Consider the following 42,721-nt stretch of genomic DNA (forward strand, 5'->3'; position numbering starts at 1 on the left):
GCCACCCGGGGATCGCCTCTGCCACCCCGATCGTGACGCCCGCAGTGGTGGGTCAGTCGACGTATGTTCCGGTCGGGGACGAGTCGGTCGTCGAGAATCGTTAAACCAGCACTCGCGATGAACTGACCTCGGCTCCTCGTCGGGGCCGGGGTCAGCTCTTCGCCTGGCTGGGCGAGACTCGAGGCTGCAGATCAAGCGGTACTGATCGCGAGCCCGGTCCCCATTGCCATTTCATCTCGAGCCAACGGCGCAAGTCCACAGCGAGCTGATGGAGCTCACGTGACGCGTAGTGGTGGGCATCCCACGATGCATACAGCACAATCTCGATCGGCTGGCCGCCGGCGAACGCGGGGATCGCGCGCATCCCGAACCGAGGTGGTTCGGTCACCAATGCGTAGCCGTGGCCGTTCGCAGCGAGAGCTTGGGCAACCGTTCCCGCGGAAGCCTCTCGGATCGGTGGTGCGTGGTTGAAGCCGCGCATCGCTTCCACGACTGCGATCTGCACGCCGGTGCGCGGAACGATCAGCCAGTCGTCGATGAGCTCTTCCAGGTCGACCCGCTGCGCACTCGGCGCGATCGAGCGGCTGTCCACAGGTGTCTGCACCGTGACGGGGATTGTGGCGACCGGCAACTGTGCCCGATGACGCGGCGGTATGAGCGACCCGATGGCCATGTCAACTTCGCCGTTCAACGCGTTGTCCAGATCGCGGGCGAGCAAGATATCCAGGTCGACGATCGGCGGATCGGCTTCCGCAATGAATGGCGCCACCATGTCCAAGGCCGTCGAATGGGGGCACGCGAGTCGGAAGGTCGATCGCCCCCGAAACCGCGCCTGCATAATCGCCTCTGCTCGGTCGAAGTGCATGAGCACGTCGTTGCCGAGTTCCAGCAGGGTGCGTCCCGCAGCGGTTGTGGACAGTCCCGACGGCGTGCGGTGAAACAGCAGCACGCCCAGCTGCTCCTCAAGACGACGAATCTGCTTGGACACGGCCGGTTGCGTGACGGACAGCCGTTCGGCAGCCGCACTCATCGATCCGAGCTTCGCGACCAGGGTGAAGCACTCCAGGGGACGCCGTTCCATTCCCAAAGGTTATACCCAAAGCAACAAAGTGTCAGTCGACAGAATACCCGGAGCTAGTCATGCTGGTCTCACAACCGGTGCAAGCAAGGGCGCGTGACCCGCCCCTTCTCCCGAGCAGCACCGGTCTTCACAAAGGAGTGGTGACCATGGCCCTGCAGCTTCCGCACGGCCGCCGGCTGGCGGTAAACATCGGTGTCGACTTCGACGCCCACTCCGCCTGGATGGGAACAGTCGGCGCGACCAGCCCCGGTTTCCTCTCGCGAGGCGAGTTCGACGCGGTTGTCGGCGTACCTCGCGTGCTGCGCGCTCTCTCGGAGTACGGCGTCGTCGGGAACTTCTTCACGCCGACTCACACCATGGCGACGTTCCCCGACAGCTTCGAGCTGGTGCTCGAGAGCGGACATGAGGTGTCGGCGCACGGATGCTGGCACGAGCCGATCCCCAAACTGGCGCCCGACGAGGAGCAGAGGCTTCTGGACCTGCAGATTGCGCAGCACGAGAAGTACGTCGGGAAACGACCCCGTGGGTACCGTTCACCGGCGTGGGACTTCACCGACCACACTCTCGGGTTCCTCGAGGCCGCGGGCTTTGAGTGGGACTCATCGCTGATGGGGCGAGACTTCGAGCCGTATCGGCCGCGCCCCATCGTCCTCGATTTCGAGGCAGGCAACCAGTTCGGTCCCGCTAGTTCGGTTCTCGAGTTCCCGGTCTCATGGCACCTCGACGACTTCCCCGCGACCGAGTTCATTCCTGGCATGAACGCGGGCATGGAGTCGCCGGAGACGATCTACCAGCGCTGGAAGGATCACCTCGACTTCGCGTACGAACGGGTGCCGAACGGTGTCGTCAGCATCACGGTGCACCCGCAGGCCATCGGGCGAGCCCAATACATCCTCATGTTCGAGAGGTTCCTGCGATACGCGTCCGGCCTGGACGGGATCTGGTTCACGAACCTTTCAGCCCTACTTCCTCACTGGACCGACTAAGACCCCACCCCCACCAAGGAGACGACAAATGAAGAACACGCAACGTCGCGTGCACACGCGACTGGTCGGACTGGCCGCCGCAGCCCTGCTCGCTCTGCCACTGGCTGCGTGTGGTGCCGCCGCAGCGAACTCCGGCGACGGGGAAGAGGCGCCCCTCAAGATCGGCGTCTTCATCCCCGGCAACAACAACCCCTACCTGCAGGCCGCGGAAAAGGGTGCGAAAGACGCTGGTGCCGAACTCGGCGTCGATGTGACCGTGGTCACCGCTGACTGGAACACGCAGAAGCAGAACACGGCGTTCCAGCTGGCGCTGCAGCGCGATACGTATGACGGCTGGGTGGTCGCCACGATCACACCGACCGACCAGTGCAGCAACATCAAGAAGGCCGAAGAGGCGGGCACCCCCGTCATCGTCACCGTCGCGGCCATCTGCGGCGACAAGGGCTACTCCCCGGGGACGACTGGGTTCGTGAGCGAGCAGAGCGAGAGCACGTACAGCACATGGTGGGACGCGATCTTCGCCATGACGCCCCCAGGGCCCGTCGCATTCGTCGGCGGCCCGAAGCTCGACTTCCCGACGGAAGCGGCGATCGCTGCGGGACGGAGCGGCTTGGAGGCTCACCCTGAGTTCAGCCTCGTGGCATCCGAGAACACCGACTACTCGACGGACGCCGCATACAAAGCGTCGCAGGCGTTCCTGCAGACCAACCGCGACCTCACCGCGATCGCGAGCAACTTCTCCGGCATGACCCGCGGAGTTGTCCAAGCGGTGCAGCAGGCCGGCCGAACCGGCGATGTGCTCGTGTTCGACAGCAACTCGGACTCCTGGACGAAGGAGCAGATCCAGAGCGGCAACATCACCGCAGCACTTCCGGGCATGCCGTACACGGACTTCAAGGTTGCCGTGACCCTGATGGTCGACAAGCTGCACGGGAAGGACATCCCCCAGACAACCAACCCTCTGGACACGCTGACGTTCCCCGGAGCTCCGATCATCACCAAGGACAACGTCGATCAGTGGACACCCGAGTACTGACCAAGCGCACCGGGTCCTGTGACACGCACAGGGCCCGGTGAACGGGGAGGAATCAGCATGAGTGCTGCAGTCATGTGCGCGTCCGTCAGCAAACGTTACGGGCTCGCGACCGTCGTGAACGACGTATCGCTGACGATCAAAGAAGGAACCGTTCACTCCATCGTCGGCGCGAACGGCGCCGGCAAGTCAACTTTGCTAGGCATCCTGAGCGGTCGGACGCCCGCCGACTCGGGCACCGTCAGCGTCTTCGACCACGAACTGCGCGGAGGCAGCCCAGCCGAGGCGCGGCGTGCCGGACTCGCCGCGGTCTACCAGGAGCTGACGGTGCTCCCGGCGCTGAGTCTTACCGAGAACGTCTTCCTGGGGCAGCCCATCACCACAGGCGGTTGGCTGCGCCGACGGGCGATGAAGCAACAGTTCCGCGAACTGTGCCGGGACTTCGGTGTCGAGTTCGACCCGAAGCAGCAGGCACGCAACCTCACCGTGGCGAACGCGCAGATCATCGAGATCCTGCGAGCGATCCAATCGGGATCCCGCGTCCTCCTCTTCGACGAGCCGACGGCAGCTCTATCAGAACGTGAACGGCGGCACTTCCTGGACCTCATCGGCGAACTCAAACGCCGCGGGATCACCATGGTGCTCGTCACCCACAACCTCACCGAGGTTCTCGAGGTCAGTGACTACATCACGGTGATGACCAACGGGCGAAAGACCGCCGAGGGCACGGTCCAGAACTGGAGCCGCCGGGCACTGGTTGAAGCCATGACGGGCGTTCCAGAAGGCGAATGGCAGGAACTGCGGGGCAAGGACATTCGTGAGGTAGCGCTCGAAGCGCGGGGAGTGTCACTGCCAGGCGCAATCGAAGACGTCGCACTCACCGTCCGGCGTGGCGAGGTTGTGGGCCTTGCAGGACTCGTCGGCTCCGGTCGCACCAGCCTGCTCCGCTGTCTTGCCGGCGCCGAAAGTCGAAGCAGCGGCCAGATCTTCATGGGCGGACGCGCGAGCCGGTGGCCTCGCCGGGTTCGGACGGCGCTCAAGCTCGGTATCGGTCTGATCCCAGAAGAGCGCAAAACCGACGGACTCCTGCTGCGAATGTCGGTACCCGACAATGTGACGCTCGCCAGCCTCGGTTCGGTTGGCAAGTTCGGGTTCGTCAGCCGCCGGCGGCAATTCGCCGAAGCGAAGACCCTCCTCACTCGGCTCGCGCTCAGTCGCGAGGTGGGCAACTATCCCGTCGGCTGGCTGAGCGGCGGCAATCAGCAGAAGGTCGCCGTCGCGAAATGGCTGCACCGCGACCCTGAAGTGCTGCTCGTCGACGAACCGACGAGAGGCATCGACGTCGGCGCAAAAGCAGACGTGTTGCAAGCGCTCCGGCGCACCGCCGACGAAGGCAAAGCGGTCGTCATGACCAGCTCAGAGATCGAAGAAGTCCTCGCCATCTGCGATCGAGTGATCGTGATGCGGGACGGCAGGGCCGTCGCGGAGATGGACTTGCACACTAGCAGCCCGACGACGGGCGACATCCTGCACGTCGCGTTCGGCCTGGAAGGAACACCATGATTGACATCCAAGGAGCTGGGACGACAACCCAGTCTCAGGCGACGACGAAGCCGCCCCGCCTCACGAGCGAACGCGTGCTGGAGTACTCCATGCTCGGAGTGTTGCTAGCGCTGACCGTCGCTGCCACTGCGATCTATCCGCGTTTCCTCGAGCTCGGGAACCTGTCGATCGTGCTCTCGCAGTACGCCCCGCTCGGCGTCGTCGCCGTAGGCATGACCCTCGTGATCATCGCCGGTGGCTTCGACCTCTCGGTTGGCGCCATCTTTGCGGCGGGCGCCACAACCGCTGCTGCGCTCGCCCCGCAGTACGGCGTGCCCGTAGCGTTCCTGCTCGCACTGGTCGGTGGTGTTGTTCTCGGGTTCGTGAATGCGCTGGGAGTTACCCTCCTGCGCGTCAACCCTTTCATCACCACGCTGGGGACGTCCTCGCTCTATGCAGGTGCAGTGCTGTTGCTGTCGAACTCGACCGCCTTCAGCGTCACCAACCCCGAGTTCCAGCTGCTCGGCACTGGCAGCGTGCTCGGCATCCCGAACACGATCATCGTGCTGATCGTCGTGTTCGCCGCGGGCTCTGTGGTTCTCAACTTCACCAGCTTCGGCCGCGGCATCTACGCCGTCGGCGGCAGTCGTGAAGCCGCCCGGCTATCAGGCATCCGAGTCGACTTCGTCACGGGCTCAACGTACGTCATCGCTGGGTTCCTCGCTGCCCTCGCCGGCGTCATGACCGCGTCCCAGCAGGGCGCGGGCCAAGGATCGATGGGAGCCACCGTTGCTCTTGACGCAATCGCGATCGTGGTGATCGGCGGAACATCGCTCGTGGGAGGCGAGGGAAAGCTGTGGCGCACCGCCGTAGGAATGCTGATCCTCGCCGTGCTGGACAACATCTTCTACAGCCTGGCGGTGGACAGCAACGCGCAGCTCATCTTCAAGGGCACCATCATCATCGCCGCCGTGGCCGCCGACCAGCTGGTCCGACGCGGCAGGAGATAGCTGGTCGATCGCGCCAGTTACAACCTCGACCCCGATCTAAGGATCCCTTCCATGGAAGCAACCCACAGCAACACCGACCCCCTACGACTTGACGGGCGAGTCGCCATCGTGACCGGTGCGGCAAGGGGCCAGGGAAGACGCACCGCCGAGATCCTCGCCGCCCGCGGAGCACACGTGCTCGTCGCCGACATCGACATCACGCTTGCGAATGCAGTCGCCGACGAAATCGGAAGCCGCGCGGCTTCGTTCCAGCTCGACATCACACGCCCAGATCAGTGGCAGATGTGCGTCGAAGCCGCGCGGCAGTTCTCCGGCAGACCCGCGATCGACATCGTCGTGAACAACGCGGCCAAGTACGTCCCGCAGCGTGCTGCCGACGCGACGGTCGAAGACTTCAGGAACATGTTCGAGATCAACGTGTGTGGCGTGGTGAACTCCTTCCACGCGGTCACGCCCGGAATGAAGGCACAGCGCCGCGGGTCGATCGTCAACATCGCGTCCGTCGCAGGGATCAGTGGCCGACCCGGTGCGGTCACGTACGCCACCTCCAAATGGGCGCTGCGGGGGCTGTCGAAGATCTACGCGGCCGAACTCGCAGAGTGGAACGTCCGCGTCAACTGCGTCCTACCCGGTCTGATCGACACACCGATGGCAGGACTCAACAGCCCTGAGCACAACGCCGCGGTGATCGCGTCCACGCCACTGGGCCGTTTGGGCACCGTCGGTGAGGTCGCGGAAGTGAATGCATTCCTTGCGTCCGACGCCGCGTCGTACCTCACCGGCAGCGAGATCACCGTCGACGGCGGCACTTCACTCTGACCGCCCGCCGGGGAGGGCACATCTGCGGGCGTGGAACCTCATCCCATATCGGGATCGAGGTGTACGCGGTCGCCTGAAATCAGTCGCGTGCTCAAGGTCGCGGTGAACAAGAACGACGGAAAGGCTCCTATGGAACACGAAGAGTGGCTGACGGTCGACGGACTCCTGTCCGACACCGTCGTCGTCCGAACGGATCGCTGGGGAGTTGCCCACATTCAGGGGGAGACCGCGCGTGATGTGTTCTTCGCTCAAGGGTTCGTTGTCGCGAGGGAGCGGCTGTTCCAGCTGGACTGGTGGCGCCGCCGGGCCCTTGGCTTGACGGCCGAGGTCCTCGGCCCTGACTACGTCGAGCGCGACCGTGCTTCCCGCCTGTTCCTCTACCGCGGTGACATGGAGCGTGAGTGGGCAGCCTACCCGCAGGGCACCCGGGAAGCGGTGACAGCATTCGTGGCTGGGATCAACGAGTGGGTTGAGCGCACCTGGCGCGACCCGGGGCTGCTCTCACCGGAGTTCGAGGCGCTGGGCCACACGCCTTCATATTGGGCGCCCGCAGACATCGTGCGTGCACGCTCGCACGGCGTCTACGGCAACCTCGAGTCGGAACTCACGCGTGCCCTCACCGTGCGCGAGTTTGGTGTGCCGACTGAACGAGTGCGACAGCCGCTTGCACCCGACACCGACATCGCGGTCCCGGTGGGGCTTGATCTGAACGTTCTCGACGACAAGGTTCTGGACACCTATCGGCTCGCAATGGGACCCGTCGGCGGTACTGCGGTCGCCCGACATGGCTTGGACGGCAGCAACAACTGGGCGGTGTCGGGCACGAAGACCCGATCCGGACGGCCCATCGTTGCCAACGACCCACACCGCGCTGTGACTCTTCCATCACTGCGGTACCTGATCCACCTGACCTGCCCCGAGTTCGATGTGATCGGTGCGGGGGAACCGGTGCTGCCCGGTGTCTCGATCGGTCACAACGGTGCCGTTGGGTTCGGCCTGACGATCTGGCCTGCAGATCAGGAAGACCTGTACGTGTATGAGCTCGATCCCAACGATCCCATGCGCTATCGCTACGGGGATGGGTACGAAGCGTTCACGGTGATCGAGGAGGACATCCCGGTTCGCGATGCGGGCCCTCAGCACGTTCGACTCATGTTCACTCGCCATGGTCCGGTCATCTGTCACCGTCCCGAGAGCGGCACCGCGTTCGCCGCACGGCTGGCGTGGCTGGAGGAAGGCATGGCCCCCTACCTGGGGAGCATCGGGTACCTTCGCGCCCGCACCGCAGAAGAATTCGAGGCCGCGCTCGCAGATTGGGGAGGCCCTTCGGTAAATCAGGCGTTCGCGACGGTTGATGGTGACATTGGTCTTCTCCCACGCGCGCGGGTGCCACACCGGCCCAACTGGGACGGCCTGTTCCCCGTCCCCGGCGACGGACGCTACGAATGGGATGGGTTTCGCCGCCCTGAGGACATGCCTCGCATGGTCAACCCCGCGCGGGGCTGGGTGGGGTCAGCGAACCAGATGAACCTCGAAGAGTTCGACGAGTGGCGGCCTGTTCCCGTCGGGTACGAATGGCCGGCTTCGTTCCGCATGACGCGGATCGCCGAGGTGCTGGAGCCAGCCGTGGATCTCGATCAGACCGACATGGCAGCGTTGCAGAACGACTACCTCAGCCCACCCGCCGAACATGTCTGCGCACTACTCCCGGAAGATGCCGACTCCGAACTGGCGGTCCAGCTTCTCCGGGGCTGGGACGGCCGCATGGACACAAACTCACCGGCCGCGTTCCTCTTCGAACAGTGGACGAAGTGCGAGCTGCGGCAGGCGGTCTTCGCGATCGCCATCCAGGACCTCGTCGACCCAAGCCGGCGCGCCCAGGCACTGGAGCGGGTGACACGGGACGACTCGTTCCTCGGGGACTTTGGGTCGGAAATGGCAGTGATCTCCCGGATGGAGCGCGAATCGCCCCAGCTCCTGCGCAAGACACTTCTCAGCACGCTGACAGCCACGGCGGACCGTCTCACGAAGGAACATGGGGCCGTCCATACGTGGAGCTACGGTCGACACCGCACGGTGCAGCTGCGACACATCGCCGCGTCTCTGATCGGCGACGAGAGGTGGACCCAGCTGCGGACTCTTCCCAAGGCGGGGAACTCCGAGACGGTTGGTGCTGCTGGCTTCGACGCGAGTGGACGCCAGACCATGGGTTCTTCGGTGCGGCTCATTATCGATGTTGGCGAGTGGGACTACACGATCGCGGCGAATACTCCCGGACAGTCGGGCGATCCGCGGAGTGAGCACTTCGCAGACCTCTATGAACGGTGGGCGGCCGACGAGTACTTCCCCCTGCCCTATTCATCTTCAGCGGTCGAGGCGCAGACGGTGCGAAGACTGCACCTCACGCCGGCTGAGCACGAACAACCCTTCCACCACACCATGCAGGTATCGATAGGAGCACAAGATGGGTCAGCTTGACGGACGAGTCGCGATCATCACCGGAGCGAGCCGGGGGATCGGACGCAGCATCGCCGAACTCTTCCGCGAGGAGGGTGCCGATGTGATCGCGACCGACATCGATCCGGAGGCGAACGCCGATCCTGGTCTGCACCTCCGCTATCAGGACGTCGCTTCCGAACAGGGATGGACGGACCTGGTCGCGGAAGTGGTCGCCGAGAATGGGCGCCTCGACATCCTCGTGAACAACGCCAGCATCTCGTCGATGTCATCGATCCTCGACCAGAAGCTCGAGGCTTGGAACAGAGTCCTGGCGGTGGACCTTGGTGGCATCATGCTGGGGATGCGAGCCTGTGCACCCCAGATGGTGAAGCAAGGCGGTGGCTCGATCATCAACTTCTCGTCGATCTACGGGAACGTGGCTGTGCCTTTCGCCGCCGACTACCACGCCGCCAAGGGCGGGATTCGCTCCCTCACCAAGCATGCAGCCATGGTGCTCGCAACCGACGGGGTCCGCGTGAACTCGATTCACCCGGGGTTCATCCTCACCCCCACCACGCAGGCGTTCGAAGCCGCGGTCATCCAGAAGACGATCGATGCGACCCCGATGGGCAGGGCGGGTGATCCCCGCGAGATCGCCGAGGGAGCACTCTTCCTCGCCTCGGACCGCTCCAGCTTCATGACCGGGTCTGAGCTCGTCATCGACGGCGGCTTCACCGCCCAGTAGCGCAGAGATGGCCGGCGATGGGGCCAGCCGAGTCGATGAGACGTGTGTTCTCGTCATCCGTGCCGGCCGTTGGCACGACCGAGGTCTCCACGCAGCCCTTTCGACGTTGCGAGAACACATCACTCCGACGTCACCGGCGGTGTCGGCGCCGGGTGGGTCAGTCAGCCTGCTCGCGCGCGGACCGCCGCAGCGCGACTGGCAATGGGGCCGCTTGTTCAGACCACCAGGCTGTGCGCGTAGTTGGTCAGACACTCCCGCAGGTGACCATCCGGACAACCCAGGCACCAGGCGCAGTGATGGCGTCGGAACGAGCCGCACTGTGTACAGGGGGAGCGTTTGGTACCGCCCCGGGTGTACTTCGAGTCGGTGAATGGTGGTCGGCTGACCGAATTGACGGTCATTGGAACACTTCTGGGTGACGGGAGAGCTCTAACCGGCTGCGACGGATGTGCCTGGAGAGGACCTGCTCTGCTTCATCAGCGTCACCGAGCCTGATCGCGTTGACGATCAGGTGATGGTCGTGGTGGACGCTGCGGTCCTCTTCGAGGTAGAACAGGCGCGTCGCAGCGCGCCGGTAGTGCTGCGTTCGGTTCCACAGGTTGAGGACGGTTGAGCCGAGCACGCTGGTTTCCACGGCCTGCAGGCACGAAAGGTGGAACTCCCTGTCGAGGCGAAGGAATCGTTCGACATCCGTGGCGTTCTCCATCGCTTCCGCGAGAAGCTCGAGCCCGTCCGCATCGTCGGTGGTGATGTGGGGCACGTTCATGCTCAGCAGCAGCGGTTCCAGTCGTTCCCGCATGCGGTACATCTCGTCGCACTCCGTCATGCTGAGCTGCGATACCCACGCGCCCGTGTTCGCGACCAGGCTGACCAGACCTTCGGACTCGAGGATGCGTAGCGCGTCGCGCACGGGCAGCCGGCTGGCCCCATGCCGGTCCGCGAGCTCGTCCTGGCGAATGCGTTCGCCCGGGGAATAGGTGCCGGCGAGGATCTCGTCGCGAAGGGTGGAGGCGATTGCCGCACCGGTTCCGCCATGGGTCGCCCTGATTGTCACGTTGATCGCCTCATCGCTCCGGGTGGCCTGGGTGCCACAGAAGGCGTGGTGCGTTCTGCTCGTAGGCCTTGCCTTCTGGGAAGCTTACGAGTTCGAACTGCAGGCCCCAGGGACTGCGGAAGTAGATCCAGCGTTGACCTGTTGCCGACTGTCGGCTTGCGGTGGGCTCGCCCATCACATCGACGTCCTTGTCACGCAGATACTGCACTGCGGCATCCAGATCGTCGACGTAGAACGCGATGTGATAGCCGCCGATGTCGCTGTTGCGGGGCTGGACGCGTTGATGGTCCGCTGCCCGGTACAGAAAGACCTCGAAGTTGGCGCCGTTGCCGAGCCGGTAGAACCGGATCTCCCTGATCACGGTCCGCGGATGCACACCCAGATGCGTCTGCATCCAGTCGTCGTCATCGGACCGCTTGGCGTCGAGCGTGTAGACCTCGTCACAGCCGAGGACGTCTACCAAGAACGCGTGGGCCTCGTCGAGATCCGGGACGGTGAACCCGATGTGGTCCGTCCCCCGTATGCCTGGGATCCCTCGCTGAGTGCTCATTCGACCTCCTCGTCGGCACCGCCATCTGCCTAGATTGTATCCCATTCTTTAGTCATTGATGAGAAAAGTAGGGCAATGCGTCCAGTCCCCGCTTGTATTGGATAAAATCCTGGCCTAGCATGCTGATCGACCGGTGAAGCCGGCCGTTCTAGGGAGTTGAGGCGAAGATGCCGAAGAAGAAGCGTCTGCAGACCGGGGTGGACTGGTTCGAGCTCTCCACCACCAAGGCGGATTGGGATGCTGCCGACCCGGCGCTGCTCGGGACGATGCTCGCCCAAATGCACCTGATCCGCGCGTTCGAGGAGACAGTGCTCGAACTGGCTGGTGAGGGTCTGGTGCATGGCCCAGCTCACTCCAGCATCGGGCAGGAGGGTGGCGCGGTGGGTTCCATCGTCGGCCTGCGGTCGGCGGACGGTGTCAACGGATCTCATCGTGGGCACCACCAGTTCTTGGCAAAGGCGCTCACCCACGTCTCCGGTGGCGTGATCGACCCGGCCAACCCGGTCGACACCACGATCCAGGAGGTTTTGCAGCGGACACTGGCCGAGATCCTCGGTCTCGCGCAGGGTTACTGCCGTGGCCGCGGCGGCTCCATGCATCTGCAGTGGTTCGAAGCCGGCGCGCTGGGAACCAACGCCATCGTCGGTGGCGGGGCGCCCATGGCCACGGGCAACGCCTGGGCTCAGAAGCACAGCGGCACCACTGATCTGACGATCAACTATCTCGGTGACGGTGCCGCGCAGATCGGCTCAGTGCTGGAAGCCATGAACCTTGCCGCGGCATGGAAGCTGCCGGTGTCGTTCTTCATCGAGAACAACCTGTATGCGGTGTCGACGCGTGCCGACGAGATCACCGCCGATCCTCGCTTCTCGGTCCGCGGGCAGGGCTTCGGCATCCCGTCGTGGCGAGTGGATGGCATGGACCCGCTGGCGGTGTACCTCGCCCTGGAAGAGGCCGCTGAGCGGATGCGATCGGGTGCTGGGCCCACGGTCATCGAAGCTGAGGTGTACCGGTTCTTTCACCAGAACGGCCCGTATCCGGGGAGCGCCTTCGGATATCGCAGCAAGGACGAGGAAGCGTCGTGGCGGGAGCGGGATCCGCTGGAGCTGATCGCAAAACGGATGCAGGAGCGAGGGCTCAGCGACGAAGACCAGGTGGCGCAGCTGCGGGCAAGGGTGCAGCGGGCGATGGCGGACGCGGTTGACGAGCTGATCGAGGCAGACCCCGACAACCCGGGTAAGCGCCGCATCAAGCCCGGACTGTGGCCCGAGACCAGTTTCGTCAACGTCGGCGTGCGCGGGGACGCCAGCGAACTGCAGGGACTGCCCGTCCTTGGTGCGGTCACCGAACCCCGACCGATCAAGTTCGTCGACGCGGTCGCACAAGTGATGGAGCGACGCATGGATGTGGATGAGCGAATCGTCGTGATGGGGGAGGACGTGCACCGCCTCAACGGCGGCACCAACGGCGCGACAAAGGGGCTGACCAAGCGCTTCGGCGAGGAGCGGGTGCTGGGGACACCGATCAGCGAGAACGCCTTCACGGGACTTGCCGGTGGACTCGCCCTCGACGGCCGGTTCCGCCCCGTGGTCGAGTTCATGTACCCCGACTTCATGTGGGTCGCCGCCGACCAGGTCTTCAACCAGATCGGGAAAGCCCGCCACATGTTCGGCGGCGACAACCCGGTCCCGCTCGTGCTGCGCACAAAGGTAGCGATGGGATCCGGGTACGGTTCCCAGCATCTGATGGACCCGGCCGGGATCTTCGCGACCAACCCGGGATGGCGCATCGTCGCCGCATCCAACGCCACCGACTACGTCGGCCTGATGAACGCCGCACTGGCACTGGAAGACCCCGTCCTCGTGATCGAGCACGTCGACCTGTACGGGCAAGCAGACCAGGTCCCGACGGGTGACCTCGACTACATCATCCCGCCCGGACGCGCCGCGCTGGTGCGGACCGGGTCGGAAGTCACCGTCATCACCTACCTTTCGATGGTCGGTCACGCGCGAGAAGCGATCGAACAGACCGGAATCGATGCCGACCTGATCGATCTGCGCTGGCTGGATCGCGCATCCATCGACTGGGAGACCATCGGCGAGAGCATCAAGAAGACCAACGCCGTTCTCATCGTCGAACAGGGTGCCCAGGGCACATCCTACGGCGCGTGGCTGGCCGACGAGATTCAGCGTCGCTACTTCGACTGGCTCGACCAGCCGATTGCACGCGTCACCGGGCAGGAAGCTTCGCCGAGCATCTCCAAGGTGCTCGAGCGTGCAGCGATCGCCCGGACAGAAGAAGTGGCGATCGGCCTCGAAGCCGTGCGCGCAGGATTCGGAGCCTGATCATGGCTGAAGTCATTCGCATGCCAGAAGTCCTCGCCGGGGCAACAGAGGCGGCCATCCAGACCTGGCTTGTCGGCGAGGGCACCGCAGTCACGGTCAGCCAAGGACTCGCCGAGATCGAGACCGACAAGGCAATCGTCGAGCTCAGCGCCGAATCCGCCGGGACGATCGGGCGACTGCTGGTCGCGGAGGGCGACAATGTCTCCGTGGGGGAGCCCATCCTGGTGCTTCTTGCCGAGGGGGAGGGACCGGAGGCGATCGGCCCTGCGCTCGCAGCCGCCGGGATCGGAACCGCCGACGCGGCCCCGCCTGTCGAACCCGCCCCGCCGGCCGCATCGGCACCACCCGCCGCAAACCAGGCGGCAGCAGTCTCCGCGCCTGCCGCGCCAACCCAGCCCACAGCGACGGAGCTCGAAGCGCCCTCCGATATCGCGGATGGTGGACGTCGCCTGTTCGCGAGTCCCCTCGTGCGCAGGTTGGCGGCGGGCGCGGGCGTCGAACTGACCGATGTCCGCGGCACGGGACCGCAGGGACGAATCGTGCGTCGAGATCTGGAGCGGCATCTCGCCGAGCGTGAGACATCCCGGCCAACAGCCGACGCTCCGGCGCCGACGATCGCTCCGAGCGGACCACCGACCGCCGTTGCTTCACCGGCTCCGGCATCGGTGCCGACGTCGGCATTTGAGGACGTGCCTCTCGACCGGATGCGAAAGGCGATCGCTCGTCGCCTCACCGAGAGCAAGTCGACAGTTCCGCACTTCTACCTGGTTGCGGACTGCCGAGTCGACGCGCTCCTCGAGCTGCGAGGCACTGTGAACCAGACTGCGCCCCGCAAGATCTCGGTGAACGACTTCGTGCTCAAGGCAGTCGCCGGCGCTCTCGTCGACGTGCCAGCCGCCAATGCGATCTGGAACGGCGACAGCATCCGCCGGTTCAGTTCTGTCGACATCTCTGTCGCCGTCGCTACCGAGGGTGGGCTGACCACCCCCGTCCTGCGTGAGGTGGAACGACTGTCGCTGAGTGAGATCAGCGCGACCGTGGCCGAGCTTGCTGCGCGCGGCCGTGAGGGTCGTCTCAAGCAGCACGAGCTGGAGGGCGGCAGCTTCTCGGTATCCAACCTTGGGATGTACGGGACGAGCCAGTTCGCCGCCATCCTCAACCCACCGCAGTCGGGCATTCTCGCCGTCGGCGCCGCACGCCCGATGCCTGTCGTGGCCAGTGACGGGACGCTCACAGTCGGGCAGGTGATGACCGCCACTCTGTCCGCGGACCACCGCGTCCTCGACGGCGCCGTCGCCGCCGAGTGGCTTGCCGCGTTCCAGCGGCGCATCGAGAACCCCTTCAGCATCCTGATCTGAACGACCCCACCAGAGAGACGTCATGACCACTATTCGCAGCATCGACCCTTCAACGGGCGCTGAAATCGCCGCCTTTGAAGAGGACTCGGACGAGTTCGTCGAGAGCAGGCTCGCCGCCGCCGCGGCGGCGGTACCGCTGCTCGCTGAGCTGAGTTTCGACGATCGTGCCCGGTTGCTGAGAGCTGCCGCCGATCTCATCGAATCCGAAATCGATGATGTCGCCGCCTTGATCACCCTCGAGATGGGCAAGCCCCTCGCACAGTCGCGTGCCGAAGTGACGAAATCCGCGTACGGCATGCGGTTCTACGCCGATCACGCGGAGGAGTTCCTCACCGGTCGTGAGCTCGCGGACCCGGCGGCCGTGTCCGCGTCAGCGGCGCGCACACGATTCGACCCTCTTGGTGTCGTGCTTGCCGTCATGCCCTGGAACTACCCCATCTGGCAGGTCGTCCGCTTCGCCGCGCCCGCCCTGATGGCCGGCAACGCCGGACTGCTCAAGCACGCCTCGAACGTTCCGCAGACGGCGGTGTACATCGGCGAGCTGTTCACGCGCGCGGGCTTCCCGCAGGGCGCCTTCTCGTCGCTGCTGATCGGTTCCCGTCGTGTCGAAGCGGTGATCCGTGATCCGCGCATCGCCGCCGTAACCCTCACTGGCTCGGAGGCAGCGGGTCGTGCCGTGGGCGCAACAGCGGGTGACGTCCTCAAGAAGTCCGTCCTCGAACTGGGAGGGTCGGACCCCTTCATCGTGATGCCGTCGGCACACATCGGGTCCGCCGTCCTAGTGGCGGTGGCCGCGCGGACTGCCAACAACGGGCAGGCGTGCATCAACGCGAAGCGGTTCATCATTCACGAGGCCGTCTACGACGAGTTCGCCTCGCTGCTCGCAGAGCGGATGGCAGCACTCGTGGTGGGCGACCCGGCAGTCCTCGAGACTCAGATCGGGCCGCTGGCCACTGAAGCGGGCCGTGCTGACCTCGAACAGCTCGTCGACGATGCGCGCGGCAAGGGCGCGGCAATCCTCACTGGCGGCAGTCGCGGTGATCGGAGTACCGGTTGGTATTACCAACCGACCGTCATCGCGGACATCACCCCCGACATGCGTCTCCATCAGGAGGAAGCCTTCGGGCCCGTGGCATCGCTCTACCGCGTGTCGTCGCTGGAGGAGGCCATCACCGTCGCCAATGACAGTCCGTTTGGGCTCGGAGCCGCGTTCTGGAGCAACGACCCCGAGGAGATCTCCCGAGCAGAGCGCGAGATCGAGTCCGGCGCGATCTTCGTCAACGGGATGACGATCTCCTACCCGGAACTGCCGTTCGGCGGCATCAAGCGGTCCGGGTACGGCCGCGAACTCTCGATGGAGGGAATCCGGGAATTCTGCAACCTGAAGACCGTGTGGGTGGCCTGAACGGACGCAGCCAAAGCTTGGCCGACGGCACGCGGCGCGTCACCCGCTCCATAGCGAGTGAGGCGCCAGGAACGCTGCGCGACCGTCGGGACTTGAGCGCTGCCATCCGCGCCCGACGGACCTCGCCAGCACAACCCCGGCTTCGAACCGGGGTACATCCTCGATCCACGACAAGCAGTGCCGAGGTTGGCGTACGCGTCGTCCTTCACATACCGGTTGGCACCGTCGACGCGGCTAGTCGGGCAGTGCTGCTTCACCTTTGACCCGGGCTACGCCGGCGCAGTTCTTGGCGCCACTGGTCACCGTCAACACGATGGAGGGTGGCTGCGCTGAGCGGCACCCGCGGATGATGATGGGCCGTCATCGCGGCCGGGGACCGGTGACCGCTCACTCGGACACGAGCGACGTCGCTACTGAGTGAGCTTCACAAAGTATTCGTACCGGTCGCCGGGGGACGAGCTGGACACGTACTCCACAGGCCGTCCGGCGCTATCGCTCGTCCATCGGTTGATCGTCAGGAGTGGTGACCCTTCCGGGACACCGAGCGCGCTCGCCTGAGAGGCGGTCGCCGCTTCAGCGCGAATCTTCTCGCTTGCTTCCTTCAAGTAAATGCCAAGCTCCGAAAGTCGCGCGTACAGCGATTGAGTTCTGGCGAGATCTTCCACGCGCAGCTGCGCACCGATCTCGTCGGGAACCCATGACACCATCAGGCAGAACGGGCGATCGTCATTCAAACGGACCCGGGTTACACGCCAGATGTGGGCGCCCGGCAGAAAGTCGATGGCGTTCAGCGGCGGCGATGGGTCGAGTTCGATGCTGATGTCACGAATGCCGGGGCGCAGGCCGAGATCCCGCATCACCTCGGTGAAGCTGCGCAGATCACCGAGGGTATGAGTCATCCCTTGCTCGCTGACATAGGTCCCCGAGCCGCGCTGTTTGCGCAGCAGATTCACCTGCGTCAGCACAGTAAGCGCCTGCCGGATCGTGTTTCGGCTGACACCGAACATCTCGACGAGTTCAAGCTCGCCGGGAAGGCGTTCGCCCGCCTTCCATCGGCCGCTGGCGATCTCGCCGCGTAGCTGGTCCGCAATCTGCTGGTAGGCCGGCTTCATCGTCGCATCCAAGTCAAAATGTTCCTACATCTCTTCAAGTTGTACCAACAAGATGGTAGGCTCCATCACACGCTCGCACTGACCCACACGATACAAGTCGAGCGCTTACCCGATTCAACGAAGAGAAGAGACCATGCAACGACGCAACACCTTCCGTCGCACAGCTGTCGCCGCCGCCGCCATGCTCACTGCGCTCGGGCTTCTCGCAGGCTGTTCGGCTCCAGACTCGTCTACATCGGCGGGCGCCACCGCCGGGGGCGGTGACGGCACGCGCATCGCGTTCGTCTCGCAGGTTGAGGGCATCCCCTACTTCTCTGGCTTCAAATCGGGGGCGGAGAAGGCGGCCAAGGAACTCGGCGTCTCGTACACCCAGGCGGGTCCGGCTAAGGCTGACTCCGCCGAGCAGAAGCGCATCGTCGATGGTCTGGTTGCGCAGGGCTATGACGGCATCGCAATCTCTCCGCTGGACCCGACCTCCATGGACGGATCGATCGCCGCTGCTTCCTCCGCAGGTCTGTCGGTGATCACGTCGGACGCCGACGCACCAAACAGCAAGCGCACGGTGTTCGTCTCTCAGGCCAGCGACGAAGAACTCGGGCAGACTGCCATGGACCAGATTGCCGAGCAGGCCGGCGGCAAGGGGCAGTACGCCATTGTTTCGGGCGCAGCCGACGTCGCCACCTTCAACTCGTGGTCCCAGGCAGCCGTCGACCACCAGCTTTCCGACTACCCCGACATGGAGTTGGTTGGCGGCATCCGTCACACCGCGGACAGCGCCGAGGCGCTCCGTGAAGCCCAGGACCTGCTGACCGCCTATCCCGACCTGGCGGGCATCATCGCGGTGCCTTCGACCGCAGTACCCGGTGTCGCACAGGCCGTTCAGAACGCCGGTAAAGCCGGCAAGGTAGCGGTGACCGGGTTTGGAAGCCCGAAGACGGTCGCTCCATTCATCAAGTCTGGCGTCATGAAGTCCAGCGTTCTGTGGAACGTCGACGACCTCGGCTACCTCACCGTCTGGGCACTTGTTCAGGTTCTCGACGGCAAGGAGTTCGCCGCCGAGAACGACGTGCCGGGGCTTGACGAGCCGGTCCGTTACGACGACGCGACCAAGACGCTGCTGCTGGGAACGCCGACCGTGTTCACCGAGGAGAATGTCGATGACTTCGACTTCTGACTCGTCTCCTCTGCTCGAAGTCCGCGGGGTATCGAAGAGATTTGGTGCCGTCGTCGCCCTTGACGATGTCTCCCTCCAGATCCGTCGCGCTGAACGCCTCGCTGTCATGGGCGAGAACGGCGCCGGCAAGTCCACGCTCATGAAGTTGCTGGCCGGGGTGTACACCCCCGACGAAGGGTCCATGACCCTCAACGGGGAGCCGTACGCCCCAGCTGACCCGCATGCTGCTCTGGCTCTCGGCGTGTCCACCGTCTACCAGGAGCCGGCGTTCTTCGCGCACCTCTCCGTGCTCGAGAACCTGTTCATGGGTCAGCTGCCGCGAACCCGGCTGGGGTCGGTGGACACCCGGACGATGCGTACGGAAGCGCTCGCGCTGCTGCGACGGCTGAATCTGCCGGAGAAGCTCCTGGACCGCAAGATGGGCGAACTCTCGTTGGGTGAGCAGCAGCAGGTACTCATCGCGAGGGCCGTGCGCGTTGATGCCCGCATCCTCATCCTCGATGAACCGACGTCGATCCTCACGCGGGCAGAGTCGGACCGCCTGTTCGACATCGTGGACACGCTGATCGAGTCGGGAACCTCGGTGGTGTCGATCACTCACCGCTTCGATGAGCTCGATCGTCTGGGCGACCGGTTCATCGTTCTCCGGGACGGCAAGTATGTGGGCGAGACGGACGATCCTGCTCAGGAGCCGCTTCTTCGCATGATGGGCGGTCGCTCCGGGGCCGCGCTGGCGCCCCTGGCGGCGGAGGACCGGCCACCGCTGCCGGAGGGCACTGAGCCGACGCTGCATGTGGACCGTCTCACCGTCGACGGCCAGTTCTCGGACATTTCATTGGATGTGTTCCCCGGCCGCATCACGGGCCTTTACGGGCTGGTCGGAGCTGGACGCAGTGAGGTCGCGCTGACCATCTTCGGTGCCACGAAACTGACGTCCGGATCGATGACGCTCACAGGGCGCCCGTACTTGCCCCGCAGTACGCACGACGCGCTGCGGCACGGCGTGGCCTACGTGCCTGAAGATCGGAAAACCCAGGGCGTGTTCCCGTTCATGAACGTGACGGAGAACCTCACCGCTTCAACACACGAGAAGATCGCGACGACCGGACTCATCCGGGTCGCGAAAGAGCAGGGATTCGTTGCGACGTGGATCTCACGGTTCTCGATCAAGACCGCGACCAGCCGCGCAGGCATCCTGACCCTGTCCGGCGGTAACCAGCAAAAGACGCTGCTCGCACGCGCAGTCGCCACCGAGCCGAAGCTGCTGATCCTGGACGAGCCGACTCGAGGTATCGACGTCGCCACCAAGGCCGAGATCCATCGCGACATCCGAGACCTTGCCGCGACCGGAGTCGCCGTGCTTGTGATCAGCAGCGAGCTGCCCGAGCTGCTCGCACTATCCGATCAAGTCCATGTTCTAAGAGAAGGCCGCATGACCGCCTCATACTCCCGAGAGCAGGCAACAGAGGATGCTGTGCTTCGCGCAGCCGTCGGCGCGGCGGTGAGCACCGGTGAGTAATCCGCGCTCTCTCCGCCGCATCCAGCTGGCGTTGCTGCCGGTGCTGCTCCTGGTAGAACTCATCGTGTTCTCGCTGCTGTCCCCTCGGTTCTTCACACCCGAGAACCTCGCAAACATCGCGTACAACGCCGCGGACCTGGCCCTGGTCGCGGCGGGCGTCACGCTCGTGGTGATCCTCGGCGGGATCGACGTCTCCACCGGGTTCGCGGTCGGCATCGTGGCGTGGACTGTCGCCAAGCTCAGCAGTTCCGGCCTTCCCGCGGTTGTTGTGATTCCGGCTGCGCTCGGGGTCGGTGCGCTCCTTGGCGCGATCAACGGCAGCCTCATCACGTTCGGCAAAGTGCCGCCGATCATTGCCACGCTGGGAACCGCGGCGATCTTCCAGACCGCGCTGTTCGCGTTGTGGAACAGCAACGATCTGTTCGCAGCGCCGATCGCTCCGATCTTCTCCGGCGAACGGGTGGTTGGCGTTCCCATGGTCGTCGCGCTCGTCCTCGTCGTCTACGCCCTCCTCGCCTGGTTCATGCGCCGGCGCCCCGCCGGCCGGGAGCTGTACGCCACCGGATCGAACCCTGAGGCGGCTCGCCTGTCAGGAATCCGTGTCAACCGCCTGCAGTTCCTGAGTTACCTCGCCATCGGGGTGCTCGTCGGACTTGCCGGTCTCATCTACGTCGGTCGGGTCGGGGTCGTACAGGCCTCCAGCGGCAATGAGCTCACACTGCTCGCGATCGCTGCGGTCGTTGTCGGCGGCACCTCGATCCTCGGCGGCGAGGGCTCCGTTCTGCGGACCCTCGGCGGCCTTGTGTTCATCGTTGTACTCCAGAACGGAATTGTGCTCGCGGGCGTGCCACCACTGTGGAACGGCCTGATGGTGGGCACCACGATCATCCTGGCCGTGGCCATCGACGTGCTCGCCGCCCGTAAGGCCAACCGTCCCCTCCTGAGAGGTCTCGCCTGATGAGGTCTATCCCTTGGAGCGACCGTCGGGTCTCCCTGGCGCTGCTCATCGTCGTCGCGGTCATCGTGATGAGTTTGCTGTCACCTTACTTCCTTCGTCCCGACAACCTGCTGTCGATGACGCAATACGGTGCGGTTATCGGACTGCTCGCGCTCGGGCAGAGCATCGTCATCCTCGGCGGTGGCGGTGGGATCGACCTATCGGTCGGATCCACCATGAGCCTGTCGGGAGTGGTTTTCGGGTTGCTGGCGGTGAACGTCGGGTTGGACCCGTGGGTCGCTGCGCTCGGTGCCATCGGGGCGGGTGCGCTGCTGGGTGCGGTTAACGCGATGCTCATCACCGTGCTGCGCATCCCGCCGCTCATCGCCACCATTGCCACGCTGTACCTGTTCGCATCCGCGGCGCTCGTGCTCACCAATGGGATCGACATCAACGGGTTCGACCGGTCGGGCTTCGCGTTCCTCGGGCAGAGCAAGATCGCAGGGTTCCCCACCCAGGTGGTCCTCGTGCTCCTGCCTGCCTACGTGATCGCAGCGATCATCCTGTCTCGCACTCCGGTGGGACGACGGATCTACGAGACCGGAAACAACGCGCAGGCTGCCTTGCTCACCGGTGTGAACGTGCGCGCGACCCGCGCCGGACTGTACATCGCCTCGGGTGCCCTGGCCGGCGTCGCAGCCGTCGTCAACGCATCATGGCTGCTGAACGCCAAAGCGGCGGCGGGATCAGGCATGGAGCTGCAGTCGATCACGATTGCGGTGCTCGGCGGCATCGTCATCACGGGCGGCATCGGCCGCGTGTCCGGCACCTTCCTCGGACTCGTCCTGGTCGTCGTTCTCAACTCGGGATTGCAGCTCGCCGGCGTCAGCAACACCTGGCAGATCGGCCTTCTGGGTGCGGTGCTCATCGTCAGCGTGCTGATCGACACCCTTCGTGTACGGAAGCAGCGGACCTGATCATGTCGACACTGAGCGCACTGATTCCCTCGACGAAGCCGCAAGGCAGCCGGCCCGTCGACCTGCTCGTCGTCGGCGACACCGGTATCGACCTGATGGTCGCCGTCGACACGCAACCTGGCCGAGACGCAAAAGCCATCGGACAGAGCATGGGCATTCACCCCGGCGGCATGGGCGCGAACTTCGCCGTGGCCGCCAGTCACGCCGAGCCGTCGCTTCGCGTCTCGCTCATCTCCCGAGTGGGTGGCGATGCGTTTGGCGTCGGTTGCACCCTCGCCCTCGCCAATGCGGGCGTCGCCACCGAGCACGTCGAAGTCATGACGGGCGAGCTCACCTGGTGGTGCGCGGTGGCAATCGCCGGCGACGGTGAGAAGAGCCTCCTGGGCGGCCGCACACCGGCGTCGCTTCCGGATGCTGACAACGTCAGCCCCGAGATGCTCGCGGCGAGCCGTTGGCTGCACGTGCTGGCAGACGTCCCGAACTCGGATGACCTCATTCGGCGCGCGAAAGCAGCCGGGGCGGGTACCAGCGTCGACGTCGAAGGAAGCTTCGTCGAGGAGAACCCACTCGGGGCACGGACCCTCATCGAACTGGCTGACATCGCGATCCTGAATTCCGGCGCAGCCCAGGCTCTCACCGGCGCCACCGATGATCGGACTGCACTGGCCCAGCTGCTGAGCAACACCGTGCATCACGTTGTGGTGCTTACCCGAGGCTCCGAGGGTGCGCTGCTGGGCGCGTCCGGAGCCGACGGGACGGTCTCTGCCTGGTCACACCCGAGCGCCCCTGTTTCACGAGTAGTTGACACCACCGGTGCAGGCGACGCATTTGCCGGCACCGTTGTCGCCGCGATGCTTGGCGGCCGTGATGTCAGCACTGCGCTGACGGCAGCAGCCGCGCACGCGGGACGCACCGTCGGCCACCTGGGGTCCCGTCCTGGCGGACTGCCGGGATGGCCACACGAACACGACTCACAACAAAGAGGAGATATCCATGACTGAGCTGCACGTCACGACCCCGCAGACCGACCCTGGCCGCTTCACTCGCCTCGAGGACAAGATTCTCGGTTCGCTCGCCACCGCGGTGATCGGCGACGCGCTCGGTGCTCCGACCGAGACTCGAAGCATCGCGCAGATTCGTGCGCTTTTCGACGGCCCGGTGACGGAGTTCCACAAGCCTCTTCCGGACTCGCCTTACTCCAAGGGCCGCCGCGCGGCGCAGATCACCGACGACAGCAGCCAGTTGCTGATGCTGTCCGAAGTGTTTATCCGCACGCGGACGGCGATCACCGCGCGTGATGTGGCCGACATGATCCTCGAGTGGTCGACGAACACTGACTACTTCCCGCACTTCGCCGGCCCGACCACGCGGCGTGCAGTCGCAGCACTGAAGGAGGGTGCCGACCCTGAAACGATCGGCGCCGCCGGTGACGAGGCAACTACCGGTGCCAGCAACGGTGCCGCGATGCGTGCCGGTGCTGCTGGGCTCGCTCACCCCGGGGATGTTGCCGCGGCGGTGCAGGCTGCTTTGGTGACCGCCCGGCCGAGTCACTTCACCTCTGTGGGCGTCGCCGGCGCGGCAGCGGTTGCCGGTGGTGTGGCGGCTGCGCTCGTCGACGATGCGACTGTCACCGATGTGGTGGACGCGTTCCTGTGGGCTGCGCTGGAGGGCGAGCGACTCGGTCGTGAGTTCGGCCGTGAGGTTCCGGCGCCGAGCGTGTATGAGCGCGCGAAGCGTGCCGCAGAGATCGCGATCGTCGAGCGTGACCAGGATCGACTGGTGACACGTATCGCCGCAGAGATCGGGACGGGCCTCCCTGCGGCGGAGGCGGTCCCTGCCGCCCTTGGGTTCTTCGTGGCTGCCGCAGGCGACCCGTGGCTCACGGTCCAGGCCGCCGCGAATGCCGGCGACGACACCGACACCGTCGCGTGCATGGCCGGTTCGATGGCCGGTGCGTTCGCAGGCTTTGGGGCTGTGCCGAGCGACAAGTACGCGCAGGTTCTTGAGGCCAACCCGATCGACATCGCCGACGTCGCAAAGCGCCTGTACGAAGTCGTGAGCTGATGTCGGGGCGCTGGGGGGCTTCGCGTGTGCTCCCCAGCGCCAACCGATTCTTCGATCCGGTCTCGGGTCACCGGGGCTGCAAGCCCCATTGATCGCGCGGCTGGCGGCCGTCTTCCTTGTCTTCGGGCCGCCGTTCCTTTTCGTATCTGAAAGGCTGCGTGTGCATCTGTCGGCGCACCTTCGCGTCTGGCCTGTCGCGCGAATCAGAAGTCGGCCGCCGTCTCCCGCAGGTATGTCTCCAGCCGCTTGATCGACGCGGGCACTCCTCGAGTGTCCAGCCGGCAGGTGTACAGGCGGCGGACGATCGTCGGCTGCCGCAGGGGGAGGGCAGCTACGCCCTTCGGAGCGTCCCAGAGCAACAGCCGCGGCAACAGCGCAACGCCGAGCCCTGCCCCAACAAGGTTGAGTGCGGTGCGGAAGTCCATTCCGTTGAAGTCGAGGCGATGCCCGCTTCCGCGGTCACCGATCATCGGTGAAGCTGCCAGATCTCGGTAGTCAACGGCTGTATTGATCCAGGCATCCGATGGGAAATCCTTCAACGTCACGCTCTCTGCTCCGGCCAGAGGGTGGGTGGCAGGCACGACGACCATGATCGGGTCGTCCATGAGGTGTTCCTGGACAAGTCCCGCTGGCACCGGCCGCGGAGCATGCTCGTAGTCGAACGTGACGGCCAGATCGATATCGCCTTGAAGCAACCGGGCGTGGGTCTCGCTCTGCTCTAGCTCGCGAAGGATGATCTGCACCCCTGGATGCGCTGCCCGCAGTCGGGCGAGAGCGGGCGGCACGATCGACGTCGCAGCAGAGATGAACGCCCCCAAGCGCACTCGGCCGCCGACCCCTTCCGCAAGGGCGGCGAGCTCGGTAGCCACCCGGCTCATGGACGCGCTGATCTCAGCCTCTGCATCGAGGAGTGCCTGTCCGGCTTCGGTCGTGAGAACTGGTCGTCGATTGACCACGCGGGCGCCAACGCGCTTTTCCAGTTCGGCGATCTGCTGCGAGACCGCGGACTGGGTGTAACCAAGCTCCTCGGCAGCTGCGGCGAACGAGCGAAGTCGGGCAACAGCCCGCAGAGTCAGGAGGTGACGCGGGTCGAACAACCAGGTCATGAGAATCAGCGTAGCTTATCGATCGAGAAGATATCATCGCTTGTGCTTATGTGATGTCGGCCCGACGCTGGATACATGGACATCACGCACATCCGCACGGCGATCAGCAGGCTCCCTCGGCATCACGTCGGGTTCTACCCCACCCCGTTCCATGCGCTCTCTAACCTGTCTCGCGCGTACGGCATCGACTTCTTCCTAAAGCGTGAGGATCTGGCGGGACCGAGCGCGATCAGCGGGAGCAAGATGCGCCTTGCCGAATTCATCCTGGGTAGAGCGCTGGAAGCGGGCGTGACCCACGTCATCACCCAGGGGGCCCACCTGACCAACTCAGGTCTGCAGTTCGCTGCCGCCTGCCTGAACGCGGGGATCACGCCGATTCTCGTCCTGGCACGGAACGTGCCGCGGCACGGAGAGCTCAGTGAGCTTCGTGGCAACTACCTGCTCAACAAGACCATGGGCGTTGAAACCCACGTCATCAACGTCCACGGCAATGAGTGGCATGCCCGGGAGGACGCAGCGCGAATCACCGGAGTGATCGAGGCACGCAAGGCAGAGTTGGAGGCAGAAGGACACACAGTCCTTGTCGTCGGCACCGGCGGTGCCCACCCCGACGGGTTCATCGCACACGTGCTGACCTTCGTGGAGATGCTCGAACAGGCCGACACTGCCGGAGTCGAAATCGACTACGTCTACCACACGATCGGTACAGGCACCGCGCTTCCAGGGTTGCTCGCCGCAAAGCTGGCCCTCGGGCACCCGGCGAAGATCCGCTCGATCGCCATCCAGAGACTCACTGAAAACGACCGGATGAACGCCGGCGTCGTCGCCGAACGCACCAAGGTCGTGTTGTCGGCGTTGGGCGCGCCGGTACCCGACACGGCCAGCATCCTTGCCGAGATCGACATCGACCAGCGCTTCATCGGCGAGGAGTACGCCGTCGCATCCGACGAGAGCACGGCAGCGATCCGCGAACTGGCCCGCGCCGAAGGCATCTTTGTCGGCCCGGTCTACACCGGAAAGGGCTTCGCGGGACTGCTCGAACACGCTCGGACAGGACGGATTCCTGATGGCAGCAACGTCATATTCGTGCACACCGGTGACACCGGCAACCTGTTCGAGATCCCCACGGTGGTCGGCCCGATCGCGAGCTGAGCAAGCCGAGCCTTGGCTCGACGCCACACCCACGACCTATCGCTGAGTCACCCAATCTCGCGTACAGGTGGTCCACTCCGCCGTCCGGGCATCAACGCCAACGTCCCGTGCATACCGGTGGTACGCACGGGACGTAGCGTCGGCCAGACCTGGCGAGTAATCGACTGGGGCTAGGCGGGGACAGGCATGGTCGAACTGTGCAACTCCACCCCGGCGTCGCGGGCGACTTGGAGAATCAGCGACGCGAAGTCCAGGCCCGAGCCGAGCCCCGACGCGACCAGACGTGAGAACTCGACTTCCACGGCGGAGATCAGCGGCGCGGGCACATTGAGAGCTCGGCCGGCATCAACTGCCAGTCGCAGATCCTTGCGCATGCCTTCGGGACTGAAGGTGGGGAACAGGTCAAGGGATGCGACGGCGTTCGTCTTGTACCTCGTGAACGGGGAGCCGATCGCGCTGTCGTTGATGAAGGCCATCAGGCCGCCGCGATCAACGCCAGCCCGTTCTCCCAGGACCGCGATCTCCGCGAGGGCTTGCATGGTGATGCCGAGCACCGCGTTGGTGCACAGCTTCACCATGGCCGCGGCCGCACCGGTCCCGACAACGTAGCTGGCGCGGCCGACGTCCTGGAGGATCTCGGCGCAGCGTGCCACGGCGTCCGGGTCGTCGCCTGAGAGGGCGAAGATCGCAGACCCCGAACGCACAACATCGGGGTTCCCGCTGACGGGCGCGCTGACGAACGCAACCCCGGAGGCGGCCGCCGCGGATGCTGCGGCGATCGCCGCCGAAGGTGACACCGTCGTGCAGTCGATCCACACCTGGGGACGGTGCGGTCCTGCGAGAAGACCGTCCGTCCCGTGCAGCGACGCCAGCGCAGTGTCGTCGAGCACGCTGGAGATGAGGATGTCCGCACGCGCAGCATCCGCGAGTGTCTCCACTGCGATGGCGCCGCGGGACACAAGGTGGTCCGCTCTACCCGGACTCCGGTTCCAGACCCGCACGTTGTGGCCGGCTGCAAGCAGTCGCTCTGCGAGAGCGACACCCATCTTGCCGAGGCCGACGACGGCTACCTCGGTGGTCATCAAGCCTGCTCCTCGCCGCGTCCTGCCGCCGTGTTGAGGTGGGACTGGGAGTCGCGCAGCAGGTTCATCGGTCCGTCGACGGTGAAGTATCGCTGTCCACCGGCGACCATCAGACTCTCCGCCGGGAACTTGGTGATGACCTGGCAGCCGTCCTTGGTCACGACGACTTCTTCTTCGATGCGCGCGGCACCCCACCCGTCCGCTGCCGGCCAGTACGTCTCGAGCGCGAACACCATGCCCTCCTCGAGGACCTCGGGGTGCTCGAACGAGACCAGGCGGGAGAAGATCGGCTTCTCCCAGATCGACAGGCCCACGCCGTGCCCGTACTGCAGCGCGAACGCCGCTTCCTCGTCGGGGAAGCCGAACTCCTGCGCTGCCGGCCACACCGCGCAGATGTCCGCGGTGGTAGCACCGGGCCGGACCAGCGCGATCGCCCGATCCATGTACTCGCGTGCCCGCGTGTAGGCGTCCCTCTGGGCGCGACTGGCCGAGCCGACCGCGAACGTGCGGTAGTAGCAGGTTCGGTAGCCGTTGAAGCTGTGCAGGATGTCGAAGAATGCCGGGTCGCCGGGGCGGATGAGCCGGTCGGAGTACACGTGCGGGTGCGGGGAGCAGCGCTCGCCGGAGATGGCGTTCACGCCCTCGACGTACTCGGAGCCGAGCGAGTACAGCTTGTTGGAGACGAGTCCGACAGCTTCGTTCTCGCGTACTCCGGGGCGCAGGAACTCGTAGAGGTCCTCGTACGCGGCGTCGACCATCGATGCTGCCTGCGTGAGCAGGGAGATCTCATCGCCGGTCTTGATTCGGCGTGCCTCCATGAACGCCTGCTGCCCGTCGACGACCGTGATCCCCTCCGCCTGCAGTGCGAACAGGATCGGCAGTTCGATGAGGTCGACACCCAGCGGTTCGTTCGCCAGGCCGAACTTCTCCAACTCCCGCTTGATCTTCGCGGCGACCTTCTCCGCCACGCCGGACTGGGGGTGGAAGGCGCCACGCAGGATCGAGATGCCGGCACGCGCGCCGCCCTCTTCGCGCGGGCGGACGGCGCCGTGGTGGGGGGCATGCGGGTGGGCATCCAGTTCCATCGTGGTCTCGTTGAGCCACGGGTTGCGCTGCTGATGGTGCTTGGCCGCTGAGCCGAAGTCCCACGAGATCGGATCAGAGTTGCGCGTGATCAGGCTGAACCGGATCAGCTTGTCCATCGCCCAGGTGCCGATGTGGGTGGCGGTCATGTATCGGATGTTCGAGAAGTCGAACGCGAGCAGGGCGCCGAGCTCGGAGCGGTCAAGCTCGGCGCGAAGTCGTGCAAGACGTTCCCGGCGCAGTCGGTCGAAGTCGACGCGCTGCTCCCAGTCGACTGCCATCGTTCCGAGTGTGGCGGTGCTCATACTGTCCTCCGTCGTCGCAGGGCATCGGACGACTCGAGGTCCCCGATGCAACACGGGTAATCGTGTTTGTTGTCATTAAACAGTACAACGCAACGGCGTTTGACAACACTGTACGTTTTGAAGGCGACGAAAGGCACGACAGCGCCCACGTCGGAACGGATGCTCCGAAGGCGTGCCGGTGATGGCGACGTGAAGCCGTACTGGGATGCTCAGGCGAGAGTGATGCCGTTGTTCCGCAGCACATCGAGCAGGGCAAGAGCGTCGAGCGGGGCGTTGCCGTCGGTCGCCGCGGGCTCGCGTCGACCCACCACGAACCACATGCCCTTCGCAGGGGCTGTGGAGCGGTTCACGAACAGATGGGGACGCTCGCTGCTGAAGCAGAACGAGTCGCCTTCCCCGATCGTGAACGTGTCGAACTCGAGCTGGAGCGTCAGTTCTCCCTCGAGGATGTAACCGAACTCGATTCCCGCGTGACGCATCAGCTTGTCATCGATCCCGCTCGACGCTCCGGGCGCGTAGGTCACCAGAAGCGGGTCGACAAAGGAGTAGCCGCCGACGGCGAGCCGCTCCCAGGTCACACCGTTCTGCATCTCGATGATCGGGTTCTCGCCGGCGCGCTGGACGGTGTTTCCGCGCATCGCGGCGTCGTAGCTGGGCGCACTCGCGGTCGGTGCCGGCAGCGTTGGAGCTGCGATCGCGGGAGCCGCCTCGGTGTCCCCGCGCATCATCGCGTCGAGCGAGAGTCCGAGGTGATTGACCAATGCGTACAGGGTCCCCACCGAGGGTTGGGCCTTGCCCGTTTCGACCTGGGACAGCAGGCTCGGGGAGACGCCAACGGCGGATGCGACGCTGCGGAGACTGAGCTTCTTCTCCTCCCGGGCCACACGCAGTGTGCGTCCGATGTCCAGTTTCATCTGCAGCTTCCCGTCCACGAGTTGAGTCCCATGACGGTATCAGCGAGTGCACCTACTGAATGAGTCATGTCGTACCTGCGCTTCCTGTGAGGCGAGCAATGGAGCGTTCGAGTTGTTCGATGGGGAATGAGTTCGCGCCCAACGTCGGCGCGAGTGCGCTGAGTGCCCGCATCCCCGTCGTGAGGAAGAGCACCTCATCGACAAAGTCGGCGATGCGCACGCTGGTTCCCAGGCGTCCTGCACGCCGGTCGAGTTCAACCTGGTCCGCCATCCACTTCCGCCAGATCGCAAGCGAGTCGGTGTGGACCTTCATCAGCGGTTTGCGGTGTGCCGCACGGTCCCAGAACGCGACCATGACACGCGCTTCTGTCCGCCGTGTGTCGTCCAGCGGGAGCATCTCCAGTGCGAGCAGGTGCACCGCCGCCAGTCCAGTGCGATCCCCGATGGCGTGAGCCGCGCGTTCGTTGATGCAGAAGAAGGTTCGTTGGAACGCGGCGGCGAGCAGTTCGTCCTTGTCAGCGAAGTATGTCTTCAGGGCGCCGTTGGCGAAGCCCGCCTCCGCAGCGATCTCCCTCATCGTCGCTGCTTGGAAGCCCCCACGCGCGACCAGCGTCCACGTCGCCTGAATGATCTCAGCGCGGCGACGCTCGTGGTCGATCGGCTTCGACACCCGGGCTCCATTCACCACCGTGCGGACTAGCAGCTGCAATGCCCTCTAGTCGTCCTGCCTGAAGGTTAGCCAGAATCTACGCCCCTCGGGGCGAATCTGTGCGATCTCTTGAAACAGAATCGTGAGAAGTGTTCAATCAGACTTGACACTGAACACTTTGGTCTCTACAACAGTAGAGAGCGCGGAGCCACACGGTACGCGCAGAGATTTCCCGGCCACAGAGAGGTGGTAAGCGAGTGGTCGTCCTACAAATGCTCCTGAACGGGGTGACGTTCGGCGCGCTGCTGTTCCTGGTCGCGAGCGGGTTCACCCTGGTTTTCGGGCTGATGCGTATCTCGAACCTCGCCCATGGCGGGTTCTACCTGGTCGGCGCGTACGTTGCGGTCAGTGCTGTCGCGGTGACCCAGAACTTCTGGCTGGGGCTTCTCGTCGGTGCGATCGCCAGCGCCGTCGTCGGACTGGTGGTCGAGCGTGGCCTGCTGCGTCAGGTCAGAGGGCAGGAGATGCCCGAGGTGCTGGTGACCATCGGTGTGTCGTTCATCATCGCTGACCTGATGCTCGCCATCTTCGGCGGCAACCCGAAGTCGATCGGACTGGGCGGCGCTCCTAGCGGTGCGGTCGTCGTGGGGGAGTTCGGCTACCCGACCTATCGCCTGTTCATCATCGCCGTGACCATCGTCATCGGCGTGGGGATCTTCGTCCTCCAGCGCTACACGCGAATCGGCGCTATCGTCCGCGCCGGCGTGGATGACCGAGAGATGACCGCGGCGGTCGGCATCAACATCGACCGCGTGTTCACCGGCGCCTTTGTGTTCGGCTCCGCGCTGGCGGGCCTTGCGGGCGCGATCGGGTCCGGACTGCTCAGCATCACGCCTTCATCGGGCATGGACATCCTGCTCTACGCGATGGTCGTCGTGATCATCGGCGGGATGGGCAGCATCCCCGGGGCCGCGGTCGGCGCGCTGCTCATCGGAATCATCGACTCGTTCGCGAAGGCGTGGTTCCCCGAATTCTCGTACTTCACCGTCTTCGCGCCGATGGCACTCGTGCTCGTCTTCCGGCCGCAGGGACTCATGGGGAGGATCGCATGACTCGCTCAGTTCGATACGTCGCATTCGCGGTGCTGGCGGCGGCCGCGGTCGTTCTGCCGTTCGTCTCCTCCACGTACTACGTGACCATCGCGACCCTGATCCTCGCCTCTGCGATCCTCGCGTCGAGCGTGAACCTCCTGGCCGGGAACGCCGGACTGTTCTCGCTTGGCCACGCCGGCATCGCCGGCGCGGCCGCGTACGGACTGGCGTGGGCTTCCCGGCAGGGGATGGATCTGCCCGCACAGCTGGGGATCGCGCTGGGCCTCACCCTCGGTGTCACCGCGATCTACGGACTCATCTCCATGCGCACCGCAGGTGTCTACTTCCTGATGGTCACCCTCGCAGCCGGCATGGTCTGCTACGGGATCGCGTACCGCTGGAGCACCGTGACCGGAGGCGTCAACGGTCTGACGGGCGTGCGTCGACCGGAGTGGATCTCGCAGGACTGGCAGTTCTACCTGTTCGTTCTGGTCGTGTTCCTGCTGATCACGCTCAGCCTTCGCCAACTGGCATCCTCCCCGTTCGGCCTCAGCCTCCGGGGTGTGCGCGACAGCGAATCGCGGATGCGGAGCCTCGGGTACAGCAACTCAGCACTGAAGTTCGTCGCGATGCTGCTGTCGGGACTCGTCGCCGGACTGGCGGGGGTCACCCTCGTCTGGCAGACCGAGTTCATCAGCCCGACCTTCTCCGGTTTCGAAGCCTCCGCCCTCGCACTGGTCATGGTCGTTCTCGGCGGTGCCGGGCGACTTTTCGGACCGCTGGTCGGCGCGGCGATCGTCGTCTTGATTCAGCAGGTCCTCAGCACCTACGTCGACAGATGGCAGACCGTGCTCGGCGCACTGTTCGTTGTTGTCGTCATCGTCTCGCAGCGGAAGGTGATTCCTCGCATCCGTGAGGCGATCCAGCGTCGCCGACACACCACAACCGACCAGCACGAGCTCGTCCACAGCTCCTCCTGATCCGCAACCTCCCTCACCACATGCTGCAGAGTCGCAGCTCACATCAGAAAGGCACCACAATGCGATCAACCAAGAGGCGGACAGCACTCCTCGCGGCGGCCGTTCCACTGCTGCTCATCCTCGCCGGCTGCGCCGGACCGGGTGGCAGCGGCGACGGCGGGGCTGACCCTGAGAACGCCTTCAAGATCGGTCTGCTGGCCCCCATGACCGGGTTCGTGTCGTCCATCGGCACCGACATCAAGCAGGGCTGGGACTACTACTGGGAGCAGAACGGCACGAAGGTCGGCAAGTACGAAGTTGTCACCAAGCTCGAAGACGACGCCAGCGACCCCGACACGTCGCTGAACAAGGCAGTCCGACTGGTCAAGGAAGAGAACGTCGACGTGGTCGTCGGCCCGCTGCTTTCCAACCAGGGTCTCGCCGTCGCCGACTACCTCGTCCAGGAAGGCGTGCCGAACTTCACGCTCGGCTCGGCCGACGAGCTCACCCAGCAGCGCCACAACCCGCTCGTCCTTCGCACCGGCATCTACAGCGGCAGCCAGATGGCATTCCCGGGCGGTCAGTGGGCCCATGATCAGGGATACAAGACGGCCGCCACGCTGTGCGCCGACTACGCGTTCGGGTGGGAGAGCTGCGGCGGATTCTCGTCGACGTTCACTGCCGCGGGCGGCAAGGTCACCCAGCAGCTGTGGTACCCCACGGACGCGGCCGACTTCAGCTCGTACGCGACCCAGCTGCTCAACTCCGACGCGGACGTGATCTTCATCGGTAGCGCCGGCGGAACCGACGCCTCCAACATCCTCCGCGCCGCATCTGACTTCGGGCTGCTCAAGAAGATCCCGATCCTGACGAACTGCTGCACCCTGGACCAGGCCACGCTGCAGGACGTGGGAGACATCGCGCTCGGACTGAACTCGGTCTCCCCGTACGCCGAAGGCGCCCCCGACATCTCCGACTTCGTCACCGGGTTCGAGAAGAAGTACGGCGTCATCCCGTCCGCCTACGCGGCCGGCGCGTACACCACCGCGCAGATCATCGCCGCGACCCTGGCTGGCATGGACACGAAGGTGAGCGGCCAGGACTTCGTCGACCAGGTCAAGTCCGCGGATCTCTCGCACAGTCTGTGGGGCCCGGTCACCTTCGACGACTACAACAACCTCGTCGGGCGCGTGTTCATCCGCGAGGTCGTCAAGCGTGACGACGGCAAGCTGTGGAATGTCCCCATCAAGACCTTCGACGACGTCAGTCAGTTCTGGACGTTCGACCCGACCGAGGTCATCGAGAACGGGCCCTTCACCCCGGATTGGCAGGGGAAGTGAGTGCCGTCGCTAGCATCTCGTCCTCCGCCCGTGTCGGAGGCCACCCGTTCGCGCTGCAACTCGATGGCATCACGAAGCGGTTCGGTGGGATCACGGCGGTCGACGGGGTCAACCTAGAACTCCGCCCCGGTGGGCGGTTGGCCGTCATCGGACCCAACGGTGCAGGCAAGAGCACCCTGTTCCGACTCATCGCCGGCGAGCACCATGTCAGCAGCGGCCGGATCCAGCTGTTCGGGGAGGACGTCACGCGGAAGGGAGAGCGTGCCCGCGCTCTGCGTGGCGTCTCCCGAACCTTCCAGGTCTCCAACCTCTTCGCACAGCTGAGCGTTTTCGAGAACGTGAGGCTCGCGGTGCAGGTGCACTCGGCCAAGGTCTGGAATCCCTGGAACCGGGTCGGTCGCGCGGACACCCTCGCGCAGGAGTGCGAGTCGATTCTGGAACGGGTGGGACTCGGCGGCCGGTTCGATGACCGCGTCGCCGAACTCTCCCACGGCGAACAGCGACAGCTCGAGCTCGCGATGGCCCTGGTCCGCCATCCGCGGCTGCTGCTGTTGGACGAGCCCGCGGCCGGTCTGTCCGTCACCGAACGAGCGATTCTGCGAGGCCTGCTCGAGCAGATCCCGGCCGAGACGAGCGTGATCCTCATCGAACACGACATGTCGCTCGCACTGGATCTGTCCGAGATGGTGCTCTGCCTCGACAACGGCGTGCCACTGGCCTACGGAACACCGGATGAGATCCGCGCCAACCCCGCCGTTCAGGCGGTCTACCTCGGACGGAGGGACTGATCGTGCTGACTGTGCGTGATCTCCATGTCGGATACAAGACGGCACGTGTGCTCGACGGCATCGAGCTGGACATCCAAGCCGGAGAGTCGGTAGCTCTGCTGGGACGCAACGGAACGGGCAAGACCACCTTGTTCCGTGCTCTCAGCGGGCTGACGCCCCCGAACATCACGGCCGGGTCCATCGAGTTCGACGGTGTCGAGATGGTCGGAAAGGCGCCCAACGACATCAACCGGGCCGGCATCGCGCTGGTACCGCAGGGCCGGCACGTCTTCGGGAGTCTCAGCGTCAAGGAGAACCTGACGGTCGTGCCGCGCCCGCGCGGACGGGACGGCTGGACAGTCGACCGCGTCTACTCCATGTTCCCCCGACTGGAGGAGCGAGAGAAGTCGTTCGCACGTCACCTCTCCGGAGGTGAGCAGCAGATGCTCGCAACGGGGCGTGCTTTGATGTCCGGGCCACGGCTGCTGTTGATGGACGAACCGTCGGAAGGCCTGGCACCGGCCGTGCTGAGAGTGATCACCGAGCGACTGCAGACCCTCCGCGACTCCGGGATGGCAGTCCTGGTTGCTGAGCAGAACGTCGACTTCGCGCTCGCACTCAGCGATCGGGTGCTGATCATGGGCGAACACGGCACCATCGCCTGGGCTGGCAGCAAGGACGAACTGGTTTCCGACCCCACCCCCATTCACCAGTGCCTGGGCGTCTGAACATGACCACCGGCTCCCGACGAGCGGGAACTGCGAGCCTGAGGAGAAGAGATGTCGCGTAGGGAAACGACCGTGGTCACAGCTGGGCGGGCTGAGCGATGACATCACGGTTCGCCACGGTTGCGGAGGCTGAGCGCCTCGCGCAACGTCGACTCCCTAGGGCCGTGTGGTTGGCGATCAAGGCCGGGAACGAACGCGGTCGCACACTGGCCGAGAACGTGGAAGCGTTCGACCACCTCGGCTTCTCGCCCACCATCTTCGATCGTCCCACTCGATCCGAGATCGACACGCGCACGAAGGTGCTGGGTGTTGAGCTGGACATTCCCGTGATCCTCTCGCCCGTGGGCGCTCAGGCGATCCATCCGGCGGGGGAAGTCGCGGCAGCCCGCGCGGCAAGTCGTGCCGGGACTGGCATCGGGCTCAGCTCGTTCGCGACCGATTCGATTCGAGATGTCGCCGCGGTCAACGACAAGGCGTTCCTGCAGATCTACTGGATCGGCACGCGTGAGCAGATCGCGGCACGTGTGGAGGCGGCACGAGCATCGGGGGCCAGAGGGCTGATCGTCACTCTCGATTGGTCGTTCACGCAGAAACGTCAGGACTGGGGTGGCCCGCCTTCGCCACCGTATCGACTCGACCTGCCCACCATGGTGAAGCTCGCACCGGTTGCGCTGTCTCGTCCGACGTGGTTCGCGAGTTACCTTCGCCGAGGCAAGCTCCCCGGCCTTCGGACACCGAACCTCTTCTACGCAGATGAGCTTGCGCCGACCTTCGGCGCGGTGTGGCAGCAGTTCGAGGAGACCCCCACGCCCACCTGGGATGACATCAAGTGGCTGCGCGAGCTGTGGGGTGGGCCGTTCATGGTCAAGGGAATCGCGACGATTCACGACGCCAAACGTGCGGTGGACCTCGGCGCGAGCGCGATCTCGGTTTCAAACCACGGCGGCAACAACGTGGACGGCACACCGGCACCTATACGGTTCCTGCCCAGCGTCGTCGACGCCGTCGGCGACCAGGTCGATGTGGTGCTCGATGGGGGAGTGCGCCGTGGCTCGGACGTGGTCAAGGCTGTCGCGCTCGGCGCACGGGCGGTCTTGATCGGGCGCGCATTTCTGTATGGGCTTGCCTCGGGAGGTGAGTCAGGCGTGGAGTCCGTGCTGCAGATCATGCGCGACGGCATCGAGGAGACGCTCTTCGGTATCGGTCGCCGATCCATCTCGGAACTGACGCCCGCCGATCTGGTCGTACGCGACCCGCACTTCTTCGTTCACCCAACGTCCTGACGCCGTCGACAGCACACCGCCGGCATTGGACCCACACACCTAGAAAGAGAGAAGAAATGTCTCAGCAAGCCACCGACCGACCGCGCACGATGCGGGCGGCGAAGTACTACGGCGCCAACGACGTGCGCCTGGAAGAGGTCGAGGTCCCGGTCCCCGGCGACGGAGAGGTTCTGCTGCGGGTGCTGCGGTCGGGCATCTGTGGAACTGACGCCACGGAATGGCGGTCTGGCCCCCACATGCTGCCGGTCGCTCACGAGCATCCTGTGACCCACCACCTCGGGGCAGTCATCCCGGGCCACGAGTTCATCGGCGAGGTCGTCGAGGCGGGAACCAGCCGTTTCGCCGTCGGAGACATCGTGGCAAGCGGTGCGGGAGTCTCCTGCGGTAACTGCGAACGATGCAAGGAAGGTCGCGGCAACCTGTGCGAGCAGTACTGGACGCTCGGTCTGGATACCGACGGTGGGCTCACGGAGTACGTTGCGACTCCCGCGTCCACGCTTGTCGCCCTGCCCGCCGGTCTTGAGCTGGATCAGGCCGCGCTGGCGCAGCCGTTGGCGGTTGGCCTGCATGCCGCACGACGTTCCGGTGCCGCCAACGGCGACCGTGTGGTGATCATCGGCGCCGGAGCCATCGGCACGTTCACGCTGGCCGGTCTGCTGTCCCTGGTCGAGGCCGATGTGACGGTGGTCGACCTGCCCAGCCCGAAGCTTGACCGTGCTCTCCGTCTTGGCGCATCGGCGACGGTGGTCGCCGACGACATCGCCAGCATTCCTCCCGGGGTCGATGTCGTGATCGAGGCGAGCGGCGCTCCGGGGCAGATCAACCGCGCGCTCGGGCTTGTTCGCGATGGCGGAGTGGTCCTCCAGGTCGGTCTGCCCGCGACTGCACAGGAGATCGATGTGCACCAGCTCGTGCTGCGGGAGATCACCCTGCAGACGACGCTCGCCCACGTCGGAAACTCCGACATGGAAGACGCCATCGACATCCTTTCGTCCACCAACCTCGGCGCTGAGCTTCTGGATTCGGTGCACACGCTGGAGGAGCTGCCGCAGGAGCTTGACCGCCTCGCCCGAGGCCAGGTCGACGGCAAGGTCATCTTCGACCTGACCCGATAACGCGGTCACTGGCTGCCAGTGACCGAACACATCCCGATTCTCATCGGGAACAACAGACCGCGAGAGTGAGGAGATTGTGATGACGCGGATGGAATTGATCGAGCTGGATGAGGGAAGGGCGGACTGGCTGCCGTACGCGCCGGCAGTGAAGGTGCCTTCCGGTTCGGAGTACGTGTTCCTGTCCGGCGCCGTGGGCGCTGACGACGACGGGGTCTTCCCCGACGACATCGCGGAGCAGACCCGAATCGTGATGCGCCGCCACACCGAGTCGTTGGCGGCGAACGGTCTGACGTGGGATGACGTGCTGCACGTCTACGACTTCCTGACCGACATGCGGGACTTCGTCGAGGTGTTCACCGTCATGGACGAGTTCACCCAAGCGTCGGGTGCAGCCTGGCGGCACGCGAACACGCTGATCGGCGTGAACGGTCTGAGCCACCCGAGCGCGCGCGTGGAGTTCGACGTGATCGCGGTGCGTCCGGCGACGTCGAGCAGCTGATCGAAGAAGGGACTGCGGAACATGACAAACACGAGTACTGAATTCACCTCGACCGACGGGGGCTCTCCCGTTTCGGTCTCGGTTCGCAGCACCGACACCCTCTTCTGGCTGTCCGGTGCGACGGCGATCCCGCTGTATCACCACCACCCGCACATCGCGGACGAGTGCGTGCTCCCCGACGACATCGTCGAGCAGGCTCGCCGGGTGCTGACCACGATCGAGGACGTGCTGCGGTTCAACGGTCTGGGGTGGGGCGACGTCGTCAAGCTGTCGAACTTCCTCACCGACCCGCGGGACTACAACGCGGTGCAGCAGGCGATCACGCAGTTCTTCGCGGACAGCGGCGTCACCCCGGCGTCCACGTCGGTGGGGATCAACGGGCTCAGCGGCGAGGGAGCTCGCCTGGAGATTGATGTGGTGGCCGTGCGTTCGTCGGCCCAGGGTGGAACGGAGCAGAAATGACCAACGCCGTCTCGACGGGCAACTCCCCGCACGGGCTCGTCACCATCGCCAGCGCCGGGTCGGAACTGGTGTTCCTCTCGGGGATCGCGCCGTCCACCGACCCGACCACGAAGGGACTGCCTTCCGGCTTCGACGCGCAGCTGTCGCTGACGTTCTCGAACCTGAACAACGCGCTCTCGGAGAAGAACCTCACCTGGGGCAACGTCGCAAAGATCCTGCTCTACCTGACCGACATCCGCGACCTGGCGGCGTTCACCGACGCGCTCAACACGCGGTTCGGCGAGCACTGGACGCCGGCGCTGACCGTCGCCGAGGTCGACTGGCTCCCCGCCCGCGGCGCCCGCCTTCAGCTGGACGTCATCGCAGCACACTGATCGGTTGATCGCCGGAGCTTGAGCGCCACTCTCAAGCTCCGGCGCCCCCGCGTCGACAACGTATGGGCGCTTCCCGCGTGATGGCGCGGCGCCCACCTAGACCCGGCACCTCATCACTGGCCCTGAACCCGTGGTGAGGTGCCGAACCATTTCTGCGGCACATCGCGGTTGCGGTGGAGGCAGAAGTGAATGGCGCGCTCGGCCCGGCGCGTCAAGATGCGCCAGTGCTGTGCCGGGCGTGCGAACGCCCGAGATTCGGGGCAGAGAAGCACGCGTCGACCTGCCGCGGCATGAAGCCCCACCCGTTGCAGGACTGCTAGATTAGAGTCTCCGCTCGAGACATTCGAGGATGGCTGACGCCGAACAGCGTCGGTCCGAGGCTTGAAACCTCCGGCTTCATTCAACCAATGAAACCGGAGGTTTCATCATGTCTACCGTCCAACCTGACCCTCGCCGGTGGTGGGCTCTTGCCGTCATCTGCATGACGCAGCTAGTCATCGTCCTCGACGCGACGATCGTGAACGTCGCGCTGCCCAAAGCACAACTCGAACTCGGCATGTCTGATGCTGAACGCCAGTGGGTTGTCACCGCCTACGTGCTCGCATTCGGGTCCTTGCTGCTGCTCGGCGGACGCATCTCCGACTTCTGGGGACGCAAGCGCAGCTACATGATCGGCATGCTCGGCTTCGGCGCCGCGTCGGTGATCGGCGGCCTCGCCGACAACGCCACCCAGCTGATCGTCGCGCGCGGCATCCAGGGCGCACTGGCAGCCCTACTGGCGCCGGCGGCGCTGTCGATGCTGACGGTGATCTTCACCTCCGGCAAGGAGCGTGCGAAGGCCTTTGCGATCTTCGGAATCGTCGCCGGGACCGGTGCAACCATCGGTCTCGCGCTGGGAGGCGTGCTCACCGAGTACGCCGGATGGCGCTGGTGCCTGCTGGTGAACATCATCTTCGCCGTGCTGGGCATCGTGGGTGCCGCCCTCTTCGTCAAGGAATCGAAGCTCAACGGGCACCACGGTCACGACCTGCCGGGCGCGATCACCATCACGCTCGGCTTCGGCAGCCTGGTCTACGGGCTCACCCTGTCCGAGCACGGCTGGGGCTCGCCCGACACGCTCATCTTCCTCACCCTCGGCGTGGTGCTGATCGCCATCTTCATCACGATCGAAGCGAAGACCAAGTACCCGTTGCTGCCGCTGCGCATCCTGCGTAACCGGACCCGAGCGGGTGCGTTCATCGTGCAGGCCACCGTGGGAGCCGTCTACATCGGTGCAACCCTGTTCCAGGCCTACCACCTGCAGGCACTGCTCGGGTTCAGCCCGCTGCTGGCGGGCATCGCGTCGTTGCCGATGGCGGTGTCGACCATGATCGTCGCCCCGCTCGGGACTCGTCTGTTCGAGAGGTTCGGCGGACAGTGGGTCATGTCGGGTGGCATGCTGATCTCCGCTGTCGGCATGGTCTACCTGGCGCAGCTGACCGCGGACGGGAACTACTGGGTGCAGGTGTTCCCGGGCATGCTGCTGGTGGGTATCGGGTTGGCCGGTGTCGTCGTCGCGGTCCAGAATGTCGCGCTTACGGGTGTTCCGTGGAGCGATGCTGGCGCAGCGTCCGCCGTCGTGAACTCGTCAATGCAGCTGGGTGGATCTATCGCGCTGGCGATCTTCACCACCCTGTTCATCTCGATCGGCGGCGGCTACGGCAGCGCGAGCTCGGACAGCGTCGCGGGTTACTCCGCCGTGTACTATGGCGCGGCTGTCGCGCTTGTCGTCGGTGCTGTCGCTGCGGCCGCCCTCATCCGCAAATCGCAGGGCTGGGGTGACTCCGATGACTGGAGTGAGTCCAGCGACGGTGAGTGGAGCGACGAGAACGCGAGCGAGTGGACTGCCAGCAGGAACCAGTCCTGGAAGCCCGCCGATCAGGCTGCCGCGTCCGACTGGACTGGCCAGGCTTCTACGCAAGGATCCACGTCCGCTGGCGAGTGGTGAGCCGGTGATCTAGCCACCGGTGAGCACGGGTGGTGGGGATGCCATGCACCCCACCACCCGTTTGCCTATTCAGGCGAGTGGGCCGCCACGCAGTTCACGCCTGACGGGCGAACACCGCATCAAGGAGTCCCGGGAAGGCCTCGGTGAGATCCTCCCGGCGCAACTGATTCTGGATCGTCGTGCCTTCGTAGTGCTGACGGATCAGCCCGGCTTCTCGGAGAACCCGAAAGTGGTAGGTGGTCGTCGCCTTCGCGATCGGCAGCTCGAACGCACCGCACGGCTGCGCGTCGCCGCTCTCGAGCAGCTGCGCCACGATGCTCCGTCGAATCGGATCCGCGAGCGCGGCCAGCACGCTGTCCAGACTGATCTCCGCAACTGCCGGATGTGTAAGGACTCGTGCCATATGCAACCTCGATCGATCGTGCAGCGTATCCGCCGGCCAGACGGCTCGCGCTGACGCCGTCGATCGTAATGTACTTGACAGCTAGTACGACGATCTTCGTACAATTTCTTAGTACGAAAGTTCTCGTACTAAGAGAGGATTCTGTATGCCGAGCCTGTTTGACCCACTGAAGCTACGAGACGTCGAGATCCCGAACAGGATCTGGATGTCCCCGATGTGCACCTACTCGTCCGCCGCGGACGGGGACTACGTGGGCTTCCTGACACCGTTCCACCACGCCCACTACGCCGCGCGAGCCGCCGGCGGAGTCGGTCTCGTCGTTTTGGAAGCGACGGCCGTCACCCCGACTGGCCGCATCACGCCCAACGACCTCGGAATCTGGGACGATGAACAGATCCCTGGGTACGCACTCCTGGTCGCAGAGATCCACGCCGCAGGCGCGAAGGCAGGCATCGAGATCGCGCACGCAGGCCGGAAGGGATCGACCGCCGCGCCGTGGCACGGTGGCGCCGCGCTCAGCCCGGATCAGAACGGATGGACCACCGAGGCTCCGAGCCCGCTGGCCTTCACCGGCTCGCACGCACCCCACGCGCTCTCCGTCGATGAGATCAACGACATCGTGGACTCGTTCGCGGCTGCGGCCAGGCGCGCCGATGAAGCAGGCTTCGACGTTCTGGAGCTCCACGCGGCCCACGGCTACCTGCTCCATTCGTTCCTGTCGCCGGTCGCCAACGACCGTTCCGACGAGTACGGCGGAACGTTTGAGAACCGGATCCGCATTGTGCTGGAGACGGTGCAGGCCATCCGCAAGGTCTGGCCAGAGACCAAGCCGTTGTTCGTCCGAGTGTCCAGCACCGACTGGATCGAAGAGAACGAACAGGATCACCGTGCCAGCTGGACGGTAGACCAGACGGTCCAGCTCGCCTCGATCCTCGCCTCCCACGGCGTCGACCTCATCGATGCCTCCTCGGGAGGAATCGACATCGTCGACATCCCCCACGCTCCGGACTACCAGAGCAGCAAGGCCGCCATCATTCGCGCTCGCAGCGGAGTGCCGACGGCGGCGGTGGGACGGATCGACACGCCCGCCCGAGCACAGCGACTGGTTGAAGAGGACCATGTCGATGCAGTGTTCATCGGGCGTGCACTGCTGCGCACCGCGTCGTGGGCCAACGACACCGCGAGTGTTCTCGGCGCGGAGCCGCGGTACGTCCACCAGTACGCGTACGCGCTTTGACCTCGCCGGGCGTGCGTCGACAGTTTGTCGACGCA

At 65.1% G+C, this 42,721-nt stretch carries 40 protein-coding genes (1 of these 40 only partly in view); 30 read left to right on the plus strand and 10 right to left on the minus strand.

Annotated elements, in window-relative coordinates:
• Positions 1–104, plus strand: the end of a protein-coding gene (locus ACFWJ8_RS03765; protein ID WP_378809104.1) for a glycoside hydrolase family 65 protein. The gene continues 2,476 nt to the left of window position 1, outside the view; 104 of the gene's 2,580 nt are visible here — the last part of the coding sequence; the start codon falls outside the window, past its left edge; its stop codon occupies positions 102–104.
• 47 nt (positions 105–151) lie between these two features.
• Here ACFWJ8_RS03765 and ACFWJ8_RS03770 read toward each other — a convergent pair whose 3' ends face one another.
• Positions 152–1,081, minus strand: coding sequence for a LysR family transcriptional regulator (locus ACFWJ8_RS03770; RefSeq protein ID WP_378809106.1), 930 nt, complete (start codon positions 1,079–1,081; stop codon positions 152–154).
• Between the two features lie 146 nt (positions 1,082–1,227).
• Here ACFWJ8_RS03770 and ACFWJ8_RS03775 point away from each other — a divergent pair, with 146 nt between their 5' ends.
• The 7 genes from ACFWJ8_RS03775 to ACFWJ8_RS03805 all read left to right on the plus strand — a co-directional run bounded on the left by ACFWJ8_RS03775 (position 1,228) and on the right by ACFWJ8_RS03805 (position 9,655).
• Positions 1,228–2,067, plus strand: coding sequence for a polysaccharide deacetylase (locus ACFWJ8_RS03775; RefSeq protein ID WP_378809108.1), 840 nt, complete (start codon positions 1,228–1,230; stop codon positions 2,065–2,067).
• Positions 2,068–2,095: 28 nt separating this feature from the next.
• Positions 2,096–3,103, plus strand: coding sequence for a sugar ABC transporter substrate-binding protein (locus tag ACFWJ8_RS03780; protein WP_378809110.1), 1,008 nt, complete (start codon positions 2,096–2,098; stop codon positions 3,101–3,103).
• A 57-nt stretch (positions 3,104–3,160) separates the two neighbouring features.
• Positions 3,161–4,663, plus strand: a complete 1,503-nt coding sequence (locus ACFWJ8_RS03785) for a sugar ABC transporter ATP-binding protein (protein ID WP_378809113.1) — start codon at positions 3,161–3,163, stop codon at positions 4,661–4,663.
• Entirely contained in the window at positions 4,660–5,652 is a 993-nt protein-coding gene (locus tag ACFWJ8_RS03790) for an ABC transporter permease (RefSeq protein WP_378809116.1), read from the plus strand. Before ACFWJ8_RS03785 ends, ACFWJ8_RS03790 begins: the two co-directional genes overlap by 4 nt.
• 51 nt (positions 5,653–5,703) lie before the next feature.
• On the plus strand, positions 5,704–6,471 hold the full coding sequence (locus ACFWJ8_RS03795; protein ID WP_378809119.1) for an SDR family NAD(P)-dependent oxidoreductase: 768 nt from the start codon (positions 5,704–5,706) through the stop codon (positions 6,469–6,471).
• Positions 6,472–6,558: 87 nt separating this feature from the next.
• The gene (locus ACFWJ8_RS03800; RefSeq protein ID WP_378809122.1) at positions 6,559–8,949 is read left to right on the plus strand and encodes a penicillin acylase family protein; all 2,391 of its coding nucleotides are present in this window, start codon (positions 6,559–6,561) and stop codon (positions 8,947–8,949) included.
• On the plus strand, positions 8,936–9,655 hold the full coding sequence (locus ACFWJ8_RS03805; RefSeq protein ID WP_378809124.1) for an SDR family NAD(P)-dependent oxidoreductase: 720 nt from the start codon (positions 8,936–8,938) through the stop codon (positions 9,653–9,655). Before ACFWJ8_RS03800 ends, ACFWJ8_RS03805 begins: the two co-directional genes overlap by 14 nt.
• Before the next feature lie 397 nt (positions 9,656–10,052).
• Here ACFWJ8_RS03805 and ACFWJ8_RS03810 read toward each other — a convergent pair whose 3' ends face one another.
• A complete protein-coding gene (locus tag ACFWJ8_RS03810) occupies positions 10,053–10,709 on the minus strand; it encodes a GntR family transcriptional regulator (protein ID WP_378809126.1) in 657 nt (218 codons plus the stop codon).
• 10 nt (positions 10,710–10,719) lie between these two features.
• Positions 10,720–11,259: a VOC family protein gene (locus ACFWJ8_RS03815; protein ID WP_378809128.1), complete on the minus strand. Its 540-nt coding sequence runs from the start codon at positions 11,257–11,259 to the stop codon at positions 10,720–10,722.
• 167 nt (positions 11,260–11,426) lie between these two features.
• On the opposite strand from ACFWJ8_RS03815, the gene ACFWJ8_RS03820 reads away from it, so the two are divergent.
• The 3 genes from ACFWJ8_RS03820 to ACFWJ8_RS03830 are packed head-to-tail and all read left to right on the plus strand — an operon-like array spanning position 11,427 to position 16,367.
• The gene (locus ACFWJ8_RS03820; protein WP_378809130.1) at positions 11,427–13,604 is read left to right on the plus strand and encodes a thiamine pyrophosphate-dependent enzyme; all 2,178 of its coding nucleotides are present in this window, start codon (positions 11,427–11,429) and stop codon (positions 13,602–13,604) included.
• Between the two features lie 2 nt (positions 13,605–13,606).
• Complete coding sequence (locus tag ACFWJ8_RS03825; protein ID WP_378809132.1) at positions 13,607–14,962, plus strand: dihydrolipoamide acetyltransferase family protein; 1,356 nt, start codon at positions 13,607–13,609, stop codon at positions 14,960–14,962.
• A gap of 22 nt (positions 14,963–14,984) precedes the next feature.
• Positions 14,985–16,367, plus strand: coding sequence for an aldehyde dehydrogenase family protein (locus ACFWJ8_RS03830; protein WP_378809134.1), 1,383 nt, complete (start codon positions 14,985–14,987; stop codon positions 16,365–16,367).
• Between the two features lie 410 nt (positions 16,368–16,777).
• Here ACFWJ8_RS03830 and ACFWJ8_RS03835 read toward each other — a convergent pair whose 3' ends face one another.
• Entirely contained in the window at positions 16,778–17,479 is a 702-nt protein-coding gene (locus ACFWJ8_RS03835; RefSeq protein ID WP_378809137.1) for a GntR family transcriptional regulator, read from the minus strand.
• A gap of 133 nt (positions 17,480–17,612) precedes the next feature.
• Here ACFWJ8_RS03835 and ACFWJ8_RS03840 point away from each other — a divergent pair, with 133 nt between their 5' ends.
• From ACFWJ8_RS03840 to ACFWJ8_RS03865, 6 genes are all read left to right on the plus strand, one after another.
• Positions 17,613–18,653: an autoinducer 2 ABC transporter substrate-binding protein gene (locus ACFWJ8_RS03840; RefSeq protein WP_378809139.1), complete on the plus strand. Its 1,041-nt coding sequence runs from the start codon at positions 17,613–17,615 to the stop codon at positions 18,651–18,653.
• Positions 18,637–20,172, plus strand: coding sequence for a sugar ABC transporter ATP-binding protein (locus ACFWJ8_RS03845; protein ID WP_378809141.1), 1,536 nt, complete (start codon positions 18,637–18,639; stop codon positions 20,170–20,172). The genes ACFWJ8_RS03840 and ACFWJ8_RS03845 overlap by 17 nt, the downstream gene beginning before the upstream one ends.
• Before the next feature lie 64 nt (positions 20,173–20,236).
• Positions 20,237–21,130 (plus strand): ABC transporter permease, encoded by an 894-nt coding sequence (locus ACFWJ8_RS03850; protein WP_378809143.1) that lies wholly within the window; start codon positions 20,237–20,239, stop codon positions 21,128–21,130.
• Complete coding sequence (locus ACFWJ8_RS03855) at positions 21,130–22,086, plus strand: ABC transporter permease (RefSeq protein WP_378809146.1); 957 nt, start codon at positions 21,130–21,132, stop codon at positions 22,084–22,086. The genes ACFWJ8_RS03850 and ACFWJ8_RS03855 overlap by 1 nt, the downstream gene beginning before the upstream one ends.
• A gap of 2 nt (positions 22,087–22,088) precedes the next feature.
• Positions 22,089–23,087: a carbohydrate kinase family protein gene (locus ACFWJ8_RS03860; RefSeq protein WP_378809149.1), complete on the plus strand. Its 999-nt coding sequence runs from the start codon at positions 22,089–22,091 to the stop codon at positions 23,085–23,087.
• Positions 23,080–24,150 carry an ADP-ribosylglycohydrolase family protein gene (locus ACFWJ8_RS03865; protein WP_378809152.1) on the plus strand — a complete coding sequence of 357 codons (1,071 nt, stop codon included), beginning with the start codon at positions 23,080–23,082 and terminating at the stop codon, positions 24,148–24,150. The genes ACFWJ8_RS03860 and ACFWJ8_RS03865 overlap by 8 nt, the downstream gene beginning before the upstream one ends.
• 203 nt (positions 24,151–24,353) lie before the next feature.
• Here ACFWJ8_RS03865 and ACFWJ8_RS03870 read toward each other — a convergent pair whose 3' ends face one another.
• Complete coding sequence (locus tag ACFWJ8_RS03870) at positions 24,354–25,256, minus strand: LysR family transcriptional regulator (protein WP_378809155.1); 903 nt, start codon at positions 25,254–25,256, stop codon at positions 24,354–24,356.
• Between the two features lie 75 nt (positions 25,257–25,331).
• Between ACFWJ8_RS03870 and ACFWJ8_RS03875 the strand changes: the two genes are divergently transcribed.
• Positions 25,332–26,408 carry a 1-aminocyclopropane-1-carboxylate deaminase/D-cysteine desulfhydrase gene (locus tag ACFWJ8_RS03875; protein ID WP_378809158.1) on the plus strand — a complete coding sequence of 359 codons (1,077 nt, stop codon included), beginning with the start codon at positions 25,332–25,334 and terminating at the stop codon, positions 26,406–26,408.
• Between the two features lie 170 nt (positions 26,409–26,578).
• Here ACFWJ8_RS03875 and ACFWJ8_RS03880 read toward each other — a convergent pair whose 3' ends face one another.
• The 4 genes from ACFWJ8_RS03880 to ACFWJ8_RS03895 form a co-directional block, all read right to left on the minus strand.
• A complete protein-coding gene (locus ACFWJ8_RS03880) occupies positions 26,579–27,490 on the minus strand; it encodes an NAD(P)-dependent oxidoreductase (protein WP_378809160.1) in 912 nt (303 codons plus the stop codon).
• Entirely contained in the window at positions 27,490–28,854 is a 1,365-nt protein-coding gene (locus tag ACFWJ8_RS03885) for a M24 family metallopeptidase (RefSeq protein WP_378809163.1), read from the minus strand. The genes ACFWJ8_RS03880 and ACFWJ8_RS03885 overlap by 1 nt, the downstream gene beginning before the upstream one ends.
• A gap of 233 nt (positions 28,855–29,087) precedes the next feature.
• Positions 29,088–29,810, minus strand: coding sequence for a helix-turn-helix domain-containing protein (locus ACFWJ8_RS03890; protein WP_378809165.1), 723 nt, complete (start codon positions 29,808–29,810; stop codon positions 29,088–29,090).
• A gap of 46 nt (positions 29,811–29,856) precedes the next feature.
• Positions 29,857–30,462 (minus strand): TetR/AcrR family transcriptional regulator, encoded by a 606-nt coding sequence (locus tag ACFWJ8_RS03895; RefSeq protein ID WP_378809168.1) that lies wholly within the window; start codon positions 30,460–30,462, stop codon positions 29,857–29,859.
• A gap of 236 nt (positions 30,463–30,698) precedes the next feature.
• On the opposite strand from ACFWJ8_RS03895, the gene ACFWJ8_RS03900 reads away from it, so the two are divergent.
• The 11 genes from ACFWJ8_RS03900 (at position 30,699) to ACFWJ8_RS03950 (ending at position 41,046) form a co-directional block, all read left to right on the plus strand.
• Complete coding sequence (locus ACFWJ8_RS03900) at positions 30,699–31,553, plus strand: branched-chain amino acid ABC transporter permease (protein ID WP_378809171.1); 855 nt, start codon at positions 30,699–30,701, stop codon at positions 31,551–31,553.
• Positions 31,550–32,512, plus strand: coding sequence for a branched-chain amino acid ABC transporter permease (locus tag ACFWJ8_RS03905; protein WP_378809174.1), 963 nt, complete (start codon positions 31,550–31,552; stop codon positions 32,510–32,512). Before ACFWJ8_RS03900 ends, ACFWJ8_RS03905 begins: the two co-directional genes overlap by 4 nt.
• A 59-nt stretch (positions 32,513–32,571) precedes the next feature.
• A complete protein-coding gene (locus ACFWJ8_RS03910) occupies positions 32,572–33,831 on the plus strand; it encodes an ABC transporter substrate-binding protein (RefSeq protein ID WP_378809177.1) in 1,260 nt (419 codons plus the stop codon).
• Entirely contained in the window at positions 33,828–34,619 is a 792-nt protein-coding gene (locus tag ACFWJ8_RS03915) for an ABC transporter ATP-binding protein (RefSeq protein WP_378809180.1), read from the plus strand. The genes ACFWJ8_RS03910 and ACFWJ8_RS03915 overlap by 4 nt, the downstream gene beginning before the upstream one ends.
• Positions 34,620–34,621: 2 nt before the next feature.
• Positions 34,622–35,326, plus strand: coding sequence for an ABC transporter ATP-binding protein (locus ACFWJ8_RS03920; RefSeq protein WP_378809183.1), 705 nt, complete (start codon positions 34,622–34,624; stop codon positions 35,324–35,326).
• A gap of 98 nt (positions 35,327–35,424) precedes the next feature.
• Complete coding sequence (mftD, locus tag ACFWJ8_RS03925; RefSeq protein WP_378809186.1) at positions 35,425–36,609, plus strand: pre-mycofactocin synthase MftD; 1,185 nt, start codon at positions 35,425–35,427, stop codon at positions 36,607–36,609.
• Between the two features lie 56 nt (positions 36,610–36,665).
• A complete protein-coding gene (locus tag ACFWJ8_RS03930) occupies positions 36,666–37,724 on the plus strand; it encodes a zinc-binding dehydrogenase (protein WP_378809188.1) in 1,059 nt (352 codons plus the stop codon).
• A 79-nt stretch (positions 37,725–37,803) separates the two neighbouring features.
• The gene (locus ACFWJ8_RS03935; RefSeq protein ID WP_378809191.1) at positions 37,804–38,223 is read left to right on the plus strand and encodes a RidA family protein; all 420 of its coding nucleotides are present in this window, start codon (positions 37,804–37,806) and stop codon (positions 38,221–38,223) included.
• Between the two features lie 21 nt (positions 38,224–38,244).
• Positions 38,245–38,685 (plus strand): RidA family protein, encoded by a 441-nt coding sequence (locus ACFWJ8_RS03940; protein WP_378809194.1) that lies wholly within the window; start codon positions 38,245–38,247, stop codon positions 38,683–38,685.
• The gene (locus tag ACFWJ8_RS03945) at positions 38,682–39,059 is read left to right on the plus strand and encodes a RidA family protein (RefSeq protein ID WP_378809197.1); all 378 of its coding nucleotides are present in this window, start codon (positions 38,682–38,684) and stop codon (positions 39,057–39,059) included. The genes ACFWJ8_RS03940 and ACFWJ8_RS03945 overlap by 4 nt, the downstream gene beginning before the upstream one ends.
• Before the next feature lie 481 nt (positions 39,060–39,540).
• Entirely contained in the window at positions 39,541–41,046 is a 1,506-nt protein-coding gene (locus ACFWJ8_RS03950) for an MFS transporter (protein ID WP_378809200.1), read from the plus strand.
• Positions 41,047–41,140: 94 nt separating this feature from the next.
• On the opposite strand, the gene ACFWJ8_RS03955 is transcribed toward ACFWJ8_RS03950, so the two are convergent.
• Positions 41,141–41,398, minus strand: a complete 258-nt coding sequence (locus tag ACFWJ8_RS03955) for an ArsR/SmtB family transcription factor (RefSeq protein ID WP_378809203.1) — start codon at positions 41,396–41,398, stop codon at positions 41,141–41,143.
• Between the two features lie 196 nt (positions 41,399–41,594).
• On the opposite strand from ACFWJ8_RS03955, the gene ACFWJ8_RS03960 reads away from it, so the two are divergent.
• The gene (locus tag ACFWJ8_RS03960) at positions 41,595–42,686 is read left to right on the plus strand and encodes an NADH:flavin oxidoreductase/NADH oxidase (protein ID WP_378809206.1); all 1,092 of its coding nucleotides are present in this window, start codon (positions 41,595–41,597) and stop codon (positions 42,684–42,686) included.
• Positions 42,687–42,721 lie beyond the last annotated feature (35 nt).

The sequence above is a fragment of the Microbacterium sp. NPDC058389 genome, assembly GCF_042722305.1.
Lineage (GTDB): Bacteria > Actinomycetota > Actinomycetes > Actinomycetales > Microbacteriaceae > Microbacterium.

Excerpts from the sequence above, each read along its gene's own strand:
- ACFWJ8_RS03795 (WP_378809119.1), top strand. The coding sequence starts at position 5,704 with ATGGAAGCAACCCACAGCAACACCGACCCCCTACGACTTGACGGGCGA.
- ACFWJ8_RS03790 (WP_378809116.1), top strand. The coding sequence starts at position 4,660 with ATGATTGACATCCAAGGAGCTGGGACGACAACCCAGTCTCAGGCGACG.
- ACFWJ8_RS03910 (WP_378809177.1), top strand. The coding sequence starts at position 32,572 with ATGCGATCAACCAAGAGGCGGACAGCACTCCTCGCGGCGGCCGTTCCA.
- ACFWJ8_RS03885 (WP_378809163.1), bottom strand. The coding sequence starts at position 28,854 with ATGGCAGTCGACTGGGAGCAGCGCGTCGACTTCGACCGACTGCGCCGG.
- ACFWJ8_RS03960 (WP_378809206.1), top strand. The coding sequence starts at position 41,595 with ATGCCGAGCCTGTTTGACCCACTGAAGCTACGAGACGTCGAGATCCCG.
- ACFWJ8_RS03825 (WP_378809132.1), top strand. The coding sequence starts at position 13,607 with ATGGCTGAAGTCATTCGCATGCCAGAAGTCCTCGCCGGGGCAACAGAG.
- ACFWJ8_RS03835 (WP_378809137.1), bottom strand. The coding sequence starts at position 17,479 with ATGAAGCCGGCCTACCAGCAGATTGCGGACCAGCTACGCGGCGAGATC.
- ACFWJ8_RS03775 (WP_378809108.1), top strand. The coding sequence starts at position 1,228 with ATGGCCCTGCAGCTTCCGCACGGCCGCCGGCTGGCGGTAAACATCGGT.
- ACFWJ8_RS03845 (WP_378809141.1), top strand. The coding sequence starts at position 18,637 with ATGACTTCGACTTCTGACTCGTCTCCTCTGCTCGAAGTCCGCGGGGTA.
- ACFWJ8_RS03870 (WP_378809155.1), bottom strand. The coding sequence starts at position 25,256 with ATGACCTGGTTGTTCGACCCGCGTCACCTCCTGACTCTGCGGGCTGTT.
- ACFWJ8_RS03855 (WP_378809146.1), top strand. The coding sequence starts at position 21,130 with ATGAGGTCTATCCCTTGGAGCGACCGTCGGGTCTCCCTGGCGCTGCTC.
- ACFWJ8_RS03820 (WP_378809130.1), top strand. The coding sequence starts at position 11,427 with ATGCCGAAGAAGAAGCGTCTGCAGACCGGGGTGGACTGGTTCGAGCTC.
- ACFWJ8_RS03880 (WP_378809160.1), bottom strand. The coding sequence starts at position 27,490 with ATGACCACCGAGGTAGCCGTCGTCGGCCTCGGCAAGATGGGTGTCGCT.
- ACFWJ8_RS03770 (WP_378809106.1), bottom strand. The coding sequence starts at position 1,081 with ATGGAACGGCGTCCCCTGGAGTGCTTCACCCTGGTCGCGAAGCTCGGA.
- ACFWJ8_RS03905 (WP_378809174.1), top strand. The coding sequence starts at position 31,550 with ATGACTCGCTCAGTTCGATACGTCGCATTCGCGGTGCTGGCGGCGGCC.
- ACFWJ8_RS03780 (WP_378809110.1), top strand. The coding sequence starts at position 2,096 with ATGAAGAACACGCAACGTCGCGTGCACACGCGACTGGTCGGACTGGCC.
- ACFWJ8_RS03950 (WP_378809200.1), top strand. The coding sequence starts at position 39,541 with ATGACGCAGCTAGTCATCGTCCTCGACGCGACGATCGTGAACGTCGCG.
- ACFWJ8_RS03805 (WP_378809124.1), top strand. The coding sequence starts at position 8,936 with ATGGGTCAGCTTGACGGACGAGTCGCGATCATCACCGGAGCGAGCCGG.
- ACFWJ8_RS03930 (WP_378809188.1), top strand. The coding sequence starts at position 36,666 with ATGTCTCAGCAAGCCACCGACCGACCGCGCACGATGCGGGCGGCGAAG.
- ACFWJ8_RS03830 (WP_378809134.1), top strand. The coding sequence starts at position 14,985 with ATGACCACTATTCGCAGCATCGACCCTTCAACGGGCGCTGAAATCGCC.
- ACFWJ8_RS03785 (WP_378809113.1), top strand. The coding sequence starts at position 3,161 with ATGAGTGCTGCAGTCATGTGCGCGTCCGTCAGCAAACGTTACGGGCTC.
- ACFWJ8_RS03940 (WP_378809194.1), top strand. The coding sequence starts at position 38,245 with ATGACAAACACGAGTACTGAATTCACCTCGACCGACGGGGGCTCTCCC.
- ACFWJ8_RS03945 (WP_378809197.1), top strand. The coding sequence starts at position 38,682 with ATGACCAACGCCGTCTCGACGGGCAACTCCCCGCACGGGCTCGTCACC.
- ACFWJ8_RS03865 (WP_378809152.1), top strand. The coding sequence starts at position 23,080 with ATGACTGAGCTGCACGTCACGACCCCGCAGACCGACCCTGGCCGCTTC.
- ACFWJ8_RS03935 (WP_378809191.1), top strand. The coding sequence starts at position 37,804 with ATGACGCGGATGGAATTGATCGAGCTGGATGAGGGAAGGGCGGACTGG.
- ACFWJ8_RS03875 (WP_378809158.1), top strand. The coding sequence starts at position 25,332 with ATGGACATCACGCACATCCGCACGGCGATCAGCAGGCTCCCTCGGCAT.
- ACFWJ8_RS03815 (WP_378809128.1), bottom strand. The coding sequence starts at position 11,259 with ATGAGCACTCAGCGAGGGATCCCAGGCATACGGGGGACGGACCACATC.
- mftD (WP_378809186.1), top strand. The coding sequence starts at position 35,425 with ATGACATCACGGTTCGCCACGGTTGCGGAGGCTGAGCGCCTCGCGCAA.
- ACFWJ8_RS03840 (WP_378809139.1), top strand. The coding sequence starts at position 17,613 with ATGCAACGACGCAACACCTTCCGTCGCACAGCTGTCGCCGCCGCCGCC.
- ACFWJ8_RS03860 (WP_378809149.1), top strand. The coding sequence starts at position 22,089 with ATGTCGACACTGAGCGCACTGATTCCCTCGACGAAGCCGCAAGGCAGC.